Below are 57,671 nucleotides of genomic sequence, written 5' to 3'. Positions count from 1 at the left end.
TTACAAAAAAAATTTCCACATACGCCTACTGATAAGCAAAATAATTTATTTGAATTATTAAGTAACTTTATCTTTAACGCAAATAAAGATACTCTGTTTTTATTAAAAGGATATGCAGGTACTGGTAAAACAACTACAATAGGTACTTTTGTAAATTCTTTATGGACAGCTAATAAAAAATCTGTTTTATTAGCCCCAACAGGTAGGGCTGCAAAAGTTATTGCAATTTATTCGAAAAGACCGGCATTTACAATTCACAAGAAAATTTATTTTCCCAAAAAGCAAACAAATGGAAGTGTAGATTTTGTGTTGCAACAAAATAAACATACCAACACTATGTTTATTGTAGATGAAGCTTCTATGATACCAGATGGAAAACAAAATCAACAGTTATTTGACACAAAATCTTTGTTAGATGATTTGATTTCTTATGTATATTCTGGTAAAAATTGTAAACTTATTTTTATAGGAGATACTGCACAATTACCGCCAGTAAAACTAGAGGTTAGTCCTGCTTTAGAACCAGACACTTTGCAGTATGAATACCATAAAGAAATTATGGAAATTGAGTTAGATGAAGTAATGAGGCAACACGCAGATTCTGGCATTTTAGTAAATGCAACCGCCTTAAGATTACTTTTAAAACAAGCGCATAATAATTTTGAATTTGATGTAAATTTTACAGATATAGAACGGCTAGAAGATGGCTATGATATTGAAGATGCCTTAGTAAGTGCTTACCAAAATAACGGCGTTGAGGATACTGCCTTTATTGTACGTTCTAATAAGCGTGCAAATCAATACAATCAACAAATAAGATATAATATTAGAGGTCAAGAAAATGAAATTTCTGCAGGAGATTTTGTAATGATTGTTAAGAATAATTATTTCTGGCTAAAAGAATCGTCTAAAGCTGGTTTTATTGCAAATGGAGATATTTGTGAGGTTTTAAAACTGTTTTCTGTAAAAGAGCTTTATGGTTTTAAATTTGCTGAAGTAGAATTAAGAATGATAGATTACCCAGAAATGCATCCTTTTGAAACGGTTTTATTATTAGATACCTTAACAAGTGAAAGTGCTTCTTTAACTTATGAAGAATCTAACAAACTTTACCAAGCTGTAAAAGAAGATTATGCACATGAAAAATCTAAGTTTAAACAGTTTTTGGCTATTAAAAAAAATAAATATTTTAATGCTTTGCAGGTAAAGTTTTCTTACGCTATGACTTGTCATAAATCTCAAGGAGGGCAATGGAAAACCGTTTTTGTAGAACAACCTTATTTGCCAGATGGCGTTTCTAAAGCTTACTTTAGGTGGTTGTATACTGCAATAACTAGAGCACAAGAAAAACTTTATTTAATAGGTTTTAAAGATGAGTTTTTTGAAAATTAATAAGCTTAATTTAGTAAATAATGTAATTGAATAGCACCATAAGTGTGCCCGTTATTAAACTCTAAATTGTCTAATTTATTGGTGTTATAATTAAAAGTGTAGCCTAAATTAAAACGGTTAATGGTAAATAGTAACCCTATTTCAAAATTAAAAACAAAAGGAATCAATTCTTTTGTTACTAAACTGTTTTTGTTTAAAAAACTACCTTGTATTGTGGCATCATAAATTGCATAACGCACTGTTGGTTTTATAAAGATAAAAGATTCTACAGTGTTAAAAAAACGCGTTGTGTTATCGTTTACATTTGTACCAAAAGCAATAGAGTTTGCCAAAGATTGTAAAGGTTTAAAACCAATTCTGCTTAAAAACCCTGTTGTTATATCTGTTTTAATAGTACCAGCATTACCAGCATTTACCCAAGTAAAATCTAGAAAGTTGGCGCTTGTTCTAAATATTTTTTTCTGGTATGCTAATCCCAGATTTAGGCCAATAGCATTTTTAATTTGATACTTCCAACCAATAGCTTCTGGAAACCCATAAATTTTATGAATAAAATTTTGGAGTTCGTTACCAAAAGCAGTTGGTCCAATAACGCCAAGTTGAAAATTAGTTGTAAAAATACTTTCGTTTTTAAACACCTTTTTAATTTCAAAATCTCCATAAAAAAAAGCGGCAAAAGGCCTGTCATGACCATTTATATCTAATACAATAGATTTAGAGGGTGTGTACATTTGATGCCCAATTTCCCATTTAAAAATTTTTTTTTCTAAGTTGGGGTTGCTTTTTGCTAAATATGTATAAGATACAAAGAAACCATTTGTATAGTACCTATCATTGTAAGTAGAAGTGTACAGGTCATTTTCTGAAATTACACTAATTTGCTTAGCATATTTTTGCTGAGCAGAAATTATGGAAGAAACTAATAAAAAGAAAACAAGTAGTTTTTTTATCATAAAACACAAATATAAAATAACTTGTTTAAAATGCTTTTATTATAATGAAAATCATAAAAAAAATGATATTTTTAAGCTTTCAAAAATAATCTATGTCAATAAAGAAAACCCTTACTGAAGAAGATTTTAAAAGTGTTCATACTAATGAAGAGCTATTACAAGTTATTAAAGAAAAAAGTAAGCAGTACAATGCCGTAAAAAAAACTTTAGTTTATGAAGAAGAGTTGCGCTTACTACAAATAGAATTAGTTAAGCTTCAACAATGGGTTTCTAAACAAAATAAACGTGTTGCAATAATTTTTGAGGGCAGAGATGCTGCAGGAAAAGGAGGCAATATTAGAAGGTTTATGGAGCATTTAAATCCACGAACAAGCAGATTAGTGGCTTTAAATAAACCTACAGAAGTAGAAAAAGGGCAATGGTATTTTCAAAGATATATTAAAGAATTGCCAAATCCTGGAGAAATTGTTTTTTTTGATAGAAGTTGGTATAATAGAGCAGTGGTAGAACCTGTAATGGGCTTTTGTACAGAAGAACAATACAAAGAATTTTTGGTACAAGTTCCAGAGTTTGAGCATATGATGTATGAAGATGGTTTAATTATTATAAAGTTTTGGCTATCTATTACTAAAGATGAACAACTAAAACGTTTTGAAGAACGTAAAGAAAACCCACTAAAAAGGTGGAAATTTAGTCCTGTAGACAAACAAGGCCAAATTTTATGGGACCAGTACACGCATTACAAGGCAGAAATGTTTTCTAAAACACACACCTCATACAGTCCTTGGATTTTAATACAAACTAACGACAAAAAAGTAGCCAGATTAGAAGCAATTAGACACGTAATTTCCCAGTTTGATTATGATGGTAAAGAAGATGCAAAAACCATATTAACCCCAGACCCAAATGTGGTTACACGTTATTATAGGTCTAATATTAAAAATATAGATTAGTAATATTATGGTAGATAAATTAAACGCAAAACAACTCGCAAAATTAAATACTAAAAAAGGCCTGTTAGCATTATTAACAAAAGAGCCATTAAGCATAGATAGAGGACTACGCTTCGTAAATTATCAGAAAAAGTTAAAAAAATTACAAGTAGAACTCATAAAATTACAGACTTGGGCAATAGAAAATAATGAGCGTATTATTATTGTTTTTCAGGGAAGAGATGCTGCAGGCAAAGGGGGGGCAATTAGAAGGTTAACAGAACGAATAAACCCAAGGCATATGCGCATTGTGGCTTTACCAAAACCAACAAAAGATGAAGAGTCACAATGGTATTTTCAACGTTATGTAGAACAATTTCCTAAAGCTGGAGAAATTGTTTTTTTTGATAGAAGTTGGTATAATAGAGCAGTAGTAGAGCCAGTAAATAACTTTTGTACACCAAAAGAATATGAAATCTTTATGAATCAAGTAAATGATTTTGAAAAAATGATTTTGGAATCTGGTATCCATTTGGTTAAAATTTATATGTCTATTTCTAAAAAAGAACAAGCAAAGCGCTTTGCAGATATAAAAAGTAATCCACTAAAACAGTGGAAAATGACAAAGCTAGATGAGAAGGCACAAGATTTGTGGGATCAATATACAGAGTATAAAAATGCTATGTTTAAAAAGACACACACTAAAATTTCTCCATGGAAAATTATAAGGGCCAATAGAAAAACAGAGGCTAGAATGAATGTTATAAATTACGTTTTGCAGAGAATACCATATAATAAAGATATTGAAGTTTAGCCAATAAGTTCTTTTACAGTTTTAAAAATATAAAATATTTCTGCGGCTATTTGCTGATTGGTTTTTAAATAAACAGCTGATTGCTCTGTTGTATCGTCAGAGAATTTAGGATCTGTAAACGGTAAATGAAAGCGCTCTATTGCAGTAGCAATAAAAGGACAATTCTTATCAGCATTGTTACATGTTGTAATTGCTATAAAAGGGTTGGTATTAATAGCATCATCAAACCTTTTAGAGTAACATAAGATTTCCTTTTTACTTCCGTTAAAAGAAACAAGGTATTTAGGGTTTTGATGCGAAAAATCTTTCACTTGAAAATTGAAACCTACACTTTGCAATGTTTTTACAGTATTTCTGTAAAATGCAGTTACTTCTGTACCTCCAGAAAAAGAATTTACGTTTAAATTAAAATGATGCGCAGCGTAAAAAGCCCAAACTTGCCCTAATTGACTTCTTCTAGAGTTGTGCGTGCATATAAAATTTAGGTTTACAACTTGGTTAATAGTGTAAGTATGCGCAATTTTTTCTGCAATTTTATGCAAAATACTTGTACGCTCATCTTCTAATAAAACCTTTTCAAAAGCTTGTTCAAAGAAGTTTTCTGTAGAATTAGAAGAACTAGAAACCATATACTTATTTTTGCATAAAATTAGTTTCAATTAATTTATTTATAATTAAAATAATGTTAAGAAAGCGTTTAGAAATTGGTAATAAAGTAGCAGTTTTAGATGATGTTATAAAGGGAATTGTAGTTTCTGTGAATAAAAATATCATTTCTTTAAAAACTGCAGATGGTATGGTTTTTAATTTTGATGAAAAAGAATTGGTTAGAATAGATAAAGAGCAGCACGAATTAAGCAAATATTCTGATATAAATAATAAATTGCTAAAAGACAAGATAACCAGTTCAACACCAAAAACGTCTCTGTTTAAAAAACAAAAGCAAGAATTAATTATGGAGGTAGATTTGCATATTAATCAATTGGTGAAATCTGTGCGTGGTTTAGATAATTTTGATATGTTAAATTTGCAGTTAGATACCGCAAAACGAAAAATTGAATATGCTATTCATAAAAAAATATCTAAATTAGTATTTATACATGGTGTAGGAGAAGGTGTTTTAAAAACTGAGCTCCTAAGACTTTTAAAGAAATATCCCGTAAAGTATTATGATGCTTCTTATAAAAAATATGGCATGGGAGCTACAGAAGTTTATGTTTATCAAAATTTAAGCGAATAATAATAATGACAAGTATTTATTTAGATAATGCAGCTACCACAGCAATAGATCTAGAAGTAATTAAGGTAATGCAAACTTCTATGGTAGAAAATTATGGCAACCCATCTTCTATACATCAAATTGGTAGAACCGCTAAAACTGCAGTAGAAACAGCAAGAAAAAATATAGCCAAACACTTTAATGTATCTGCAGCCGAAATAATTTTTACCTCTAGCGGAACAGAGGCAGACAATTTAATTTTAAATAATGCAGTTTTTAATTTAGGTGTTACTAGAATTATTACTTCTAAAATAGAGCATCATGCAGTTTTACACACGTGTAAATTTTTACAAATAGCACAAAATGTTAATCTAAATTTTGTAAAAATTGATCCGTTAGGTAATGTAGATTTAAAAGATTTAGAAAAGCTTTTAAAAGAATCTAAACAGAAAACACTAGTAAGTTTAATGTTTATAAATAATGAAATTGGTAACCTTTTGCCTTTAGAAAAAGTAACTAACTTATGTAAAGAGAATAGTGCTTTATTTCATTCAGATACAGTGCAAGCTGTTGGGCATTATCCATTAGATTTAACTGCAATTGATGTTGATTTTTTAGTGGCGAGTGCGCATAAATTTCATGGACCTAAAGGTGTTGGTTTTGCTTTTTTTAGAAAAGGTTTTGGAGTTTTGCCAATGCTTTATGGTGGAGATCAAGAAAGAGGGGCAAGGTCTAGCACAGAAAATGTACATGGTATTTTAGGAATGAATAAGGCATTAGATATTGCCATGCTAAACTTAGAAAAAGATAGATTATATATAGAAGCTTTAAAAGAATACTTTATTACTGAACTTAAAAAATTATCTAATGAAATTCAGTTCAACGGTAGTTGTAACAGTAATAGTTTTAAGAGTAGTTATACTATTTTAAATGTTCGTTTTCCTGTAAAAGATGCTATGTTTTTATTCACTTTAGACATGGCAGGAATTGCGGTTTCTGGGGGAAGTGCTTGCCAATCTGGTAGCAATAAAGGTTCTCATGTTTTGCAAGAAATTTTGTTTAATGGAGAGGAAGACAAAACTTCTGTTCGTTTTTCTTTTTCTAAATTTACTACTAAGAGTGATATTGATTTTACTATAGGTAAACTTAAAGATATGTTAGTTTAAATTAAAAAAGAGAGCCTAAAATTGACTCCCTTTTTACCTCCACCAAAGTGATTTAAAATACTATTTATTGAATTAGTATTTTTTTGGAAACATCACCACTATTTGTTTTTAATTTAACAAGATATATTGCTTTAGATAAGTTTTCTACTTTTAACTTGTGCTGTTTGGTTTGGGGGTCTTTTAAAGTCCAACTTTTAACCTCTTGCCCGAGAATATTATACAAACTAACTGTTTTAATTTCTAAGTTGTTTATAGTATTAATATTTAAGTTTTTGCTGTTTTTATTGTAAAAGATACTTAAATCATTTAGTATATTATTTTCTTCTGTACTTAAAATTTTCCCTTTTTCAAAAACGATAAAAAAACGGTCTTTGTGTGTTCCTTCTAATAAATTTAATTTTACATTATTATCTAAAAGGTTGTAGTATTTACTTTCTAGTTTGTCTAAAATGTAAATCTCTTTAGCGTCAAAATTAATCTCATCAATTAAAATGGATACTTCACTATCTTTTGCAACAACTATTTCTAAAGGTATCTCTAAATCGTTGGTAATATTTTGCACACCTGCTATGGCAAATTTTTCATCTACTTCTGGAAATTTCCAATAAAAGTCTGTACTGGATAAATCAAATAAATAGCTGTCATAACCCTTATCATAAGTAAAAGAGTTATTATATCTGAAAGAGATACCAATTTGTCTATGTAGTAGATTATCTTCATAATCAGTATAATCCATTCCAAGTTTTAAAATTGGTAATGTTTTTCTTTCTTCTGCTCTTCTTTTCTGCTCTTTATTTGATTTAAAAAAGGTTGATTTTGTGCCTTCTATGATATGCTCTCTTTGGCTGTTGTTAAACGTTATGGTTCCTCCATTAAGGTCTCCACCTATAAAAAAACCTTGCCCCACTGCAATATATTCCAAAGGAGAAGTGTACGTAAAGCCAGCTACATTAGTAGCATTAGGAGCGCAGGATATTTGGCCATCATCATCTGCAATGTTAATTTTATTTAAATAAAAATCTTGGTTATCTAAAGACTCTACGGTAATAAAACTATTGCGTTCTATACATGTATTTATGCTAAATGTATTGTAAACTGCAGTTTGTGGTAAAGTGTAATTCCCTACAAGTATATTGTCTACTTTTAAAGCAATATTTTTCTGTCCTATTGGTGCCCTGTAGTGTATGGTTAAAGCGTCTGTACCTCTGGTTATTTTATCATAAACCGTTAAAGCTCCATTAGTATTCATACGTATTGCATTCAACCCTAAGTCTAATAATTTTGTTCCTGTAGATACAGCGTTTTCCACTTCTAAATTTATACTAAAACCTCCTGCATTTGATTTTGAATTCGCAGCAATTCCCATGGCTATGTTTCTTGTTGCATATCCTCCAATATAACCTGTATAAGTATGTCCTTTTATTGTGGAACTCGCATCTATTTCTCCAGCATGTTGCCAAAAATATAAGGTACCTGTTATGGCATCAAAATTATCTTCAATAAATTTTTTAGTGCTTATGGCTGATGGAAATGGATTACCTATTAAATAAGATTGACTAGGACCTACAGCAGTAGTTAACTCACCGTCATTTGGGGTGCCTACAAAGGTGTAGTTTTGTTTAGTACCTGGTCCCTTTATGGTAAAGCCATCCGTTACAGGTATTTCTCCTGTACTTCTTTTTTGACTCCAATTAGAGATATTCCCATTTCCGTTGGCATAAGTGTAAATCCAAAAGTCAGATATTCTTATAGGTGTAGCTACTTCACCATCATAACCTGAAACAAAATTTATATCTAAAGGATTTGATGAGGCAGAAGTTGGGGTAGTACCGTCTTTTAACACATCTGCAATGGTAAAATATGCTCCGTTACTAACGGGAGAACTCATATAGTTATACCTAAATTTACTAGGAGATTCTGAGTTTTGATCGATGTATAATTTACCATTACCAATAACTTTAGAGTTGGTAGTATGTGTTTGAATTAATTGAGCATCGTTTGCTAATCTAATTTCACTGTTATTACTACCAAATGTTATATTTTCAGATACAACCAATATATTATTATCTATAGTTAATTTATTACCCGTATTTACAGTTAAATTTCTGGCTTTTAAAGCGGATGTTGTACTATAATCTTCGTCAATAATTACAGATCTACTTTTGTCTGGTGTGCCATTTGTCCAAGTATTAGCAGTTCTTATAGTAGGGTTTGCTCTGTGCCTCCCAATACTTAAATTCGACTCTGAATTGGCACTAAGTACTTCTGAAATAACAGCAGCATGTGGGTGTCTTTCTGGACCTCCAAGGTCTTTATCTCTGTAAGGGTCTAGGTCATCATTTACAAAAACAATCCAATCAGATACAGAAAAATTTCTTAGAGTAGAGGTAACTAAATCGCTTTTTACATAAGCTTTGTCACTTGCTAAATTTATTATAGTTTCATATCTGTTTTTCCAATCGTCAACTCCGTTAACATTACTTTCTGGGTGTGATAAAATTAAAACGTCATCTGCACCAACTAAATTAGTAATATTATTTTCTACAGTTCCTGCAATAGAACTTGCATTATTTACAATTGTAAAAGATTCTCCTGGCGCTAATTCTTGCGGAATTACAAAATTATTATTTGGTGTTACACCTAACAAATTGGCTCGTGCTTCTCTAAATATTGAAATATCTATTGTATTCGCTAGAATACTATGGTTATTATCAATATTGGTTATTTCAATAACTCTATTGCTGCCTTCTAATAGTATTTGTGTAATTGCAGGTATACCAGAAACATGGGTATCTCTATAATCTACATCTCCTACTGTAAGGGCATCATTATCTAAATCAGGTAAAGTTGTGGGGTTTTCTATATTTGCATTTACATCTTCGTAATTATCTAAGGTGTATAAAGTATTATCTAATCCATTATCGCCTACGTTTCCATTGGTTTTTCCGTTATCACTTGTATCTATTGTAAAGCCGGCTTCTAGCGTGTCAAAAATTAAATCATCATCAGCATCTAAATCTACATAGTCGTCATTTCCAGAATTGTCTGTATTTACTGGAGTTATACCAGCTCCATAGGCTGTGTCTAAACCATTTGCTGTATAGATGTAATTAGGTGTTACATAATTTATAGTAGATTGTGCTTCAATATTATCGGGTATCCCATCATTATCTGAATCTAAATCTAAATCGTTTGGAATGCCATCTCCATCAAAATCAACATCGTCTGCTCTACACTTAATAGGAGGTATGCTCCACACAAAATTGTCTAAACCATGCAAATCTGCTCTACTATTGGTTACAGAGCCTGCTGTAATTTTGTGTACAATAGATACTTCCGATACTGGATTTTCTGTAATAAATCCAATAGAGGTCTCTATATTATTACCAACTACCATGTTGCCTTGGGCTACTCCATTTCCATCAAAAATACTTAAAACAGTTGTGGTGTCATTACCAATAAAGTTGCTTTCAAAGTACGCTATAAGAACATTATCTGCATAAATTTCGTAGGTTACAATTAAATTAGAACTATCTTGAAAGGTGTCAAAAATATCTAATAAATCAAAATTAAAAGCAGACACTGGATCTGTAAATCCAATATTAACTGTATAATCTTCTCCTTGCACTAAATTAATAGAAGGTTTTATATAGATGGCGTCACCTGTTGTACCAGATCTAAACTCATTACCTGTTGTGCTCCTAAATTGGTTTCTTCTGGTTGTTGGGTTGGCAGCTGTAGTTTCAAAATCTAATGTACCATTAGTCCATGTTCCGGTTGTAGTTGCAGCTGTACCATTGGTACCAGGCGCACCAGGTAAAGAACTAAAATCTGAGTTTCCATTAAGTCTATTTAATGTTAATCCTTTTGTAAAAGCCGCTTTTTCAAAACCAGATTCTTGAAAACCTAGTCCACTATTACTATTGTTTCCAATAGCATAAATTTTAAAGTTGTCTGTGCCAAAAACAATACTATCAGCAGCTGGTTCTGCAGCTCCAGGTATTACACAGTTTTCTACTAAATCTAAAATTCCATCATTATCATCGTCTATATCTACACTATCGCTAAATCCATCTCCATCAGTATCTCTAGAAATTATACTAAACAAGTTAGAATTAAAAGTGATGTTGTATTTAGAATTGAATAATGTACCTCTAAGAATATTATAAACACCTAAAATTTCTCCAGGTTCTCTAGTTAAACTGCCATCCAAGACATCACCACTTTCTAAACTTCCACTAGTTATGGTATATGTTAATGCTGGGTCTGTTTCGCCAATAGCTTTAGATATAGGGTCTGCTGTTACTGTAATAGGTATTTTGGTACTGTTACTTTCAAGTCCACTAACAATTATATTGTCTATAGCAACATCTGAGCTCCAAGATGTACCACCACCAACAATACCTTCAAATTTTATAACTACGCTTTGGCCGTCATAAATAGATAAATCTATATTTGCATTTAGCCAGTTATTACCTTGATTTAAGCTTCTACTAAATACATTATTAAAAGAATTTCCACCATCCGTACTAACTAATAAATTTAATGTTCCCATTGAATTGTTTCTATTACTATACATATGATAGTCGAAAGTTATTGATGAATTAGATTGGTTAGTAAAATTAAAACTTCTTTGCAAAAAAGCATTGTCACCGGTGATTCTTGGATTACTTGCCTCAATATACATAAACCAAGCACCATCTGAACCACCATTAGAAGGGCCAGTATTTCCAGAAGGTGTGTTTGTTTGTCTTCTTGTCCAATCAAAAATATCACCAAAACCTTGGTTCCAGCCATTTAATCCTGTTTCAAAGCTAGTAGTGTTTGTAACAGGAAATCCACATAATTGTAATGTGATATTGTTAATGGTTCCTCCATCTTGGTTGGTATCATCTGTTACAATTAATGTCCAAGTTCCAGCAGAATCTTCGTTGTTAAAATCAGCTAAACTACCTTCAGGTCTATAAGTACCATTTATTGTTGTATTATTTGTGGGCAAATTGTTGTTAGACGCATCATCTAAAGTAACGTTATAATTATTACCATTGCCTCCATTATCTGTAGATAGTTCTACTTCTGTACCCGATGGCGACCTTAGCATAATATCTAGATCTTCGTTCCATGTATGTGAAATATTAAAAGTAATATTTACATCTGATAATGTAAAACTATTGGGAACATTAATATCAACTGTGTAAGTAGCAGCGCCACCAGGAGTAGCATCTATTGTTGTACCAGGATTTTCATTGTAATTTAAGCAGGTTTGCGCATAGCTGCTTACAAATGCGAATAGCATTATAAATGGCAGAAACCATTTACTTTTAGATTTAGGGGTCATAAAGTAATTATTTAGGGGTCAAAAAAAGAGAGTTCTCACTCTATTAATCAAGGTAAAAGTATGCATTTTTATTGATATTTAATAAAAATGCATAAAAAAAGTGTTCATATTTTTAAAATATGAACACTTTTTTTATTAATAATGAGGTCTTAAGTTTACCTTTTTTGTTTTGCTTGTTGCTCTTGAGCTTGTTTCATAGCATCGTCTATTCTTTGTCTAAATTTAGACTTTTTCTTTTCTGGACGCTTCTTATTTTCCTCTATTTGTGCATGAATTTTGTCTTCATCAATTACAAAATTCTTAATTACTAACATAATTGCTATGGTTAATAAGTTAGAAATAAAGTAATATAAACTTAAAGAACTGGCATAATTGTTAAAGAAGAATAACATCATAATAGGAGAGAAGTAAATCATATACTTCATCATTTTACTCATATCTGGCATACCTTCTTGCGCTGGTGCTTGCATATTTGCTTGCTGACTTTGGTTCATTTTCATGTAAAAGAAAATGGCAACAGACGCTAATATTGGAAATAAACTCACATGATCTCCGTAAAACGGAATTGAAAAAGGAAGTTTAAAAATAGTATCGTAAGAAGATAAATCTGGAGCCCACAAAAAGCTTTCTTGTCTTAACGCTAAGTTTGTTGGAAAAAACTTAAATAATGCAAAGAAAACTGGCATTTGTAACAAGGCAGGTATACAGCCAGATAACATGCTAACACCTGCTTTACGCTGTATTGCCATGGTTTCTTGCTGACGCTTCATAGCGTTTTCTTTACCAGGATATTTTTCATTTAATGCAGTTAATTCTGGTCTAATAACCTTCATTTTAGCACTAGATAAATAAGATTTATATACTAAAGGAGACATTATTAAACGAACCACAATGGTCATTAAAATAATAATTAATCCATAGTTAGATAAAAAGCCTTTTAAGAAATTAAAAACAGGGTAAAAAATGGTTCTGTTTAAAAAACCAAAAATTCCCCAGCCTAAATCTGCCATTTGATCTAAGTCTGTTCCCGCAAATTGGTCTCCGCTTAATAAGTTATAATCACTTGGGCCGTAAAACCATTTCATGCTGTAATTTAACTCTCCGTTAGCCAATTCTAAAGGAGTTTTTAATTCGAATTTCTTTGTAAAAGTAGTATCTATTTCTTCGTTTACAACTAAATCTGTTGCTGTAACTGTTGCGTTATTAAGTGGTTTTTCAGATAATAAATTAGAGGTAAAAAAATGTTGCTTGTAAGCTACCCAATCTAAATCATTTACAATTTCACTATCAGCTTTAAAATACTCAACTTCACCTTCAGTTTTATAGTAAAGTTCTGTATACATAGTATTTTCTGTCTTTAAACTTTTCTCGTTTCTGTAACCATTTAAAGACCAATCTAAATTTATTGGGTTAGAGGCGTTAATTACATTGCTTAAACCTTGAGACCTTATGGCAAAATCTACCATATAATTATTAGGTTTCATTTCATAACGATATTCTAAAAATTGAGATTCAGAAACCATTAATTTTAAAGAAACTACAGTGTTTTCTCCGTTTTTGGTAACAGTTGGGGTAAAGTATAAATCTTTTGTATTTAAAATACGGTTGTCTGTGGTACCAAAATTAATATTAAAGGAAGCGTTATTGTTTTTAATTAGTTTTAGCGGTAAAGAATCGTAGGTTTTGTAATTTTTAATTAAAGCCTCTGTAATTTGTCCACCTTTATTACTTACCGTTAATTTTAAAACCTCGTTTTCTAAAACAGAAACACCTTCAGCTGCAGTAATTGCACTTTGAGCAAATGCGCCCAACTTATTTTGTAGTGCAACTTGTTTTATAGAATCGTTTGCAAAAGCAGTTTCATTTACTACTGTATTTGGTGTAGTGTTGTTGTTATTTGCAGGTGCAACAGTTTGTTCTGTTGTGGTAGTTTCTTCTAATGTTTCTTCTGGTTTGTTTGTACTCATCCACCAAAAAATGATTCCTCCTAAAAGAATCATTCCTATAAAGGAATTTAAATCGAATTTTTTTTGTTCCATGTGTTATTTTAAATTGTCATTTTGTCATTAAATACTTCTTTTTTGAAGTAAAAACCGACAAACTTAGTAAAAACCTATTGTTTTTTGTTGATTTAGCTGTTGTTGTTACTATTACATTATAGAGTTCAAATAGTGTACCTAAAAAGTTAGACTAAGAGCACCTTTAAATTATAAAGTTTTAGAATATTTTAAAGAAGCTTTAATAAAATCTACAAACAAAGGATGTGGTTTTAATACCGTGCTTTTATATTCTGGATGATACTGCACACCAACAAACCAAGGATGTTCTGGTATTTCTACCACTTCTACCAAGCCTGTTTTTGGGTTGGTACCAGCAGCTTTCATACCTGCACTTTCTATTTGGGCTAAATAGTCGTTATTAAATTCAAAACGGTGTCTGTGACGCTCGCTTATCAATTCAGAATTATAGGCTTTGTATACTTTAGATTTTGTGTTTAACTCACAATCCCAAGCACCTAAACGCATTGTACCCCCTTTTTCAGTAACCTTTTCTTGGCTTTCCATTAAGTTGATTACTGGGTGTTTGGTGCTCTTGTTCATTTCTGTAGAACTTGCATTCTCTAATTGAAGCACATTTCTAGCAAATTCAATTACTGCCATTTGCATACCTAAACATATACCAAAAAACGGAATGTTATTTTCTCTAGCATATTTTACGGCTCTAATTTTTCCTTCAATACCTCTATCTCCAAAACCTGGTGCTACTAAAATACCATGCACACCTTGTAATTTTTTTTCGAAGTTTTTAGGAGTTAAACCTTCAGAATGCACCCAACGTACGTTCACTTTGGTTTCATTAGAAGAACCTGCGTGTATAAATGCCTCTGTAATAGATTTGTAAGAATCGTGTAACTCTACGTATTTACCAATTAAGGCAATTTCTACTTCAGAAACTGGGTTTTTATGTTTTTGTATAAATTGATTCCAAAATTTTAATTCGGGTTCTTTGGTAGATTCTAGTTCTAATTTCTTTAAAACTACCCTGTCTAATCCTTCTGCTAACATTAAATTAGGCACGTCGTATATAGTTTCTGCATCTATAGATTGTATAACGTCTTCTTTTTTAACATTACAAAATAAAGCTAGTTTACGTTTAATATCGTCAGAAATATCATGTTCTGTTCTACAAACCAAAATATCTGGACTAACACCACTTTGCATTAGCATTTTTACAGAGTGTTGTGTAGGTTTTGTTTTTAACTCGCCAGCAGCCGCTAAATAAGGTACTAAAGTTAAGTGAATAACAATAGCGTTTTCTTCACCTTTCTCCCAAAGCAATTGTCTTACAGATTCTACATAAGGTAAAGACTCAATATCACCAACAGTTCCACCAATTTCTGTAATTACAATATCGTAATCTCCTGTTTCACCTAGAAGCTGAATTCTACGTTTAATTTCGTCTGTAATATGCGGAATTACTTGTACCGTTTTTCCTAAAAACTCTCCTTTACGCTCTTTGTTAATTACAGATTGATAAATTCTACCTGTGGTAACATTATTGGCTTGAGAAGTGGGTATGTTTAAATAACGCTCATAATGCCCTAAGTCTAGATCGGTTTCTGCACCATCATCTGTAACATAACATTCACCATGCTCATAAGGGTTTAAGGTTCCTGGATCTATATTAATGTAAGGATCTAGTTTTTGTATGGTAACAGAAAAACCTCTTTCTTGTAAAAGTTTTGCTAAAGATGCTGCAATAATTCCTTTTCCTAGTGAAGATGTTACGCCTCCTGTTACAAAAACGTATTTAGTATTACTCATGGTGTTTTTAGGTTTGCGCAAAAGTACTAACTCTAAAAATTCTGTCAAATAAAAAAGTTAGAAAAGATTTTATAATGTTTTGTTTGTTTACATTTGATAAAAATGAATTGGATAACAAGGTATCTACTAACTTTGATGATATTTATGAATTTAACTTTCAAAAACTGATGTTTTAGTAGCCATTTTTACTTTTTAAATATGATTTTTAGACTTTTGAGCATTTTTTTGATTGTATTACTAACTTCTTGCAACAGATTTTCTTATAATTTTCCAAATTACAGTTATGACAATCTTGCCATAAATAAAGGAATTAATGCAAATAGTACTTACATTTTAAATGCTACAAAAGAATATACAGATAAGGGATTAAGGTCTAAAAATATGCCAGAGGTAGTTGGTTATTTTAAAAAAAGACTAAATCAAAATTTAATTATTAAAAAGGATTTAAAAGATAATAGAGGTAAATATGTTTTACCGTTTGATATTCCTTATAAAGTTAGTAAACAAGATTTGACTTTTTTAAAAGAAGCAACAAATTTAGATTTTTTAATTTTATCTAAAATTGAATATCTAGAGCTTTTAAATAAAGAAAGCTTGAGTCAGAAAAATAAAGTTCGGCTTTTTTCTGCATTATCTGGAGCCATAGCAACAATTAAAATTATAGATTTACAAAATAATGAGGTGGTTTTAGAGATGAGCTGTACAGCAAGTGTAGGAGATTCACAAACTGCATTTCCAGAGGTAGACGAGTTTGGGATTGAAGAATTAGAAAGTATTCCCATCTATAAAAGCGCTGTAACATTGGGTAAAAAAGCAATGAAAAGACTACTTAAAAAAATAAACTAAAAATAATTTCATTTTTTTTTAAATAGTGTTTGTCTAAAATAAAAACAGTTGTATATTTGCACACGCTTTTAAAGAGCATAATGCACACGCATTAAAATAATTAAAGAAGACATTTAAAAATACATATAATGCCGAAAAGAACTTACCAGCCATCTAAAAGAAAGAGAAGAAACAAACATGGTTTCAGAGAAAGAATGGCTTCTGCAAATGGAAGAAAAGTTTTAGCTAGAAGAAGAGCTAAAGGAAGAAAGAAAATTTCTGTGTCTTCAGAATCTAGACATAAAAGATAATATAATGATTAACAATTTGTTAATAATTAAGGTGTTACTATTTTTAGTAACACCTTTTTTTATACTTAACAGATAATTATTTTTACAAACTCATATAACACAACTATTTATCATGCCAAAAAGAGAAGATTTAAAATCAATACTAATTATAGGATCTGGACCAATTGTTATTGGGCAAGCCTGTGAATTTGATTATTCAGGCTCTCAATCTTTACGATCTTTAAGAGAAGATGGTATAGAAACCATTTTAATCAATTCTAATCCAGCAACAATAATGACAGATCCGTCTATGGCAGATCATGTGTATTTGTTGCCTTTAACCACAAAATCTATCATTCAGATTTTAAAAGAACATCCGCAAATTGATGCTGTTTTACCAACAATGGGTGGGCAAACTGCGTTAAATCTTTGTATAGAAGCAGATGATAAAGGTATTTGGAAAGATTTTGATGTAAAGTTAATTGGTGTTGATATTGATGCAATTAATGTTACAGAAGATAGAGAACAATTTAGAGAGTTAATGCTAAAGATTGGCGTGCCAATGGCACCACAAGCCACAGCAACCTCTTTCTTAAAAGGTAAAGAAATTGCGCAAGAATATGGTTTTCCATTAGTAATTCGTTCTTCTTACACTTTAGGTGGGGCAGGAGCATCAATTGTATACAATCCAGAAGATTTTGACGAGTTGTTAAGAAGAGGTTTAGAAGCATCACCAATACACGAGGTGATGATTGATAAAGCCATGATGGGTTGGAAAGAATACGAATTAGAATTGTTAAGAGATAAAAATGATAATGTTGTAATTATCTGTTCTATAGAAAATATGGATCCTATGGGAATTCATACAGGAGACTCTATAACAGTAGCTCCAGCAATGACACTTTCTGACAAAACTTACCAAAAAATGCGTGATATGGCAATACATATGATGCGTTCTATTGGAGATTTTGAAGGTGGTTGTAACGTACAATTTGCAGTTTCACCAGACGAAAAAGAAGATATTATTGCCATAGAAATTAATCCAAGAGTATCTAGGTCTTCCGCTTTAGCGAGTAAAGCAACAGGTTACCCTATTGCAAAAGTAGCTACAAAATTGGCTATTGGGTATTCTTTAGATGAATTAGAAAACGGAATTACAAAATCTACATCTGCCTTATTTGAGCCAACTTTAGATTATGTAATTGTAAAAATACCACGTTGGAATTTTGATAAGTTTGAAGGTTCTGATAGAACTTTAGGTTTACAAATGAAAGCTGTTGGTGAAGTAATGGGAATTGGACGTTGTTTTCAAGAAGCATTGCATAAAGCTACGCAGTCTTTAGAAATTAAACGTAATGGTTTAGGGGCAGACGGAAAAGGATATACAGATTACAACCAAATTATAGAAAAATTAACCAACGCAAGTTGGGATAGAGTTTTTGCTATTTATGATGCCATTGCAATGGGAATTCCATTGAGCAAAATTTATGATATCACTAAAATAGACATGTGGTACTTAAAGCAATATGAAGAGTTGTTTCAATTGCAAAAAGAAATAGCGACTTATTCTATAGATACTATAGAAAGAGATTTGTTATTAGAAGCAAAACAAAAAGGTTATGGTGACAGACAAATAGCACATATGCTAGATTGTTTAGAATCTGAAGTGTATACCAAAAGAGAGAAGTTTAAAATACAACGTGTATTTAAATTGGTAGATACTTGTGCTGCAGAATTTACAGCAAAAACACCTTATTATTACTCTACTTTTGAGAATGAAATTGAATCTGCAAGCGGAGAAATTACCATTGCAAATGAAAGTATTGTTACCGATAAAAAGAAAATTATAGTACTAGGTTCTGGACCAAACAGAATTGGGCAAGGTATAGAATTTGATTATTGTTGTGTGCATGGCGTTTTAGCTGCTGCAGAATGTGGTTATGAAACGATTATGATTAACTGTAATCCAGAAACAGTTTCTACAGATTTTGATACGGCAGACAAATTATATTTTGAGCCTGTTTTTTGGGAACATATTTATGATATTATTCGTCATGAAAAACCAGAAGGTGTTATTGTACAATTAGGAGGACAAACTGCATTAAAATTAGCAGAAAAGTTAACTAAATACGGCATTAAAATTATTGGTACTTCTTTTGAAGCTTTAGATATTGCTGAAGATAGAGGGCGTTTTTCTTCAATGTTGAAGGAAAATAGCATTCCTTATCCAGAATTTGGTATTGCAGAAACGGCTGACGAAGCTTTAACTTTAGCAGATGAATTGAATTTCCCAATCTTAGTAAGACCTTCTTACGTTTTAGGAGGACAAGGAATGAAAATTGTAATCAACAAAGAAGAATTAGTAGAACATGTAGTAGATTTATTAGGCAGAATGCCAGGAAATAAATTACTATTAGACCATTATTTAGATGGTGCAATAGAAGCAGAAGCAGATGCAATTTGCGATGCAGATGGAAATGTATACATTATTGGAATTATGGAGCATATAGAGCCATGTGGAATTCACTCTGGAGATTCTAATGCAACTTTACCTGCTTTTAATTTGGGTGAATTTGTAATGCAACAAATTAAAGATCATACACATACCATTGCTAGAGAATTAAAAACGGTTGGTTTAATAAACATTCAATTTGCAATTAAAGATGATACCGTTTATATAATTGAAGCAAACCCAAGAGCATCTAGAACAGTACCTTTTATTGCAAAAGCATACAAAGAACCGTATGTAAATTACGCAACAAAAGTAATGTTAGGAGAGAAAAAAGTGACAGACTTTAAGTTTAATCCACAACTAGATGGTTTTGCAATTAAACAACCTGTATTCTCTTTCAATAAGTTTCCTAATGTAGATAAACGTTTAGGGCCAGAAATGAAATCTACAGGAGAAAGTATCTTGTTTATAGATAGCTTAAAAGATGATGAATTTTACGATTTATACGCTAGAAGAAAAATGTATTTGAGTAAGTAGAAGTTACTCTTATTTTAAGTGAAAAAAAGCATCCAAAATAATATTTGGATGCTTTTTTATTTAAAGTATAACAGTTTAACTATTTTATCTTTTTGTTTCTTGTATGCAGAATATAAGTCACGTTTAAACCAAAATGAAAGTTAGGATCTTTAAAGTTAAAATTATTTGTAGTTTTTCCTAGAAATACATCTTCGGCATAATTTCTAGCATTGGTTACATGAAACTGTGCCATTATATCTCCAATTTCCCAATTAATACCTGTCATAAAGGTATTAAATGTAGCTTTTGATTTTAAAGGATTTGTTACATAACCATATTCAGAAACAATGCTGGTATGCTTTCCAATTTTATGTCTACCCGCAAAAACAACTGCAAATTGTGTAGCGGGGTCATTAGGATCTGCAGATTTTGCTGTTCTGTAAATTAGAGTTGGTGCAATTTGCAATGAAAAAAGACGGTTTACTTTTTTTGAAATTAAAATCTGACTACAAAAACCTACTTTTTCAGTAGCATCTTCCTCGTAAAAATCATCTGGATCTTCTGTTAAAGATTTATAAGAAAAATTTTGCACGAGGGTTACACTTACAGGCATTTTTTTAGCATCTTTTTTTTGTTGAAAAAGTCGGTATTTTAAATGTCCGTCTGTAATTTTATCAAAATTTGTATAACCTAGACCAATTGTAAACTTATCTGTGAACGCGTAATCTAAACCATAACGCCTAGTAACTTCATCTGCCAAAAAGCTTTGTTCTGTTTCAGTAGGCTTGTTCCAATATCTATTGTAAAAAGATAGTTGTAAGGCACCCTTTTGTCGGGTTTCTACAGAATGCCCTAAACCAATTCTAGTGCTTTTAAAAGATGCGAGTTCATTTTGGTAAGTATTGGGCAACTCTTTTTGCAATTGTTCTAATAAATCTTGTGCATTAGCAGACATACTTAAGCATACAATTAAAATTCTGAATATGTGCCTAGTTTTCATGAGGTTGGTATTGAAATTTGAATTTTAAATTAATTGTTTTGGCAATATTACTAGTTAGAATTGCGGGTATTTTTATGTTGAAGTCGTTAACAAGTGCAACAAATTCTCCCGTTAATGTATAGCTATTGTTACTATAGGTTATGTTTGTTTTTATGCTTACTTTTTTAGAAACACCATGTATAGTAAGTGTGCCTTTTATAACAGTATCTTGTGTTGGTGTTTTAGGGCTAAAACCAATAATTTCACCCTTAAAGTTTGCTTGTGGGTATAGGTCAGATTCTATGTAACTTTCATTAAAATGTTCGTACATTAAATCCTTTTTAAAAACAAAAGCACGCATTAACATGCTAACTGCAATTTCTTTATTTTCAATATCAATAATACTTAATACTTGGTTGTTTTGGGCTTCTATATTTTCTACAGAAGTGTAAGAGAAAAATGTAACTTGGCCTTGCCTTGCAATATATTGTTTGTCATTTTTAGTGAAAGTACTAAAAATTGTAAAAAATAATAAAAGAGATACTATTTTATTCATTGGGATTTAAATCTATATAACAATTAAGTAAAATTACGTCCATTAAAAAACCTTTACAGGTGCCTTTAACAGTTATTTTTTGATTTTTTTTTAACGATTTTAATTTTTCCAACTGATCAATATTTGTATCGCAAATAATACCATGTTTATTATTTTTGGTGTACAAAATTACAGTTTTTCTTTCGTTAATAAAATTCACTTTTTTTACAAAACCAGTAATTTCTATAATCTTACCAACATAAAGACTATCTGAATTTGTTTTGTTTTTTGTAAAGTTAGAAACTATTTCGCTTGAGTTTAAATTATATGCAGCATTTACATCATCTAATTTTTTATCTGAAGATTTTAAAAATGGTACAACCATCCAATAACTTAAACTAATTAGAGTAATTAAAAAAAGAGACGAGAAAAATATTTTTAAGGTTTTCATTTTATTACGTCAAATTAAAAGAAAATAAATAAGTTATACTATAAAATTACGCTAAAAGGGAAAAACAAGACTTTAAGCAGCAATTTTAATAGAAAAAAGAATAGTGTTATATTTAACTTTTTAAGATTTTATGAAAAAAGACAAACTTTATTTTTTAACTTTTTTGGCAATTACTATTGTTTTTCTCTTTGTAGCAGCTGTAGCGTCGCAATATTTTATTAAAGCAAGTGCAAATCAATTATTAGAAGTACAGGTAGAATCTAGTAAAAGAGAAGCCAAAGAAGTTGCTAGTTTATTAGATTATCAACTTTCTAAAGGTGTTACTAAACAAGAGTTGGTAGAAAAAATGCAACAGATTGTTGCAAATAGTAATAAAAATAGTTGGTTTTTAAGTGTTTTTGATTGGAGTGGGAAAGAGGTTGTACATCCAGATTTATCTATAATAGGTCAGGAGTTAAACCCTAATCAAACCTTAATAGCGTCTTTAGAAGGAAAAAATAGTTCAGATGATTTATATGAGATTTTGGTAAACAGAAACTCAGAAGATAAAATGCTTTCTGAGGTAATACATATTGCACCATTAAAAGAGGTAGATTTATTAGTTGCAGCACATGTGAATATGAATAAGATTGCAACACAAATGAATAAATTAAAGAACAATTTTTATCTAATATTCTTAATTATGGGAATATTAGTAATTGGTCTGTCTTTTTTAGCGGTACGTTTTATTGGTAGTGCTTATGAAAAGGAATTAGAAATTAATAACTCTACTTTAAGGTCTGAGGTAGTTAATTTATCTAAACTAAATACAGATTTAGTTACTTATAAAGAAAAAATTATAGAAAGGGCAGAGAGGCAAGAGAAGTTACAAGAGCAAATTGAAGAGAAAGACGTTTTATCAAACAAAAGTTTCGAAGAACCTTCAGAAAGAGAAAAACAACGTATTTTAACTTATGTTAGAAATGAGTTAGTACCTATACCTATAAAAAATATCGCTTATATATGCACAGAAAATACCATTACCTACGTAGTTTGCTTTAGCGGAAAAAGATCTACAACAAATGCTAGTTTAGATGATATGTACGCCAATTTAAATAATACGATATTTTTTAGAGCAAACAGACAATTTATAATTAGCATAACTGCCATAGATAAAATTATTAAGTATGGTAATAGTCAACTTAAGATTGTATTACAAGCTAAAACTTCAGAAGAAATAATTATCAGCAAAAATAAAGCAGCAGAGTTTAAACAGTGGTTAAATATGTAGTTTTTTTGAGGGGTTGTAAAATCCCTTTAATGCTTTTTTTTCCTCTTTAACTTTTTTAATTCCCCTTAATAGAACTTAATAGTGGGGTAAACGTTAATATGTACTTAATTTACAATCAGAAATTATAAAAGTAATAAACATGAAAAACAATTGGAATTTTAAAATGGTATTAGCAATAACTGCTTTATGCATAATTATTGCGTCTTGCGCTTCTAATGTAGAAGAAGAGCAAATGGCTTCAGTAGAAATGGAAGAAGGAATGGAAGACCCAACAACGGTTGAAATGGTTTCTTTTGCAAATCAAGTAAAACCTATTATAGATGCAAGATGTGTTGTTTGTCATTCTCCAGAAACAAGAGGTATTTTTCCTAATTTAAGAACTTTTGCAGAGGTTAAGGCAAGAGCAGAAAGAGTAGGTATTAGAGTTGGTAATGGAACTATGCCACAAGGTGGACCTTTACCAAGTGCTCAAATGCAATTAATTGTAGACTGGGTTAATGAAGGTGCTTTAGATAATTAAAGAAGAATTTATGAAATTTAAAAAAATTATAATTTCAGCATTAATTCTATTAATTATTGGGTTGTTTGTTGCGTACAAAATGTACAACAAACCTCACGTTAATGTAGCAGATGAAAAGGCAACTGTTTCTTTATCTGCGGCTAAACTGTTGCAAGATTTTAGCACAGATGAAGCTACAGCTAATGCCGATTATTTAGAAAAAATAATACAGGTAAAAGGAATAGTAGCAGAAGCTAAAGTAGAAAACAACAAAGGAATTGTAACGCTAGAAACTGGAGATGATTTTGCTACTATTTTGTGTCACTTAACAGTGGAAGAAACTAAAAATATTAACACCATTAAAGTAGGGCAAAATATAAGTTTAAAAGGTATATGTACTGGCTTTTTAATGGATGTAGTATTAGTAAAGTGTGTAATTACCAATTAAAAAAATAAAATAATGAAAAATTTATATATAGTATGTTTTTGTTTTTTAGCGGTTTGTTTAACAAATGCTCAAGAAAGATATTTGACAAAAAGTGGAGAAATTACTTTTTTTTCTGAATCTCCTTTAGAAAACATAGCCGCAAAAAATAGCCAGGTTTTAAGTATTGTAGATGCAGGAAAAAAACAAATGGCAATTTCTATTCTAATGAAGTCATTTATGTTTGAAAAAGCATTAATGCAAGAACATTTTAATGAGAATTACGTAGAATCGGATAAATATCCAAAAGCTACCTTTAGAGGAGCTATTCTAAATTTTGATACCATTACAGATAAAGAAACTAAGGTTGAAGTAAAAGGGAAATTAACCATACATGGCATTACAAAAGAAATGGTAATTAAAGCTTTAGCGGTAAAAAAAGACAATGCCATAGTAATGCAAGGAGATTTTTTTATAACATTATCTGATTTTAATGTAGATATACCATCTGTTGTAGAAAAAAACATCGCGAAAGAAATAAAAGTAAGCTTTAACTTTAATCATCAACCATTTAAAAAATAATACATGAAAAATTTACTAACCTTAGCTTTACTAGTACTTATAAATTCACATTTTTATGCTCAAGACGATTTATTAGATGTTTTAGATGCAGAAACACCTGAGACAGAAAACATTGTTACAGCTACTTTTAAAGGAACAAGAATTGTAAACGGGCATTCTGTAGAAAACAGAAAAAATAAAGAGTTAGAATTTATTATAGCACACAGATTTGGTGCAATTAATACAGGTATTGAAGATTTATTTGGATTAGATATATCAAACATTCGTTTTTCTTTTGAATACGGTTTGTCAGATAATTTAACGGCTGGTTTAAGCAGAGCAAGTGTAGAAAAAACTTACGAAGGATTTTTAAAATACAGTTTATTAAAACAAAAAACGGGTGCAAATGCATTTCCTTTTGCAGTTTCTTTGTTTGGTAGTGTTGCCGCTAAAAGTGAAAAAGCAATTCCTGGTTTTGAGCGTACCTTTGTAGAAAGTTTATTTTACACAGCGCAAGTGTTAATTGCAAGAAAAATAAATTCTTCGGTATCTTTTCAATTAACACCAACTTTTGTAAATAGAAATTTAACGGCTACTTTTGAAGACCCACATAGTATTTTTGCCTTAGGTATTGGTACTAGAGTAAAAGTAAGTAAAAGAGTCTCTTTAAATGCAGAATATTTTCCACAGTTTAATAAATTAAAATCTATAGACGCTACAAATTCTTTAGCTTTTGGTATAGATATAGAAACTGGTGGTCATGTTTTTCAGATTATTTTAGCAAACTCTAGAAGAATGGTAGAAAAAGCTTTTATTACAGAAACTACAGGAGACTTTTTTGCTGGTGATATTCATTTAGGTTTTAATCTTTCTAGGACTTTTTAACTATTATAAAAATAATATTTAAAACTAATGTTATTTCGAATTTATGGAGAAATCTTAATTTAACTAATAGATTTCTCAACTATACTTCTTAATGTTTGAAATTATAAATAACTAATTTTTCAGCTACATAAAAAATATAGACTTTAATAGTTATATACAACCCATTCTTATTAAACTTTCTGTTTTTAAAACAGAGAGCCTAAAATTATATACAGATGTTTCAAAGAAATTATACAGTTAAAGGAGAAGATGTAAACGATTTTATGGTGATGCAAAATGCTGCATTTTTAAAATATGCTTCTAAATTATTTGATACTTTTTTATTTGTAAATGGTTTTGCAAAGTTAAAAATGAATACATTAAAAGTTGGTTTGCATAAAAGTAAAGATACCTTAGAGCAACAACACAAGTATTTAATGTTTACGCAACCTTTTTCTATACAGTTAGATTTTAAAGAAATAGAATCTTGTAACAAAAAAATGTTTGTAGACGTTCAGTTTTTTAATAATAAAAAGGAATTGTGTGCAGTAGTTAAAAGAGAACTTTTTTGGTTTGATTATAGCACTTGGCAAGTAATTACACCACCAAAAAAAATACTAAAACATTTTACCAAAACGGCTGTTTTACAATACGCTTCTTAACCTTACAGCATAGAATTTAAACTAAAAAAAAAGCCTAGCACATTACTGTATTAGGCTTTTTTAGTTTATAAAAACTATTTTATTTACTTGTCGCTTTTTTTGGTGTTGCTTTATCAGCAATAATTCTTTTTTCCATATTAGCAACTTCCCAAGCTGTATGAAAAACCAAACGTGCTCTATTTTCTAAAAGTTCGTAGTTAATTCTGTCTGGTGTGTCTGTTGGTTTGTGATAATCTGCATGCGTGCCATTAAAGTAAAAGATAATTGGCACATTATTTTTTGCAAAGTTGTAATGGTCAGATCTATAGTAAAATCTATTTGGATCATTCTCATCATTATACTTATAATCTAAATTAATTTTTGTGTATTTCTCATTCATTCTTTCAGATAAATTGTGCAATTCTGTACTTAATTTATCAGAACCAATTAAATATACAAAATTAGGATCTTCTTTATGTCTATCATCAATTCTACCAATCATGTCTATATTTAAATTACAAACTGTATTTGTTAAAGGAAAAATAGGATCTACATCTGTATAATACTTAGAACCTAGCAAACCTTTTTCTTCACCAGTAACATGTAAAAATAAGATAGAACGTTTTGGCCCTTTACCATTTTTTACTGCCATTTGAAAAGCTTCTGCAATTTCTAAAATAGCTACTGTTCCAGAACCATCATCATCTGCACCATTGTACACTTCTCCATTTTTTACACCTTCATGATCTAAATGCGCAGAAATTACTATAATTTCTTCTGGTTTTTCTGAACCTTTAATAAAGGCTACTACATTTTCAGAGTCCTTAAATTGCCCTCTTCTTGTGTTTTTATTTATCCAATCAGATGGTACTTCTTGGTAATAATCATTACCACCTAAAGGGCTAACAATACCTTTATTAACGTAAAAGTCTTTTAAATAGGCTACTGCTTTTTTCTGTCCAGGTTCTCCAGTTTCTCTACCCTCAAACTCATCTGAAGCGTAAGTAAACAAATGTGCTCCTAAATCTTTAGCAGTAATTGTTGCTGCATATTTTGCAGCTTGATCTCCATTTGCACCACCAGATGCATCTTTACTAGAACCACATGCCATAAAAGCCAATGCACTAGCAACATAAAGTATTTTTTTCATCGATTGTAAAGGTATTTTGTTTGTTTTTAAAAGTAATCAAATGTAATGGAAATTTACATTTTTCTCAAAATTAAATTTTGTTGATGACAAACTGTTGCAAATCTTTGTTAAATTTTATTAAATCATTAGGAAAAAGGCTTGTAAAAGCATTCTGATTAATTAAGTTTTCTGTGGTGTTAAAAAGTATTTTATCATCATTTAAAATCATTAATTTATCAGACAATTGTATGGCTAAATTTACTTCGTGAGAAGAAATGATAATGGTTTTACGAGTTTCTTTTACCAATTTTTTTAAAAGTGAAAATATTAAAACGGTTTGATGGATGTCTAAATGTGCAGTAGGTTCATCTAAGATAATAACTTCTGTATCTTGTGCTAATGCTCTTGCTATTAAAACACGTTGCAGTTGTCCATCACTCAACTCGTAAAACTTTCTGTTTTTTAAATAGCTAATTTCAGTTTGGTCAATTGCGGTATTTATTTTTTCTAAATCTAAAGCAGAAAGTTTATCAAGCCAATTGGTGTAAGGCTGTCTTCCCAATGCAATTAATTCAAAAACTGTTAATTGACTTTCTGGTAAACGCTCTGTTAAAACCAAACTTAGTTTTTTAGAAAGTTGGTTTTCTGTATAGTTTTCTAGATTTTTTTCATCAAAATAAATGGCACCCAATAATGGTTTTTGAACCCTAGATAACGTTCTTAATAAGGTAGATTTTCCAACTCCGTTTTTACCCAAAATACTAATAAATTGCCCTTTTTCTATGGCGATATTTATTTGAGATAATATAATTTTATCCTTTTTTTTCTGAGAATAACCAATGGCTAAATTTTCAGTTCTTAAAACAATATGTGCGTTGTTCTTTTTAATTTTACTTGTTTTTTTGATTGTGTTAAATATATAATTTCTTTTTTCTAAGCAGTAACCAAATTACTATGGGTGCTCCAAAAAGTGAAGTAATTGCATTTATGGGTAAGGTAAATTCGTTTGCTGGTAGCTGTGCAATAGTATCGCAAATTAGTAAAATTATGGCACCTAAAATTACTACAGCAGGTATTAATGTTTTATGATTTGAGGTTGTAAATATTAATCTCGCAATATGTGGTACAGCTAAACCTATAAAGGCAATTGGGCCAGCAAAAGCGGTAATTATACCTGTTAAAATACAAGTAATTAATAAAATAATATTTTTACTTTTTTTAATGTTGATGCCTAAACTTTTAGCATAATTTTCTCCTAATAAAAAACTATTTAAAGGTTTTATAATAAATAGGGTAGCTAGCAAAGCAAGTATATAAACTGAAGCAAATATTAATAATTCATTCCAAGATAAATTTCCTAAACTACCAAAACTCCAAAATACATATTGCTGAATTTGTTCTGCAGGACTAAAATAGGCTAATACAGATATGATTGCAGCAGTTAAACTGCCAAACATTAAACCAATAATTAAAATAGACATGGTATTTCTAACTCTGTAAGATGCTAAAATAACAGCAGATAAAACTAAAAAAGCCCCAAAACTAGAAGCTATTGGTATAGACCAGCTAGAAAATACTTCTGTTAAAAAGAAACCACCAAATAAAGATGAACCCAAAATAAATAAGGCTACACCTAAACTTGCGCCAGAAGAAATACCTAAAACAAAAGGGCCTGCAAGCGGATTTCTAAATAAGGTTTGCATTAATAAGCCAGCAACAGATAAACCAGAACCTACTAAAATGGCAGTAATGGCTTTTGGTAATCTAAAATTTAAAATTATAGTTTCCCAACTCTCTTTGGAAGCAATGCCACCAGTTAAAATAGTAAAGATGTCTTTAAAAGGTATGGTAACAGAACCCAAACTAATATTTATTAAAAACAAAATTAGAAGTAAAACTGATAAGAGTGCAAAATATTTTGTGTAGTTTCTTTGTTCCATTCTTTTGTTCCTGCGCAAGCAGGAATCTATTTTAATAATTCTTCAAAAAATTAACTAATTGCTGAACGGCAAGTCCTCTATGAGAAATTTTGTTTTTTTCTTCGGAATTCATTTGGGCAAAAGATGTAGTAAAACCTTCTGGTTTAAAAATGGGATCGTAACCAAAACCTTTTTCCCCTTGTTTTTGGGTTAAAATTTCACCTTTGCAAACACCTTCAAAAAGAAATTGTTTATTATCTAAATTTAAACAAATTGCCGTTCTAAATTGCGCTTTTCTATTGGTTTTGTTTTGCAACTCCTTTATAAGTTTTTGCATGTTATTTTCTGCATTTGCAGGTTCACCAGCAAAACGTGCAGAATAAACACCTGGTTTACCATCTAAACTTTCTACTTCTAAACCAGTATCATCTGCAAAGCAATTGTAGCCAAATTTATTGGTAATATAGTCTGCTTTTAATTTTGCATTGCCTTCTAAAGTAGTTTCCGTTTCTTCAACTTCATCAAAACAATTAATGTCTTTTAAACTGAGTATCTCTATAGAAGTTGGCAACATTTCTTGCACTTCTTTTAGTTTATTTGCGTTGTTGGTAGAAAAGACTAGTTTCATTAAAATTAGATTGATTTGCTACAAATGTAATCAATTTTAAAGTGAAAATTTATTTGAAAATTGGTAAATAAAACAAAATAAAACTTTTAAATTGCAAAACCCTAAAGTTACTGAATCTATTGCTATTATTGATTTGTCGTGGAAATGTCGGGTTAAATTCAAACAAAAAAATGAACTGTTATAAAAATCTATTTTAATATTGTATGACATATAAAAATATACATACAATGAAACAACCAGAACTAGGAAAACGAATCTCATCATTAAGAAAGGAAAAAGGTTTAACGCAAGAAGAGTTGGTAGAACAATGTAATATAAATGTGCGCACAATTCAACGAATAGAAGCAGGAGAAGTTAACCCAAGAAGTTATACCATAAAAGCAATCTTAGAAGTTTTAGGAGAAGAATTTAAACAAAATGAAACAATTTTAGTTGAAAAGAAAGCTAATAATAATTGGACTAAACCTGAATTAAAAACATTGCATAATAGTTGGTTTTACGGTATTTTTTATGCGGTAATTACTTTGGTAACTATTGTACTAGAAATTAGGTTTGAGCTAAACCATACCAGCCCAATGGTAAAGTTAATTTTTAGAGTTCCGTTTTTAATACTTTTTTTTATTTTGATAATTCCGTTTTTAAAAGGTTATAAACTTTTGTCTATAAAATTTAACAAACCTTTACTAAACTCTGCAGTATATATCTATTTTACTATTGCTGCAATTTTGGCAATTATTACACTATTTTCTGGTAATAACAGTTTACTATCTGCCATAGAGATTGTTTTAGGAGTTTTTGTTTTAATAATTTTTGGTATTGGAGAAATAATTTTAGGCATAGGAATTTTAAAACTAAAAGAAAATTTAGATACGCTAGCACAAGTTACTGGCATTGTAAAAATTGTAAATGGTGCTTTTCTAGTAACTGTAATTTTATCTCCAATAGGTTTGTTTTTGGTAATACCTGTGCTAATATTAGAAATAATATTTTTACATAACACTTACCAAGACATTAAAAACCTACAAGAAGTTAAGGTTTAGTTTTTGTTTTAAATTAAATATGTAAACGTAATTTCAGCAAAGATTTCCCTTCCCTTTGGGAAGGTTAGGATGGGATTTAGGAAATTTAGCTATTTTTATTATTCATGGTGATAAGGTTCATTCTTTAAAATGGTAAAACCTCGGTAAAGTTGTTCTACAATAAAAAGACGAATCATTTGATGAGAAAACGTCATCTTAGAAAGAGATATTTTCCCTATGGATTTGTTATAAACAGCATCAGAAAAACCATAAGGACCGCCAATAACCAAAACCAATTGTTTTATGCCCGAATTCATTTTCTTTTGTAAATACTTAGAAAATTCAATAGAAGTAAAGTGCTTGCCTTTATCATCTAACAAAACCAACTGATCTGTATTTTGTAGTTTGGCTAAGATCAATTCGCCTTCTTTTTCTTTTTGTTGAATTTCACTTAAATTCTTTACATTTTTTATATCGGGAATAATTTGTAGCTCAAATTTTATATAATGCTTTAATCGATTTTGATATTCTTCTATCAACGCAATTAAATGTTTATTGTCTGTTTTTCCAATAGCAAGTAATTTAATCTTCATTTTATAAAATAATTACAACAAGTTCGTGTTGCAAAGTTATTAGATTACTTTTAAAAAAAAAGGGAATTAAAATTACATTTCTACTAATTTAAAACTAGAAATTGGTGCTTCACACACAGAGCATTTATAATTTGTGCTTAAATCTTTAAAAAGAGTACCAGGTTTAACGTTGTTATTTTCGTCTCCGTAAACTTCACTGTAAATGGTAAAACATTCAGCGCATTGGTGTGCTTCTTCTTTTACGGTTTCTTTTGGTTTTTTAACATCAGCATCGTCATCTGTTATTTCATTACCAAACTGATTGAAATAATTTTTACTAAGCTCCATTAATAAACCAGAAACTTCAATTTTATCTACATCTTGGGCGTACACAATATATTTTTGTGTATTTGGGTTAAAGTTTTCACAGTAAAGTACATTGTAGGTTGGTCTTACCTGAAAATCTTGTACAATTGTAGGCGCACTATTTTTTTCTATAACAATAGAGGTAAAATACTTTCTTTTGTCTGAACCATTAGAGATTGCAAAAGTAAGCCCATAGGTGCTAATATCATTCTGATCGAAGTTTTGTACAATAAACTTTTTTAAAGTTAACGCTTCATCATCATTAACTGGCAAATGCCAATTCAATTCTAACAAAGAGTGCCTTACATTTATACCAGATTTACCTAATAATTTTTCTAGCATTAATTTACTCGTCTTTGGAATTCCTTTTACAATGATAGATTTCCAAGGTGTAATACAAATTTTACCTATTTTATTGTCTAAGCAAAAGTCACAAAATTCTTTTAAAAATGGTAAATAATATCTATTGTTTCTCCAGTATAAACCCAACCAATATTGGTTAATACCCATTTTATTCATACCCTCATAATAAGGAAATGGCTTAAAATCTACTTTAAGCGGATTTTCTATAGTTCTATTATTTGTTTCTAAAATATCATTAACTAATGTAAATAATTCTTCGATATCATCTGCATCTGTGTAAATGTCTTCTATTGTTTTTGCTGTTTTAGAGATGTCCCAACTATAAATTAATACAGGGTAATACACAGGTTTTTCCCAATTTGGTAATATTAAATGCAAATACCAGTAGTCTTCATTTTCTGAAGCAATAAAGTTAAGTTGCCCGTTAAATAAAGGCACTAACTGTTGTTTTGGGTCTGTAATATTAACTTTTAGTTTGGGTTGGTATTTAAAGCTTTCTAAAATATATAAATAAGTAACACCACTTAACCAACTTGTATTTGTAAAAATATCTGCAGCAACGTAAGAACACACAAGGTTATCATATTCAGTATCAGAAATCATACTGGTACTTAGTTCTGGAAACTGTTGGTCTATAGCCGTGTTTTTTTCGTGATATGGAAAGATAATATCTTGTCTAGATCCAAAATGTAAAGCGTCTAAGCCTAAGGAAGTTGCGTAATTAATTATCTGTTTTAGTTCACTAGGTGATAAGATACCACCTTTTATAAAAACTCTTTTTAAATCTTCCATAACTTATACGCTTGCTAAATTCATTTTTAAAATATCTTTTACCTCTGGTTTGCAACTACCACAACCTAAACCAGCGCCTGTAAGTTTGCATAAATTATTAAAATCTGTGCATCCTTTTTTAATTTCCTCTTCTAGGTTTCCTTCTCCTATTTGGCTACAAGTACAAACCAGTTTCCCTTTTACAGGTACAGAAGATTTGCTAGATCTTAAAATTGAATCTCTTTTATCTGCCAATTCAATTTCGTCTTCTATTAACGTTTTAAACTCTGCAAATTCTTTTTTGTCGCCCATTAAAATGGCACCAACTAACTTATCTTCTTTAATAATACACTTTTTGTAATATTTCTGTGTAACATCCATAAAAATAATTTCTTCGTATGAAAAATCATTCTTAGGAACAGTTACCATACCAATACTACACAGGTCTAAATCTTCAAACTTTAGAATATTCATTAATACAGAACCTCCGTAAATGCTGCTTAAATCTCCTAAAATATAGTTTACAGCAATATCTGCTTGTTGTTCTGCCGCAGAAGTAATTCCATAAAGAGCGTTGTTAAATTCTGCAATTTCACCTAAAGCAAAAACGTTAGTATCACTTGTTTGTAAATGTTGATTTACAATTACACCTCTTCTCGTATTTAGCTTGCATTGTTTTGCAAGTTCAACGTTTGGTATGGTACCAATAGCATAAACTATGGCGTTACTGTGTAAAACTCTACCAGTTTTTAGCGTAATTTCTAATTCGTTAGCATTGCTACCTTCAAAAACGGTATCTACTTCATTATCAAAATAAGTTTGTATGCCACGATTTTGAACATCTTCTGCTAGCAAACGACTGGCAATTAAATCTAATTGACGCTCCATTAATCTAGAAGCTCTTTGAATAATTGTAATCTGTACGTTCTTTTTGTTTAAAGTAGCCGCTAGTTCTAAACCTAATAAGCCACCACCAACAACAACAACATGTTGTTGTTCTTCTGGTAAGCCAGTATTGTCTAGATGTTTTTTAAGCCTATCTGCATCATTTTTACTACGTAAAGTAAATCTGCCAGGTAAATTTAGTTGTACGTTGTTAGGTACAAAAGCTCTACTACCTGTTGCCATAATTAACAAATCATAATTATGTTCTGTTTGGTTGCTATCTGTAATTTTTTGTTGTTCTCTATCTATTTTTTCAATAGAAATACCCGATAATAAACTGACTTTTAGTTTGTCTACTTCTCCTTTTTTTAATTTTTCTAATTCTTCCCAGGAAAGTTCTTCACTTACATATTCTGGAAGTAAAACACGATTGTAAAAAGAATTTTCTTCTTTAGAGAAAATCGTAATTTCATCTTCTGTATTTCTTTCTCTATAACTTTGTACAAAACGATAAGCAGCTGCACCAGCGCCAATAATACATACTTTTTGAACTTTCTTTTTGTATTTAACTACTTGAACTGCACTAAATTTAAAATCAGGTTCTTTAGATACAGGATCTACAAGATTGTTAGTTAAGTTGTTTGCCCTACCAAAATCGTTTCCTAAAATTTTACCCCAATGCATAGGCATAAAAACCACACCTTTTCTAATATCATAACTAAATTGTACTTTAACACGTGTTGTACCTCTGTTGTTTTTTATGATGGCAATATCTCCTTCTTTAATACCTCTTTCATAAGCATCAACACCATTCATTTCTAGGTAAGGCGATTTTATATGTGTGTTTAATCGGTTTACTTTTCCCGTTTTTGTTCTTGTATGCCATTGATCTCTCACACGCCCAGTATTTAAAATTAATGGGAACTCTGTTGTTACTTTTTCAGATTGATTTTCAGTATGTACAGGAACATTAAAATTGGCTTTTTTAGTATTGGTATAAAATTCATTATCTGTAAATAAACGCGTAGTTCCTTTATGTGTTTTATTTGGAACTGGCCATTGAAAACTACCTTCATTTTGTAGCCTTTTGTACGACAAACCAGAAATATCTATACTTGTGTTTTTTGTTAATTGGCAGTGTTCTGCAAAAATTTCGCTATTATTTTGATAGTCGAAACCTTCAAAATTCATTTTTTGTGCAAATCTTGTAAATATTTCTACATCAGGTAAAGCTTCACCAGGAGGTTCTATTCCTTTTTCTAAATAACTTATACGTCGTTCAGAATTTGTCATAGTACCTTCTTTTTCTAACCAGCCTGCAGCTGGAAGCAATAAATCTGCATACTTTGTTGTTTCTGAATTATGAGAAATATCTTGCACTACTACAAAATTTGCTTTTTTTAGTGCATTTTCTACTGCTAAAGAATCTGGTAAACTTACTACAGGGTTTGTACAAACAATCCAAATTGCTTTTAGTTTTCCCGAGTTTAAAGCATCAAACATTTCTGTGGCTGTAAGTCCTGGTTTTTCTGAAATTGATTGTCCTCCCCAAAAATTAGAAACTTCTTCTCTATGTGTTGGATTTGCCAAGTCCTTATGTGCAGCAAGTAAATTTGCCATACCACCAACTTCTCTTCCGCCCATGGCGTTTGGTTGCCCAGTTAAAGAGAAAGGGCCAGCACCAGGTTTACCAATTTGCCCTGTTAAAAGAGATAGGTTTAAAAGCGAAACATTTTTATCTACACCTATTATACTTTGGTTTAAACCCATTGTCCACATACTTATAAAGCCCATAGACTGTCCAATATATTGTGCAGCTTTTTTTATTTGATTAACAGTAACACCACAAATGGTAGCTGCTGTAGAAAGTGAGGTTTTTAAGACAAATTCTTTTAAGTTTTCAAAATCATTAGTATGATTTTTAATAAATTTTTTGTCTACTTTATTTTTTTCAATTAACCTTCTTGCAATGGCGTTGTAAAGTACCACGTCTGTGCCTGGTATAATTTGCAAATGCAAATCTGCAATAGCGCAGGTTTGTGTTTTTCTAGGGTCTACAACAACTATTTTTACATTTGGGTTGTCTTCTTTATGTTTTTCTAGCCTTCTAAACAAAATTGGGTGGCACCAAGCAGGATTTGCGCCTGCAATAAAAAAGCAATCTGCTTTTTCTATGTCTTCATAGGCAATTGGCACAGTATCATCTCCAATAGATTTTTTATAACCTACAACAGCAGAGCTCATACAAAGTCTAGAGTTTGTGTCTATATTATTAGTACCTATAAAACCCTTTGCTAGTTTGTTAATGATGTAATATTCTTCTGTTAAACATTGGCCAGAAACATAAAAACCAACACTATCTGAACCATGCTTTTTAATAATTGATTTAAAAACAGCAGCTGCTCTATCTAAAGCAGTATCCCAAGTTACCTCTTTTAGTGGATGGTTTTTACTCCATTTCATTTGAGGTTTTAGTATTCTATCTTTTGTATCTTGTGCTACGTAGTTTAAGTTCATGCCTTTAGAGCATAACATTCCTTTGTTTACGGGGTAATCTGGATCACCAATAACAGATAAACGGCCTTTGGTATCTTTATTTACTATAATACCACAACCAACACCACAGTAAGAACAAATGGTTTTGTAAGATTTTGCTTTAGACATAAATTCATGAAATTAATCCTTCAAAAATACAAAATTACGTATTAATACGTAGTTTTTTATTTGTAAAAAATTAGGTCTAATTTTATGAAAATGGTAGTTTTATCTTGTATTATAAAGAAAAAACAACATTTTTAAGATTGGTGCTAAATAAGGTAGGGTAGCGGTATATTTAATTAAGCTGGAGTTCAGCGGCTTTAGCAGAAAGCTCTATTAAATTTTTAACATTCATTTTTTTCATCATATTAAAACGGTGCGTTTCGATTGTACGTTTGCTATTTTGTAATATTTCTGAAATTTCAGCATTTGTTTTACCAGATAAAATTAAAGGTAAAATTTGCTTTTCTTTTTTTGTTAAACCAAAATTACTAGGAGTCGCTGTTTCTGTTGCAGGTGTTTTAGTTTCAGTGGATTTTTTAAGTAGGTTAGCCACAATTATGTTAGAAATATCTCCACTAAAATATTTATCTCCTTTGTAAACAGTATGTATGGCTTTTATAAATTCTTTTTTGTCGGTATCTTTTAGTAGATATCCACTTGCACCAGCCTCTATAGATTTTAAAATATATTCTTCAGAATCGTGCATAGAAAGCACAATTGATTTTACTGTATTTGGTTTTTCGTTTAAAACGCCAACAGCTTCAATACCATTCATTTTTGGCATTCTTACATCTATAATTAATACATCTAGTTCGTTATTGTTTATAAACTCTAGGGCTTCTTGGCCATTAGAGGCTTCGCCAATTATTTTTATATCTTTTTCTTCTTCTAAAAGGTATTTTATACCATCTCTAACAATACTGTGGTCATCTGCTAATAAAACTCTAATTGCCATGCTAAAAAATTATCAAATAAAATCAAAGTTACGTAATTCTAAATAAAGTAAAAAAAACAAAACCCGAAGAAAAAAGATTCTTCGGGCTTCATCATGAACAAACAAATATGTTATTATTTGCTACCTGTTAAGAATTTTGGTTTTAGAATTAACATTGCCCAAGCCCAGTTTTGGGTTTCTTTTGCAGCTGCCTCTGTTATTCCTTTTAACTCATACATTCCATCTGATGCAAACATTTGAGAATATCCTATTTTTAAAGCGTAACCTTTAAATTTCTTTGCATAAACTAAATCTATTTCTGTACCTAAAGATCTTTCCCCACTTGGTAATGCTTGATCTCCACTAAAATTTAATGCTTTAACCATTAAGCTAGAAGTTTTACTTAATTTAAAGTTAGCACTAGCGTGAATATCTACTAAACCAATAGTATTAACATGATTTCCAACATAAAAATAATCCATAAAACCATTAAACTTATGGTTGGTACCAAAAGTTGGTAAAAATGCTTCTGTTTGGTCTGTAGTACTTGCGTCGTCTCCACTAATTAATTCTACACCTGCTCCAAAACTTACTTTTGCGGTTGCTTTGTAAGTAGCTTCTAAGCCCAAAAGATATGCACCACCAACATCTGTACTTCCATTAAAGAAGGTACCTGTTTGTAAAAAAGCGTTTCCGGCTAAACCTAACTTCCCTTTTGTATAATTTAAATGAGTACCTGCCGTAAATAAACTATTTACACCATCTGCATCTCCATTTGCATCAAAGTTTTGATGTCCGTAGTTTACTAATAAAAGACTAGCGTTAAATCCTTTCCAAGTTTGTTTTGCATACAAATGTTGCATGCTTTTATATTGAAAAGGGTTGTTGGCAGGGTATGCTGTACCTACATTTTGAAAACCAAATAAAGGCCCACCTAAACCGTCTAAATCTTGATTAAAAGCTACACCTAAGTCTAAGATAAAGTCATTTTTACGATATTGATACAAAGCCAAATCATGATTTCTACCTTGTTGTGCCCAATCTAATCCACCAAAGAAACGTTGGTCATCATAAGATAAAACTTGGCGACCTAATTTAATACCAGAATTATCTGTTAATTTTAAGTTGGCCCAAGCTTGAAATACTGCAAAAGAGTTGTTTGCATCTACTGGTATAATCTGTGGATTTTCTCCCCAAACTAATAAATCTTGTATGCTTAAATAAACCTTAAAGTTATCTGTTTGATATCCTGCATTTAATCTTACTCTTGTGTTAACCGCAAAACCAGCATCTGCGCCATCTGGTATTAGCGTCTGAAAACCGTTTCTATATTCCGTTCTTGGTCTAAATTCTCCGTCTAATGTAAATTGTGCTGTTGTAAGTTGAAAACATGCTAACATTAGTGTTAAAATTAAGTACTGTTTTTTCATTTTTTTTGTTTTAAGTAATTTGATTGTTTAATTTTTGATTTTAGATGTCTTAAGCCTACGGAATTTTAATATCCATATACTCAATTATCTTTTTTAATTTTTTTGTTGTTTTTAAATGATTAGTGCTCTAAAAAGTCAATTAAATGTTTTCTGTAAGCGTAATAATCATCATGTTCTAAGACAGATTTTCTGGTTCTTGGTCTTTTAAAGTTGATGTCTAAAACATCTCCAATTTTTGCTTTTGGTCCACTAGTCATCATTACCACTCTGTCTGCTAAAAAGATAGCTTCATCAACATCATGAGTAATCATAACTGCAGTAATTTTTTCTTTATTCCAGATTTCGATTAAGATATCTTGTAATTCTCCTCTTGTTAAAGAATCTAACATTCCAAAAGGTTCGTCTAATAAAAGTACTTTTGGTTTAATAGCAAATGCTCTTGCAATACCAACTCTTTGTTGCATTCCTTGAGATAATTCACTCGCTTTTTTATGAAAAGCATCTTCTAAACCTACTTTTTGTAAATAATATTTTGCAATATCATTACGTTGTGCTTTGCTAGCATGAGGAAAAACCTGATTAACACCTAATAATACATTTTGTAAAGAAGTCATCCAAGGCATTAAACTAGGCGATTGAAAAATAACACCTCTATCTGGTCCTGGTCCTTTAATATGTTTTCCTAAAACAGAGATATTTCCACCAGAAATTGAATTTAAACCAGCAATCATAGAAAGCATAGTTGTTTTACCACAACCAGAATGACCAATAATGGTTACAAATTCCTCTTTTTTAATCTGAAGATTTAAATTTTCTAAAACAACATAATCTCCCTTTGGTGTTGGGTATACTTTTTTTAAATCTTTTAAATCTAACATTACATCTTTAGATGCAAAACTTGTTGTTTTTAAAACCTCTTTAATAATTGAATTTTCTGTTATAATGCTCATCTTGTTTTATCTAAATTGGTTTACAAAATCTTTTGGTGTTAATTCTGGTAGCACATATGCTTCCTTTGCTTCAGATTTACGCTCATTTCCAATATCCATTAAATACTCTATAATGGCATTTCTGGTTTCTTTAAAATTAGCGTTGTCATTCATTTCTGTTTTATCTCTTGGGCGCTCTAAATCAATTTTAAATTCTGGCCCTAAAGTAGCTTTTGGTCCTGGGCGTAAAGGGATAATTCTATCTGCCATGTAAATGCCTTCATCTACATCATTTGTAATTAATAAAGCTGTACGCTTGTCTTTACCCCAGATATTTAAAATTTCATCTTGCAAATTTCCACGAGTTAAAGCATCTAAGGCACCTAAAGGCTCATCCATAATAATCATTTCTGGTTTCATGGCTAAAGCTCTTGCAACAGCAACTCTTTGACGCATACCACCAGATAATTCTTTTGGTCTTTTGTTAATGGCAGGCGTTAAACTTACCATTTCTACGTAATTCTTAACAATTTCGTTTAATTCAGATTTACTTTTCTTTGGAAAAGCCTCTTTTACTGCCATAAAAACGTTTTGACCTACAGTTAACCAAGGCAAAAGAGAGTAGTTTTGAAAAATTACACCGCGTTCATGACTAGTGCCAATAACAGGTTCTCCTTTAAATAAAACTTCGCCACTTGTTGGCTGAATTAAACCATTAATTAAGTTTACCAAAGTTGTTTTTCCACTTCCTGTAAAGCCTACAATAGCCACAAATTCCCCTTCTTCAATCTTAAGGTTGATGTTCGATAAAACCTCAGTTTCATTGTCACCTTGTCCGTAGGTTTTATAAATATTATTTAATTCTAAATATGCCATTTTTTTGATGTGTAAGTGTGTAATTGTTAAATTGTGTAACTGTTTTAGTTTCTTAGGTACTGTATTATCGCTTTAACGATTAAACAGTTAAACAATTACACGTTTTAAATCGCGTCTGTTTTATCAAAAGATACCCAGTTTTGAATACTTAGCATAATTCTGTCTAGTAGAAAACCAATAATACCAATGGCAAACATGGCTACAATAATTTTAGCATTAGAATCGTTTGCGCCATTTTGGAATTCTTCCCAAACAAATAATCCTAAACCAGGACTTTGTGCTAAAAGTTCAATAGCAATTAAAACCATCCAAGCAACTGATAATGTAATTTTTAAACCTGTAAAAATTAAAGGTAAAGAAGAAGGTAATACTACTTTAAATATTTTTTGAAATGTACCTAGTTTTAAAACCTTGGCAACATTAATGTAATCTTTATCTACAGAAGAAACACCCATTGCAGTATTTACTAAAGTTGCCCACATAGAACACAAACCAACACTAATAAAAGAAATGGTAAAAGAACTATCATTGGTAGAGCCAATTAAAATTGTCTTTACAATCATAAAAACTAGTAAATACCAAACTACTGGAGATACTGGTTTAAAGATTTGAATAAACCAATTGAAAGAACTTTTTAAAGTAGGACTTAGTCCAATAAAAATACCTAATGGCACAGCAATTAATAAGGCTAATAAAAAACCTGCAAAAACTGTTTGTAAACTTCTAAAAATTTGATCTACAAAAGAAGGTCTTCCTGTATATACAATAGCATCTTTTCCTGCTGCAACTCTTTTTGCGTTTAACGTTGCTGTTTTTTCTGCAAAAGCAGCTTTGTCTGCGCTAATAATATTGTGATCTCTTAATAAAGATTGAAAAGATTCCCAAACTTGAGCAGGAGAAGGTAATGTATTAGGTTGACAACTAGATTCTCCAGAAGCAATACAAGCCGTTAAAGCATCTGCTGCTGCTTGACCTTGATCTTTTAATGCTTTCGCTATTTTAAAATCTGCCTCTGTATTATACAAAGATTTTGCACCTAAATGCCATAAACCCACAAATAAAAGTATGGAAGCAAGTGGAACTACGGACTTGCGCAAGAAATCTTTAAAATCTTCTTTTTCTAATTTCCCGGTAAATAAATCTTTTAAAGTTGTAAAAAATCCCAAGCCTAAAAAATCAGTTACTTTTCCTAGTGTTAAACTTGCTTTCATAATTTTAAATCTAATGTGTATATAAATTACTTTTTATCTTTGTTTCCTATTTTAAAACTGTTGATGTAACCAATTGGGTCTTTTGCATCATAAGTTGTTCCGTCTATAAAATCTGCTGTAGCTGGCTTATAACCATCTGTTGTTGGTACATCTGAAGCAGGAATATTACCTTCTTCAACTAATAAAGCAGCTGCTTTTTTCCAAATATCTGGTCTGTAAATATCTTTAATGGTTGATGCATACCAATCTGCAGGTTTTGCGTCAGGAATTTGTCCCCATCTTCTCATTTGAGTTAAAAACCAAATACCATCAGAATAAAAAGGATAAGTTGCATTGTACTTATAGAATACATTAAAGTCTTCCATTTCTCTTTTATCTCCTTTCTCAAATTCGAAAGTACCTGTCATAGAATTTGCTAAAACTTCTACTGGTGCACCAACGTATTGAGACATTGATAAAATTTCTACTGCTTCTTTTCTGTTTTCTGGTTTGTCTAACCATTTACCAGCTCTAATTAAGGCTTTAGTAACTGCAATTGCCGTGTTTGGATTTTCTTTTACAAACTTTTCTGTCATTACAAATACTTTCTCTGGGTTATTTTTCCAGATATCATAATTGGTAACTACTGGTACACCAATTCCTTTAAAGACTGCTTGCTGATTCCAAGGTTCACCTACACAATATCCAAAAATAGTTCCAGCTTCTAAAGTAGCTGGCATTTGTGGTGGAGGTGTTACAGATAGTAAAACCTCTGCATCAATTTGTCCTTGTACGTTTTCTTTGGTATACATTCCTGGGTGAATTCCAGCTGATGCTAACCAATATCTAATTTCGTAATTGTGAGTAGATACAGGAAAAACCATTCCCATTTTAAAGGCTTTACCAGCATTTTTATATTCTGTAATTACAGGTTTTAAAGCGTCTGCTTTAATGGGGTGTATTGTTTTACCACTGTCATCTTTTGGTACATTTGGTTTCATTTTAGACCAAACATCGTTAGAAACGGTTATTCCATTTCCGTTTAAATCCATAGAAAAAGCAGTTATCAATTTTGCTTGTCTACCAAAACCTGCGCCAGCAGCAATTGGCTGACCAGCTAACATATGTGAGCCGTCTAATTGACCATCTATAACTCTATCTAAAACATTTTTCCAGTTAGATTGAGCTTCTACAGAAACAAATAACCCTTCATCTTCGAAAAATCCTTTTTCTTTAGCAATAGCCAAAGGCGCCATATCTGTTAACTTGATAAACCCAAACGTTAATTGTGGTTTTTCAATATCTAATTGTTTTGTTTTTGAAGTTGCTACAGCTGCTGTAGTCGTTTCTTTTTTTGTTGTTTTACCACCACATGCAAATAGTAATGCTGCTGCTGATAAAACTAAAGTTGATTTTTTGAATAGAGATTTCATTTCTTGTTAAGTTTTTTAATCTACGTATTAGTACTTATTTTTTGACAAATATATATCAGTATTTAAGAATGAAACATGCAAAACAATCGATTTTCATCTATTTTTAATCAGTTAATAATATGGTTTATAGCAGGTTTTTATGGTAAGTACCTCATTTTTAAACTAAAAAAGGTACTTAGAAAACCTAAGTACCTCCATCATCGGGGGAAATAATAGCTAGGAATTAACTAGCTAGGTAATAATTATGTTCAGCAATTTCTTTTTTTAACGCTGTAATGTTTTGAATAGCGATTCTTTTACCACTTGTTGAGATGTAGCCCTCCTTTTTTAAGTTGGAAAAGGTTCTAGTTACTTGTTCATCTGTGGTACCAGCAAAATCTGCAATTTCTTTTCTACTAAGTATTAGGTTTAAGTGTCCTTTTTTATTTGTACCAAATTTTCTGTTAATGTAGAGTAAGCTATCTATTACTTTTTCACGAACGGTCATTTGCGCTAATGTTTTTACTTTGTCTTCAGATTTACTGAGTTCTTCCGCATAAAATAGCATAAAATCATAAGTTAATTCAGGTATTTGAATCAGCATTTCCTTTAAAGTTTTATCGGAAAAGTTGCAAAGTGTGGTATCTTCTAATGCTAGTGCACCTATAGAATATTTTTGTCTTATACCAAAGCCTCTATGACCTATAACTTCGCCATCGGTAACAAATCGTAAAATTTGTTCTTTACCATAAATACCAGTTTTTAATACTTTTGCTTTACCACTTTGTATAAAAAACAAACCATTAGTTGGGGCACCTTCCATAACGAATTGTTGTCCTTTTTTACAAGAAAATGTGTTTTTTTCAGTAATAAATTTTTCGAAGCCTTTCGTTTTAATGTGTTTGTAAACTAAACAATTTGTGTTTTCACAAGAAGTACATGGTATGGGATTAATTGGCATAGTTTTATTGTTTTACTTCTAATTAAATGTTTAATACATTTCTAAAACACGTTGAATTTCCTCTTCTAAAAATGCATGGTGTTCTGCAACAACATCACCAATAACAATAATACCGGGTGCTTTGTAATCTATTTGAGATAATGCGTTTTTGTGATTCTCTAATGTTTCAATACAAATGGTTTCGTTTTTTAGCGTTCCATTTTGAATAATGGCAAAAGGAGTGTTTTTAGATCTATGTTTTAGTACTTCGCTAATTATTGTCTCAAAATTACGCAATCCCATTAAGACAACTAAAGTAGCAGAAGATCTTGCACCATGAATAATATCTTTAGAAATTTGTCCGTTAGAAGTTGTACCTGTAATTACCCAAAAACTCTCATTTACACCTCTTTTGGTAAGTGGAATTCCTTGATTTGTAGGCACTGCTAATGCGCTGCTAATTCCTGGTATAATTTCAACTTCTACACCGCAATTTTCTAAGTAATCTACTTCTTCAGATCCTCTACCAAACACAAATGGGTCACCACCTTTTAAACGTACCACATTGTTATGTTTAAACGCGTATTCTGCTAATAAAGCATTAATTTCAGTTTGAGAAAAACGATGATTATTAAATCGTTTACCTACGTATATAAGAGTGGTGTTTGGTTTTGCATTTTTTAAAAGCGCTTTATTTACAAGCGCATCGTAAAAAATAATATCAGCACTTTTAATAGCGTTTAAACCTTTTACCGTTATTAAATCTATAGCTCCTGGTCCTGCACCAACTAATGTCACTTTATAAGTTTTTCTATTATTTTTCATGGCTATTGATATTTACACCCTAATATTATTAGGTTTTTGACAAAAATACGTAGTTTTAAATAAATAATCTAAGTTTTACTCTGTTTTTTTACGTATTAATACGTATTTTTGTTTCAAGTTTATAAATAAGTGTACTCAGATGAAAAAAATAATAGTTATTGGTAACGGAATGGTAGGGTATAAATTTTGTGAAAAATTTGTAGCCCAAGAAGCAAGTAAAAACTTTTCGATTACTGTTTTTGGTGAAGAACCAAGACCCGCTTATGATAGAGTTCATTTAAGTGAATATTTTGAAAATAAAGATGCGAAAGCCTTAGAAATGGCGCCACGTTCTTGGTACGAAGAAAATAAAGTTGAGTTAATTACCAATGCTAGAGTTACAGATATCAGCAGAAAATCTAAAACCATAACTACAGCAGACGATAAAAAGTACAATTACGATTATATTGTTTTAGCCACAGGTTCATCTGCTTTTGTGCCTCCTATTAAAGGAATAGAAAAAGAAGGTGTTTTTGTATACAGAACTATAGAAGATTTAGACGCTACTATAAACTACGTAGCAAAATTAAAAGAAGAAGGTACACAAAAGAAGGCTGCAATTTTAGGTGGTGGTCTTTTGGGTTTAGAAGCAGCAAAAGCTTTAGTAGATATGGGGTTGAAAACTTCGGTTGTAGAATTTGCACCAAGATTAATGCCAAGACAATTAAATACAGATGCTAGTAAATCATTACAAACAAAATTAGAAGCATTAGGGATAGAGATTCTATTAAATAAAGCTACACAACAGATTGCAGGAAATGGAAAAATGACAGGAATGCAGTTTTCTGAAGAAGATACTACTCCTTTTGATATGCTTTTGGTTTCTGCAGGTATTAGACCAAGAGACGAATTGGCTAAAACTTGTAATTTAGAAGTAGGTACAAGAGGCGGAATATTAGTAACTAATGATATGCGAACGTCTGACCCAAATATATTTGCCATTGGTGAATGTGCCTTATTAAATGGCATGATTTACGGTTTAGTAGCTCCTGGTTATGATATGGCAGAAGTTGCAGTGGCACAAATTTTAGAAGATAAAGAGGTTGTAATGCCTTCAGCAATAGATATGTCTACCAAATTAAAACTTAGTGGTATAGACGTTGCTAGTTTTGGAGATGCTTTAAATGAAAATAATGGCGTAGAAATTGTTTACGAAAACGGTTATGAAGGCATTTACAAAAGTATTATTGTAGATAAAGAAGGAAAATCGCTGTTAGGAGGAATTATGGTTGGTGATGCTTCTGATTATAGTATGTTGCATCAAATTTTCTTAAACGGAATGAAAATTCCAGAAAATCCGGCAGAATTAATTTTGCCTGCAACAGACGGTGCTGCATCTTTAGGAGACGTAACAGATTTACCAGATGAAGCACAAGTATGTTCTTGTGAAAGTGTAACAAAAGGGCAAATATGTAATGCTATAGAAACTGGCCAAGCAACAGATGTAGCTGGTGTTGTTAGTCTTACAAAAGCAGGTACAGGTTGTGGTGGTTGTAAACCAATGGTTGCAGATTTAACCAACGCCACTTTAAAATCTTTAGGTATAACAGTAAAAGAATCCGTTTGTGAGCATTTTGATTATAACAGACAAGATTTATATAAAATTATACAGGTAAAAGGGTATACTACTTTTAATGAAGTATTAGACAATCATGGAAATGGTGGTCATGGTTGCGAATTGTGTAAACCTTTAATTGCCTCTTTAATGGCAACTATTAATGCAGATACTGCTAATAAAGAATATGCAATTCAAGATTCTAACGATCGTTTTTTAGCAAATATTCAAAGAAACGGAACCTATTCTGTGGTGCCTAGAGTTCCTGGTGGAGAAATTACACCAGACAAATTAATTGTGCTAGGTGAAGTTGCCAAAAAATACGATTTATATACTAAAATTACAGGTGGTGTGCGTATCGATTTATTTGGTGCAACCTTAAATCAACTACCACATATTTGGCGAGAATTAGTAGATGCAGGTTTTGAGAGTGGTCATGCTTACGGAAAATCTTTACGTACTGTAAAAACTTGTGTAGGTTCTACTTGGTGTAGATATGGTATGGATGAAGCCATAAGTTTTGGTATCGAATTAGAAAACAGATACAGAGGTATTCGTGCACCGCACAAAATTAAAGGTGGCGTTTCTGGTTGTATTAGAGAATGTGCAGAGGCACGTGGTAAAGATTTTGGGTTAATTGCTGTAGAAGGTGGTTGGAATTTATATGTTGGAGGAAATGGAGGTGCAACACCACGTCATGCAGAACTATTAGCAGAACAAATAGACAATGAAACTGTAGTAAAATACTTAGATAGATATTTAATGTTTTACATGCGTACAGCAAAACCATTGCAAAGAACAGCTGCATGGCAAGATCGTTTAGAAGGTGGTTTAGCCTATTTAAAAGAAGTAATTGTGCAAGATTCATTAGGCATTGCTGCAGATTTAGAAGAAGAAATGCAAACTTTAGTAAACAAGTTTGAGTGTGAGTGGACGCAAGCCATAAATGATCCTGAAGTAATGAAACGTTTCAACCATTTTGTAAATAGCGAAGACGAAGACGATAATTTAGTTTTTGTACCATTAAGAGAACAAAAAATGCCAGAACCTTGGCAATAAAAATAGTTAACAGCAATCAGTAGCAGTTTTCAGTTTAAAAAATATCCCTTACTGTTTTAAAATTGTAGTAGGTATATTTAATAGAATATTTTTTTGTGCGCCTGCCTATCGCAGGCAGGTTTTAACGGGATTTCAGCACTCGCTTCCCGCAAAAAAAAGCGGGAGAGCTCAAACATGAGCCTGTCCTGAGCGTAGACGAAGGGCTTCAATCCCTAACGCAAGTTTCGTTAGATAAAAAAATAGAGGTAAAAAATAACGTGTCAATAAGATTTCAACCAAATAGTAGAAATAATAAAACTAAACGACACAATTATAAAATATAATCGCCAATAGCCAAAAGCTAAAAGCTAAAAGCAAATATAAAATGCAAGAAATATTACAACAATACAAAACCACAAAAATAGAAGATGTAACAGTTTGGTTTAAAGCAGCATCTGTAACAGATTTTCCAAAAGATGGTGGTGCTTGTGTAAAGTATAAAAATAAACAAATAGCGGTTTTTAATTTTGCAAGAGAAAATAAATGGTACGCTTGTCAAAACCTTTGTCCGCATAAACTAGAAATGGTTTTAAGTAGAGGTATGATTGGTGATGATAAAGGAATCCCAAAAGTAGCTTGTCCTTTACATAAAAAAACATTTTCTTTAGAAAATGGCGAAAATTTAAATGGAGAATTAGAGGCAATAGCAACTTATCCTGTAAAAATTGAAGATAATAGTGTGTATGTTGGATTTTCTGAATAAATTTGAAGTCAATTAAAAAACTTTACAATTTTGAAAGATAAATTTAATAAGGCTATAGAACTCATAGATTACGCAAATTCTAAAGACCCAAATAAAGAACTTTGGCAAGATAAAGAACATCCTAAAGAATTACTTTACGGCATTAGAATGAGTAAAACGCTAGAAGATTTTGAGCCTAATGCATCAGAATCTGTAAAGTTAGCTGCACGTTGCCAACACATTTGCAGGTGGGAAATTCCTAGAGATTCTTACGAAATGAATAAAGTTGGGTATTTAAAATGGCGAAGATATTTGTATAAATTTCATGCAGAAAAAGCTTCAGAAATTTTAACAGAAGTAGGTTACGATAAAGCTATTATTGATAATGTAAAATTTTTATTGCAAAAAAAACAACTAAAAAAGAATGTAGAAACGCAGTTGTTAGAAGATGTAATTTGTTTGGTTTTTCTAGAACATTACTTTTCTAAATTCTCAAAAAAATATACAGAAGAAAAACTCATAGATATTTTACAAAAAACTTGGGGTAAAATGTCTAAAAAAGGACACGAGGCTGCATTAAAACTTAATTTTTCGCAAGAAGAGGCCACCTTAATTTCTAAAGCATTGGCATAGTTTTTAATTACAACTATGAGTAAAGCAGAACAACATAATAATTTAGATGCCAAAATTTTTAATAAATTAAGGCGTTTATACCTTCTAGCCTTTTTGGCTGTTGCGCTTTCTATTGTAATTGCTCAGTTTTTAATTCAAGACCATATTAGCACTCAAATTAACGATTCTAGAGTAGTTAATATTGCTGGTCGTCAAAGAATGTTAAGTCAAAAACTAACTAAAGAAGCGCTGCAATTTAAAAACAGTGTAAACGCTACTCAAAAAGAAATACTTTTAAAAACACTCTCAAACACCCATAAACTTTGGGTAAACTCTCATAAAAATTTACAACAAGGAAATACAGATTTAGGTTTACCTAAAGAGACGAATATTGTAATTTTAAAAATGTTTAGAGATTTAGATGCTCATTTTTTGCCAATGCATAAGGCAATAGAGCGTTTACTTATTATTTCAAAAAATAGAGATACTATTAATAAAAATGACCTGGAAAGCAGCATCAATATTATTTTAAAAAACGAAAGTGATTTTTTATCAAAAATGAATGCCATTGTTTTTAAATATGATGAAATAAGTAAGGCTAAAGTTAATAAATTAAAATTTTTAGAGCGTGCTTTATTAATCATTTCGTTGTTAATATTAGCGTTAGAAATCTTATTTTTATTTAGGCCAATTTCTTTCAAAATTAGAGATATTATTAAACAATTATCTACTTCAAAAATTGAAGCACAAGACAAAGCATTGGCATTACAGGTAATGTATAATGAGAAAGAAGCCTCTTTACAAGAATTACAAGAGTTAAATTATGCTATAGACAATGCTGCTTTATTTGTAAGTACAAATACAGAAGGTAATGCTCTATACATGAGTAAAAAGTTTCAAAACTTAATGGGGCTCTCACAAAACACAGTACAAGGCGCTGTAGAAGAATTACTAACTACAGACCAAGGACAGCAAATTTACCTGAAAAATTTAATAAGACATCGTAAAAATAATTGGGAAGGTGAAGTTGAGGTAACTTCAAATACAGGAGACAATCTTTGGTTAGAAATGTCTATAATACCTATTAAAAGTGTTGGTGTAGAAAAGAAAATATTAATTCTTTGTTCTAATATTTCTAAAAGAAAATTAAATGAAGCTACTTTAAATGAGGTTTCTAGTCAAAAATACAACCAAGAAATTGAAGCACAGAAAGTACTTTCTAGTAAAATTATAGATGCACAAGAAGAAGAAAGAAAAAGAATAGCAAAAGATATTCATGATGGAATTGGGCAAATGTTAACTGCCTTAAAATTTACAGTAGAGTCTATTAATACAGAAAGTTTGGCAAATTCAGCAAACAAAATCAATAATTTAAAGCAGTTAACCAAACAAATTATTCAAGGTGTTAGAATGGCCACCTTTAATTTAACGCCACCAGAATTAACTGATTATGGATTTGCGCCTGCGTTACAAAAATTAACTATTCAATTGGCTAAATTAACAGGTAAAAATATTTTATTTACCAATAAAACTAATTTTGAAAAACGTTTAGATTCTTTGGTAGAAACTAATTTGTACAGAATAACCCAAGAAGCTATAAATAACGCTATTAAATATGCAGAATCTAATTATATTTTGGTGGTAATAAAGCATACAGAAAAAATGTTAAGTATTACCATAGAAGATGATGGATTAGGTTTTAATGAAGAAAATATGAAGTCTTCCAACTCAGATAAGGGAATGGGGCTTTTATTTATGAAAGAACGCATTAGTTATATAAATGGGCGTTTGTTTATGAATTCAGAAAAAGACAGTGGCACCCGAGTTGTAATTAACTTATCGCTATAAACAGTTTTTATTCTTGCATTTTTATTCGAAAGAAATACTTCTCTCGTTAATAAAAATAGATTTCTATTTATAATTTATGCAATTATCTCCTAATTTTCAAAATCATTGTTATTTTTACAACAGAATATATACTTTATGATAAAGGAAGCACAATTTCAAAACGAATTAGATTTAATTATTAAAAATGCCATTAGAGAAGATGTGGGTGATGGAGATCATACTTCATTATCTTGTATACCTGCAACAGCAATGGGTAAAGCTAAATTATTAGTAAAAGACGATGGTATTATTGCAGGAGTATCATTTGCAAAACAAGTTTTTAAGTATGTTGATGCAGATTTAGAGGTTGAAACTTTTATAAATGATGGAGAAAAAGTAAAATTTGGAGATATTGTGTTTCATGTTTCAGGTAAATCACAATCCATATTAATGGCAGAACGTTTGGTATTAAATGCAATGCAGAGAATGAGTGCTATTGCTACAAAAACTGCTTTTTTTGTAAGTTTATTAGAAGGTACATCAACCAAAATCTTAGATACTAGAAAAACCACACCAGGTATTAGAGCTTTAGAAAAATGGGCAGTAAAAATTGGTGGTGGTGTAAACCATAGGTTTGCTTTGTATGACATGGTTATGATTAAAGACAACCATATAGATTTTGCTGGAGGAATTACGCAAGCCATTACAAAAACCAAAAAATATTTAGCTGAAAAAGGATTAGATATTAAGATTATTGTTGAAGCTAGAAGTTTAGCAGAAATCAAAGAAATTTTATCAGTTCCTGGTGTGTATAGAATTTTAATAGATAATTTTAATTATAAGGATACCAAAACAGCAGTAGCTTTAATTGGCGATACTTGTTTAACAGAATCTTCTGGCGGAATTAACGAAAAAACCATTAGAAATTATGCAGAATGTGGTGTAGATTATATTTCTTCTGGCGCATTAACACATTCTGTTTATAATTTAGATTTAAGTTTAAAAGCTTTTTAAACTTGTTATTCCTGCCAAAACATAAAATAGAAATGTAAAAATAGATTCCTGCTTGCACATTAATTACAGTAGTATGAACGATTATTTTGATAGTGAAGAATATTCTAAAATTGATTTTACAAAAACAAAAATCAATAAAGGCGAATATGATAATTGTACCTTTACAAATTGTAATTTTGAAGGTATTCATGCATCTAATATTCAATTTGTAGAATGTGAATTTATAGAGTGTAATTTTAGCAATACAATTGTAAAAAATACCGCTTTTAGAGACGTAAACTTTATACATTGTAAAATGATAGGCGTAAAGTTTAATGAAGTAGATCCTTTTTTATTGCAAATTCATTTTAAAGAATGTCAATTGAATTTTTCCTCATTCTACCAATTAAAAATGCCAAATACCAACTTTAAGTATTGTAATTTACAGGAAGTAGATTTTACAGAAACCAATTTATCAAACAGTATTTTTGATAATTCAGATTTAAAATTGGCTATATTTGAAAGTACAAATTTGGAAAAAGTGGATTTTAGAACCAGTTTCAATTTTAATATCAATCCTTCAGAAAACAAATTAAAAAGCGCTAAATTTAATAAAGAAAATGTGAAAGGACTCTTATTAGAATATAAGATTATAATTGAATAAAAAATTTTAATTAAAATAGTTTTCCCTTTTTGGGAAATGTCCAAAAGGACAATAGGGAATGAGTAAAGAAATAAAAGACAAACTAGAGAAAATTCCAGTTATTGGGTTGCTCGTAAAATTTGGAAAGCAAATAAAAGTTCCGGGTTTGCTGGGTATGTCTTTATATGATATTTTAGAACTTTATTTTATTGGTATTGTAAAAGGCGCCTTAACTTCAAGAGCTGGTGGCATTGCATTTAGTTTTTTTATGGCGGTTTTTCCGTTTTTATTATTTATTTTAACGCTTATCCCTTACATTCCTATAGATGGTTTTCAAGAAGGTTTGTTCTCTTTTATAAAAGATATTTTACCACCACAAACTTTTGATGCCGTAAATCTGGTTATTAATGATATTGTAAACAATCAATATGGAGGCTTGCTTTCTTTTGGTTTTTTATTGTCTATTTTTTTAATGACAAACGGTATCAATGCTATTTTTGGCGGATTTGAATATTCCTATCATGTAACTGAGTTCAGAAGCGTTTTTAAGTCGTACTTTGTATCTTTAGGCGTATCCTTATTAACTTCACTTTTTTTAATAGTTACCGTAATTTTAGTAATAATTTATCAAGTTGCATTATCAAAAATTGATGAAATTGGTTGGTTAAACACTTCAGATTTAAACTTGTTTTATTACGGTAGAGGTTTACTTTTTTTATTGATGATTTTCACCATCGTATCTTTACTTTTTAGATATGGAACAAAGCAAGTAAAAGAAATTCGGTTTTTTTCTGCAGGTGCTGTTTTAACCACGTTTTTATCTTTATGTTCTTTTTATTTGTTTGGTATTTATGTGCTTAAATTTGCACAATACAATCAATTGTACGGTTCTATTGGTACACTTTTAATCTTAATGCTATTTGTTTGGTTAAATGCAATAATTTTGTTGTTGGGTTTTGAGTTAAATGCATCTATTTATAGTTTAAGACAACGAAATAAAACCGCTGAAACTCCTTAATATTTCTAACTTTTTTAACGATATTTGCATCCGCAATTGATAATTGTGAGTATTGAATTTTAAGTGTTTAGTTTTAAGTGATGATACTAAAAACTAAAAACTAAAAACTAAAAACTATTTTAATGAAACCAAGCATTCCAAAAGGAACCCGAGATTTTTCGCCAACAGAAGTTGCCAATCGCACGTATATAATGAATACGATTAAAACAGCTTTTGAAACTTACGGATTTCAACCTATAGAAACCCCAAGTTTCGAGAATTCGTCAACCTTAATGGGTAAATATGGCGAAGAAGGAGATCGTTTGATTTTTAAAATTTTAAATTCTGGTGATTTTCTAAAGAAAGCCGATGATAAATTGTTATCAGAAAAAAATAGTTTAAAAGTAACGTCTCAAATTTCTGAAAAAGCATTGCGTTATGATTTAACTGTGCCATTTGCACGTTATGTTGTACAACATCAAAATGACATTACATTTCCTTTTAAAAGATACCAAATACAACCTGTTTGGAGAGCAGACAGGCCGCAAAAAGGACGTTTTAGAGAGTTTTTTCAGTGTGATGCAGATGTTGTTGGTAGTAAATCTTTATGGCAAGAAGTAGAATTTATTCAGTTATATGACACTGTTTTTACCAATTTAGGTTTAGCAGGCACCACTATAAAAATGAATAATCGAAAAATACTTTCTGGTATAGCAGAGGTAATTGGTGCACAAGATAAATTAATAGATTTTACTGTAGCTTTAGACAAGTTAGATAAAATTGGTAAAGAAAAAGTTGAGGCAGAAATGCTGTCTAAAGGAGTTTCTGAAGAGGCTATACAAAAAGTACAACCTCTCTTTACGTTTAACGGAACAAACTTAGAGAACTTAGATGCTTTAGCAGCAATGTTAGCAATATCAGAAGAAGGTACAAAGGGAGTAGCCGAGTTGCGTTTTGTAATAAATGCTGTAAATGAACTGGGTTTAGCAACTGCAAATTTAGAAGTTGATGTAACTTTGGCAAGAGGATTAAATTATTACACAGGCGCAATTTTTGAAGTTGTTGCACCAAAAGGTGTGCAAATGGGTTCTATTGGAGGTGGAGGAAGATATGACGATTTAACTGGGATTTTCGGTTTAAAAGATGTTTCTGGCGTTGGTATTTCTTTTGGATTGGATAGAATTTATTTAGTGTTAGAAGAATTGGGCTTATTTAAGTCTGTAGATTTACCAAAACCCAAAGTAATTTTTCTAAATTTTGATGCCTCTACAGATTTAGTAAAAATGAAGGCAATTAAAGTTTTAAGAGAAAATAATATCAAATCAGAATTTTACCCTGATTTAGGTGAAAGTAATAAAGCGCAAAAAAGACAATGGAAATATGTTACAAACAGAGCCATTGAATTTGTAGTTTCTAAACTTGAAGGAGATTTATTTACTTTAAAAAACATGAATTCTAGTGAACAATTTGATTGTTCTTTAGCTGAATTAATAGAAAAATTAAGTTAGTCTTCTGCAAGCTCAGACTGACTTAGTTAATGTAAATTGAATTTATAGAAATGTATTTTGATTTTTAGCATAATCAAAATGTAAATAAAAAAAATGTAATTTACCATACAAAGCCACACTGAGCTTGTCGAAGTGGAGCATGTTAAAAAGAACTTTGTAGAAATTAGATTTTGCGAAAGTTTAAATTTTTAATGATAAGTTGCCAATAATAGACTTAAAAAAGCATAAAGAGTTATCAATAATAAATGCATAATTATAATTGATAAAAAACTAAACGAAATAGTTTGTAAACTCGTAAATTTGCATTTCAATAAACGTTTGAAATGTTTGAATCGAACAAAAAATGAATGACGATAGAATAGACGAAATAGGTGAAAACCATATTGCAACATCAGCAAAAAACCCAGTAAGGGAAGACGCTTTTACCATTTCTGATAAAGAAAAAATTGCAAAAATAGAAGAAAGCGTAAAAGACATTCTACATACTTTAGGAATGGATTTAACGGATGATAGTATACAAGGCACGCCAAAAAGAGTTGCAAAAGCTTTTGTAAATGAGTTGTTTATGGGCTTAAACCCAGCAAACAGACCAAAAGCATCTACTTTTGAGAACAATTATAATTATGGAGAAATGTTGGTAGAAAAAAACATTGTGGTTTATTCTACTTGCGAGCATCATTTATTACCAATTATTGGTAGAGCCCATGTGGCTTACATTTCTAATGGTAAAGTAATTGGACTTTCTAAAATGAATAGAATTGTAGAATATTTTGCAAAAAGACCACAAGTACAAGAGCGTTTAACCATGCAAATTGTACAAGAAATGCAAAAAGCTTTGGGTACAGAAGATGTAGCTTGTGTTATAGACGCAAAACACTTATGTGTAAATTCTAGAGGAATTAAAGACATTGAAAGTTCTACAGTAACTTCTGAATTTGGTGGAAAATTCAAAGAAAAAGAAACTAAAAAGGAGTTTTTACAGTATTTACAAATGGATACACAATTCTAGATTCCTGTCTTCACAGGAATGATGAAACAAAAATCCGTTAAGAAGAAATTCTTAACGGATTTTTTTGGTTAAAATTGTATAGGTTTAACTTAGTTTTATGTGAGATTTCTCCTTTCGTCAAAATGAGACTATTGTGTTTTTAATTTTTTAGTTCATAAAAAAAGCCTGTTTAGAAAACGCTAAACAGACTTTAATTTTATTTAAAAAGAAGGTCTAATTATTTTTGAACAATTACCCATTCTCCCTTTTCTATTAAAGGAATGGCTTGTTTAAATTTCACTTCTTTTTCATCGCCACTCATTACGTTTTTAATAGTAACACGTTCGTTTCTACCAATTTTTGGTTGTTCTCTAACAATGGTTTCTACAGTTTCTGCAGATTGTTGCCTAGAGTTAGAAATGGCTTGTTCTGTTGTGTTTTGCACATCTGCCTTAGATGTATTTAAACGTTGGTTATTTTTAGATGTTCCTGCTTCAGAAATTTCTGTAGCTTGCTGTGGTAGTTCTCCTTTAAATAAGAAAGACAACACTTCTTTATTAATATCATCTACAGTGGTTTTAAATAACTCAAAAGCTTCAAACTTATAAATTAAAAGCGGATCTTTTTGTTCATAAGATGCATTTTGCACAGACTGTTTCAACTCGTCCATTTTACGCAAATGTTCTTTCCAGTTTTCATCTATAATTGCTAAAGTGATGTTTTTTTCAAAATCTGTGACTAAAGATTTTCCTTCACTTTCATACGCATCTTTTAGATTGGTAACTACTTGTAAAGATTTAATTCCGTCTGTAAAAGGCACAACAATACGTTCATATCTATCGCCTTCGTTTTCAAAAACATCTTTAATTACCGGGAAAGCTAAAACTGAGTTTCTCTCAATTTTTTCTTTATAATGTGCAGTTACAATTTCGTATAACTTTTCTGTTAATTCTTTTTCTGATAATTTTTCAAATTCATCTTCAGAAAAAGGAGAAGTCATGGAAGAGAATTTAATCAACTCAAACTCAAAATTCTGAAAATCTTTTACGGCTTTATTTGCATTGATAATTGATTCACAAGTATCATAAATCATATTCGCAATATCTACTTGCAAACGTTTACCATCTAAAGCGTTTCTTCTTCTTTTGTAAACAAATTCACGTTGAGAGTTCATAATATCATCATACTCTAACAAGCGTTTTCTTATACCAAAGTTGTTTTCTTCCACTTTCTTTTGGGCTCTTTCTATAGATTTGGTAATCATGGAATGTTGAATAACTTCACCATCTTTTAAGCCCATTCTATCCATCATTTTTGCAATTCTATCAGAACCGAACAAACGCATCAAATTATCATCTAAAGCAACGTAAAATTGAGAAGAACCAACGTCTCCTTGTCTTCCTGCACGTCCTCTTAATTGTCTATCAACTCGTCTAGAATCATGACGTTCTGTACCAATAATTGCCAGACCACCAGCATCTTTAACTTCGTTAGATAATTTAATATCTGTACCACGTCCTGCCATGTTTGTTGCAATAGTAACTACTCCTGGTTTACCAGCCTCTGCAACTACATCTGCCTCGCGTTTGTGTAATTTTGCATTTAAAATATTATGTGGAATTTTACGCATTTGTAACATTCTACCCAATAATTCAGATATTTCTACAGAAGTGGTACCTACAAGAACTGGTCTTTTTTCTGCAACTAACTTTACAATATCTTCAATTACTGCATTGTATTTTTCACGAGCTGTTTTATAAACTAAATCTTGCTTATCGTCTCTTTGAATTGGTTTGTTGGTAGGAATTTCTACTACATCTAATTTATAGATCTCCCATAATTCGCCAGCTTCTGTAATTGCAGTACCTGTCATACCAGACAGTTTACGGTACATTCTAAAGTAATTCTGTAAAGTTACTGTTGCAAAAGTTTGTGTTGCATCTTCAATTTTACAATTTTCTTTGGCTTCTATGGCTTGGTGCAATCCGTCTGAATAACGACGACCATCCATAATACGACCTGTTTGCTCATCAACAATCATTACTTTATTGTCCA

The 57,671-nt window shown here is 30.7% G+C and carries 48 protein-coding genes (2 of these 48 only partly in view); 24 read left to right on the top strand and 24 right to left on the bottom strand.

What is annotated here, in order from left to right; translation table 11 throughout:
• Positions 1-1,392, top strand: partial view of an ATP-dependent RecD-like DNA helicase gene (locus tag Q0684_RS06545; protein WP_299014065.1) — the 3' portion only. It extends 33 nt beyond the left edge of the window; the window shows 1,392 of its 1,425 coding nt (coding positions 34-1,425); its start codon lies beyond the left edge, outside the window; its stop codon occupies positions 1,390-1,392.
• Between the two features lie 5 nt (positions 1,393-1,397).
• Here the strand turns inward: Q0684_RS06545 and Q0684_RS06540 are convergent, their stop codons facing one another.
• A complete protein-coding gene (locus tag Q0684_RS06540; protein ID WP_299014062.1) occupies positions 1,398-2,345 on the bottom strand; it encodes a lipid A deacylase LpxR family protein in 948 nt (315 codons plus the stop codon).
• A gap of 92 nt (positions 2,346-2,437) precedes the next feature.
• On the opposite strand from Q0684_RS06540, the gene ppk2 (Q0684_RS06535) reads away from it, so the two are divergent.
• Together ppk2 (Q0684_RS06535) and ppk2 (Q0684_RS06530) are read left to right on the top strand one after the other, a co-directional pair.
• Positions 2,438-3,298, top strand: coding sequence for a polyphosphate kinase 2 (gene ppk2, locus Q0684_RS06535; protein ID WP_299014059.1), 861 nt, complete (start codon positions 2,438-2,440; stop codon positions 3,296-3,298).
• Between the two features lie 7 nt (positions 3,299-3,305).
• Complete coding sequence (gene ppk2, locus Q0684_RS06530) at positions 3,306-4,091, top strand: polyphosphate kinase 2 (protein ID WP_299014056.1); 786 nt, start codon at positions 3,306-3,308, stop codon at positions 4,089-4,091.
• Here ppk2 (Q0684_RS06530) and Q0684_RS06525 read toward each other — a convergent pair.
• On the bottom strand, positions 4,088-4,720 hold the full coding sequence (locus tag Q0684_RS06525; protein ID WP_299014053.1) for a hypothetical protein: 633 nt from the start codon (positions 4,718-4,720) through the stop codon (positions 4,088-4,090). The genes ppk2 (Q0684_RS06530) and Q0684_RS06525 overlap by 4 nt on opposite strands.
• Before the next feature lie 53 nt (positions 4,721-4,773).
• Here Q0684_RS06525 and Q0684_RS06520 point away from each other — a divergent pair, with 53 nt between their 5' ends.
• Together Q0684_RS06520 and Q0684_RS06515 are read left to right on the top strand one after the other, a co-directional pair.
• Positions 4,774-5,331, top strand: coding sequence for a Smr/MutS family protein (locus Q0684_RS06520; RefSeq protein WP_299014050.1), 558 nt, complete (start codon positions 4,774-4,776; stop codon positions 5,329-5,331).
• 5 nt (positions 5,332-5,336) lie between these two features.
• The gene (locus Q0684_RS06515; protein WP_299014046.1) at positions 5,337-6,476 is read left to right on the top strand and encodes a cysteine desulfurase family protein; all 1,140 of its coding nucleotides are present in this window, start codon (positions 5,337-5,339) and stop codon (positions 6,474-6,476) included.
• Positions 6,477-6,540: 64 nt separating this feature from the next.
• On the opposite strand, the gene Q0684_RS06510 is transcribed toward Q0684_RS06515, so the two are convergent.
• From Q0684_RS06510 to Q0684_RS06500, 3 genes are all read right to left on the bottom strand, one after another.
• Positions 6,541-11,814, bottom strand: coding sequence for a proprotein convertase P-domain-containing protein (locus Q0684_RS06510; RefSeq protein WP_299014043.1), 5,274 nt, complete (start codon positions 11,812-11,814; stop codon positions 6,541-6,543).
• Between the two features lie 155 nt (positions 11,815-11,969).
• On the bottom strand, positions 11,970-13,853 hold the full coding sequence (gene yidC, locus Q0684_RS06505) for a membrane protein insertase YidC (RefSeq protein WP_299014040.1): 1,884 nt from the start codon (positions 13,851-13,853) through the stop codon (positions 11,970-11,972).
• 168 nt (positions 13,854-14,021) lie between these two features.
• Positions 14,022-15,638, bottom strand: coding sequence for a CTP synthase (locus Q0684_RS06500; protein ID WP_299014037.1), 1,617 nt, complete (start codon positions 15,636-15,638; stop codon positions 14,022-14,024).
• A gap of 225 nt (positions 15,639-15,863) precedes the next feature.
• Here Q0684_RS06500 and Q0684_RS06495 point away from each other — a divergent pair, with 225 nt between their 5' ends.
• The 3 genes from Q0684_RS06495 to carB all read left to right on the top strand — a co-directional run bounded on the left by Q0684_RS06495 (position 15,864) and on the right by carB (position 19,742).
• Positions 15,864-16,484, top strand: coding sequence for a hypothetical protein (locus tag Q0684_RS06495; RefSeq protein ID WP_299014034.1), 621 nt, complete (start codon positions 15,864-15,866; stop codon positions 16,482-16,484).
• A gap of 128 nt (positions 16,485-16,612) precedes the next feature.
• The gene (gene rpmH, locus Q0684_RS06490; RefSeq protein WP_088324822.1) at positions 16,613-16,774 is read left to right on the top strand and encodes a 50S ribosomal protein L34; all 162 of its coding nucleotides are present in this window, start codon (positions 16,613-16,615) and stop codon (positions 16,772-16,774) included.
• A 112-nt stretch (positions 16,775-16,886) separates the two neighbouring features.
• Positions 16,887-19,742, top strand: coding sequence for a carbamoyl-phosphate synthase large subunit (gene carB, locus Q0684_RS06485; RefSeq protein ID WP_299014030.1), 2,856 nt, complete (start codon positions 16,887-16,889; stop codon positions 19,740-19,742).
• A gap of 79 nt (positions 19,743-19,821) precedes the next feature.
• Here the strand turns inward: carB and Q0684_RS06480 are convergent, their stop codons facing one another.
• Genes Q0684_RS06480 through Q0684_RS06470 form a run of 3 tightly spaced genes read right to left on the bottom strand, consistent with a single transcriptional unit; the run spans position 19,822 to position 21,686 of the window.
• Positions 19,822-20,721: a DUF5777 family beta-barrel protein gene (locus tag Q0684_RS06480; RefSeq protein ID WP_299014027.1), complete on the bottom strand. Its 900-nt coding sequence runs from the start codon at positions 20,719-20,721 to the stop codon at positions 19,822-19,824.
• Entirely contained in the window at positions 20,711-21,256 is a 546-nt protein-coding gene (locus tag Q0684_RS06475) for a YceI family protein (protein ID WP_299014024.1), read from the bottom strand. The genes Q0684_RS06480 and Q0684_RS06475 overlap by 11 nt, the downstream gene beginning before the upstream one ends.
• Positions 21,249-21,686 (bottom strand): hypothetical protein, encoded by a 438-nt coding sequence (locus Q0684_RS06470; protein WP_299014022.1) that lies wholly within the window; start codon positions 21,684-21,686, stop codon positions 21,249-21,251. Before Q0684_RS06470 ends, Q0684_RS06475 begins: the two co-directional genes overlap by 8 nt.
• 130 nt (positions 21,687-21,816) lie before the next feature.
• On the opposite strand from Q0684_RS06470, the gene Q0684_RS06465 reads away from it, so the two are divergent.
• The 6 genes from Q0684_RS06465 (at position 21,817) to Q0684_RS06440 (ending at position 25,966) form a co-directional block, all read left to right on the top strand.
• Complete coding sequence (locus Q0684_RS06465) at positions 21,817-22,956, top strand: LytTR family DNA-binding domain-containing protein (RefSeq protein WP_299014019.1); 1,140 nt, start codon at positions 21,817-21,819, stop codon at positions 22,954-22,956.
• 139 nt (positions 22,957-23,095) lie between these two features.
• A complete protein-coding gene (locus Q0684_RS06460) occupies positions 23,096-23,476 on the top strand; it encodes a hypothetical protein (protein ID WP_299014017.1) in 381 nt (126 codons plus the stop codon).
• A gap of 10 nt (positions 23,477-23,486) precedes the next feature.
• Positions 23,487-23,903 (top strand): hypothetical protein, encoded by a 417-nt coding sequence (locus Q0684_RS06455; RefSeq protein ID WP_299014015.1) that lies wholly within the window; start codon positions 23,487-23,489, stop codon positions 23,901-23,903.
• A gap of 12 nt (positions 23,904-23,915) precedes the next feature.
• Positions 23,916-24,461, top strand: coding sequence for a YceI family protein (locus Q0684_RS06450; RefSeq protein ID WP_299014012.1), 546 nt, complete (start codon positions 23,916-23,918; stop codon positions 24,459-24,461).
• A 3-nt stretch (positions 24,462-24,464) separates the two neighbouring features.
• Complete coding sequence (locus Q0684_RS06445) at positions 24,465-25,325, top strand: DUF5777 family beta-barrel protein (RefSeq protein WP_299014010.1); 861 nt, start codon at positions 24,465-24,467, stop codon at positions 25,323-25,325.
• 215 nt (positions 25,326-25,540) lie between these two features.
• Positions 25,541-25,966: a thioesterase family protein gene (locus Q0684_RS06440; protein WP_299014007.1), complete on the top strand. Its 426-nt coding sequence runs from the start codon at positions 25,541-25,543 to the stop codon at positions 25,964-25,966.
• 79 nt (positions 25,967-26,045) lie between these two features.
• On the opposite strand, the gene Q0684_RS06435 is transcribed toward Q0684_RS06440, so the two are convergent.
• The 4 genes from Q0684_RS06435 to Q0684_RS06420 all read right to left on the bottom strand — a co-directional run bounded on the left by Q0684_RS06435 (position 26,046) and on the right by Q0684_RS06420 (position 29,621).
• A complete protein-coding gene (locus tag Q0684_RS06435) occupies positions 26,046-27,095 on the bottom strand; it encodes a M28 family metallopeptidase (protein ID WP_299014002.1) in 1,050 nt (349 codons plus the stop codon).
• A gap of 70 nt (positions 27,096-27,165) precedes the next feature.
• The gene (locus tag Q0684_RS06430; protein ID WP_299014371.1) at positions 27,166-27,963 is read right to left on the bottom strand and encodes an ABC transporter ATP-binding protein; all 798 of its coding nucleotides are present in this window, start codon (positions 27,961-27,963) and stop codon (positions 27,166-27,168) included.
• Between the two features lie 22 nt (positions 27,964-27,985).
• Complete coding sequence (locus Q0684_RS06425) at positions 27,986-29,014, bottom strand: iron ABC transporter permease (RefSeq protein WP_299013999.1); 1,029 nt, start codon at positions 29,012-29,014, stop codon at positions 27,986-27,988.
• 31 nt (positions 29,015-29,045) lie between these two features.
• On the bottom strand, positions 29,046-29,621 hold the full coding sequence (locus Q0684_RS06420) for a non-canonical purine NTP diphosphatase (protein ID WP_299013996.1): 576 nt from the start codon (positions 29,619-29,621) through the stop codon (positions 29,046-29,048).
• 227 nt (positions 29,622-29,848) lie between these two features.
• Here Q0684_RS06420 and Q0684_RS06415 point away from each other — a divergent pair, with 227 nt between their 5' ends.
• Positions 29,849-30,661 (top strand): helix-turn-helix transcriptional regulator, encoded by an 813-nt coding sequence (locus tag Q0684_RS06415; RefSeq protein ID WP_299013993.1) that lies wholly within the window; start codon positions 29,849-29,851, stop codon positions 30,659-30,661.
• A gap of 98 nt (positions 30,662-30,759) precedes the next feature.
• Here Q0684_RS06415 and rlmH read toward each other — a convergent pair whose 3' ends face one another.
• The 11 genes from rlmH to cobA all read right to left on the bottom strand — a co-directional run bounded on the left by rlmH (position 30,760) and on the right by cobA (position 44,674).
• Entirely contained in the window at positions 30,760-31,233 is a 474-nt protein-coding gene (gene rlmH / locus Q0684_RS06410; protein ID WP_299013989.1) for a 23S rRNA (pseudouridine(1915)-N(3))-methyltransferase RlmH, read from the bottom strand.
• Positions 31,234-31,305: 72 nt separating this feature from the next.
• Positions 31,306-32,733: a rubredoxin gene (locus Q0684_RS06405; protein WP_299013986.1), complete on the bottom strand. Its 1,428-nt coding sequence runs from the start codon at positions 32,731-32,733 to the stop codon at positions 31,306-31,308.
• Between the two features lie 3 nt (positions 32,734-32,736).
• On the bottom strand, positions 32,737-36,261 hold the full coding sequence (locus Q0684_RS06400; protein WP_299013983.1) for a nitrate reductase: 3,525 nt from the start codon (positions 36,259-36,261) through the stop codon (positions 32,737-32,739).
• A gap of 169 nt (positions 36,262-36,430) precedes the next feature.
• Complete coding sequence (locus Q0684_RS06395) at positions 36,431-37,093, bottom strand: response regulator transcription factor (protein WP_299013980.1); 663 nt, start codon at positions 37,091-37,093, stop codon at positions 36,431-36,433.
• Positions 37,094-37,206: 113 nt separating this feature from the next.
• On the bottom strand, positions 37,207-38,502 hold the full coding sequence (locus tag Q0684_RS06390) for an alginate export family protein (protein WP_299013977.1): 1,296 nt from the start codon (positions 38,500-38,502) through the stop codon (positions 37,207-37,209).
• Between the two features lie 119 nt (positions 38,503-38,621).
• Positions 38,622-39,380: an ABC transporter ATP-binding protein gene (locus Q0684_RS06385; protein ID WP_299014368.1), complete on the bottom strand. Its 759-nt coding sequence runs from the start codon at positions 39,378-39,380 to the stop codon at positions 38,622-38,624.
• A gap of 78 nt (positions 39,381-39,458) precedes the next feature.
• A complete protein-coding gene (locus tag Q0684_RS06380; RefSeq protein ID WP_299013975.1) occupies positions 39,459-40,307 on the bottom strand; it encodes an ABC transporter ATP-binding protein in 849 nt (282 codons plus the stop codon).
• A gap of 104 nt (positions 40,308-40,411) precedes the next feature.
• Positions 40,412-41,518, bottom strand: coding sequence for an ABC transporter permease (locus tag Q0684_RS06375; protein ID WP_299013972.1), 1,107 nt, complete (start codon positions 41,516-41,518; stop codon positions 40,412-40,414).
• Positions 41,519-41,544: 26 nt separating this feature from the next.
• On the bottom strand, positions 41,545-42,930 hold the full coding sequence (locus Q0684_RS06370) for a CmpA/NrtA family ABC transporter substrate-binding protein (protein ID WP_299013968.1): 1,386 nt from the start codon (positions 42,928-42,930) through the stop codon (positions 41,545-41,547).
• Positions 42,931-43,153: 223 nt separating this feature from the next.
• On the bottom strand, positions 43,154-43,870 hold the full coding sequence (locus Q0684_RS06365; RefSeq protein ID WP_299013963.1) for a Crp/Fnr family transcriptional regulator: 717 nt from the start codon (positions 43,868-43,870) through the stop codon (positions 43,154-43,156).
• A 30-nt stretch (positions 43,871-43,900) separates the two neighbouring features.
• The gene (gene cobA / locus Q0684_RS06360; RefSeq protein WP_299013960.1) at positions 43,901-44,674 is read right to left on the bottom strand and encodes a uroporphyrinogen-III C-methyltransferase; all 774 of its coding nucleotides are present in this window, start codon (positions 44,672-44,674) and stop codon (positions 43,901-43,903) included.
• Positions 44,675-44,813: 139 nt separating this feature from the next.
• Here cobA and nirB point away from each other — a divergent pair, with 139 nt between their 5' ends.
• From nirB to folE, 9 genes are all read left to right on the top strand, one after another.
• Entirely contained in the window at positions 44,814-47,327 is a 2,514-nt protein-coding gene (nirB, locus tag Q0684_RS06355) for a nitrite reductase large subunit NirB (RefSeq protein WP_299013957.1), read from the top strand.
• A 364-nt stretch (positions 47,328-47,691) separates the two neighbouring features.
• Positions 47,692-48,069, top strand: a complete 378-nt coding sequence (gene nirD / locus Q0684_RS06350) for a nitrite reductase small subunit NirD (protein ID WP_299013954.1) — start codon at positions 47,692-47,694, stop codon at positions 48,067-48,069.
• Positions 48,070-48,096: 27 nt separating this feature from the next.
• Entirely contained in the window at positions 48,097-48,681 is a 585-nt protein-coding gene (locus tag Q0684_RS06345) for a DUF4202 domain-containing protein (protein ID WP_299014365.1), read from the top strand.
• Positions 48,682-48,696: 15 nt separating this feature from the next.
• Positions 48,697-50,508, top strand: coding sequence for an ATP-binding protein (locus Q0684_RS06340; protein ID WP_299013951.1), 1,812 nt, complete (start codon positions 48,697-48,699; stop codon positions 50,506-50,508).
• A 135-nt stretch (positions 50,509-50,643) separates the two neighbouring features.
• Positions 50,644-51,501: a carboxylating nicotinate-nucleotide diphosphorylase gene (gene nadC, locus Q0684_RS06335; RefSeq protein WP_299013948.1), complete on the top strand. Its 858-nt coding sequence runs from the start codon at positions 50,644-50,646 to the stop codon at positions 51,499-51,501.
• Positions 51,502-51,574: 73 nt separating this feature from the next.
• On the top strand, positions 51,575-52,144 hold the full coding sequence (locus Q0684_RS06330; protein ID WP_299013945.1) for a pentapeptide repeat-containing protein: 570 nt from the start codon (positions 51,575-51,577) through the stop codon (positions 52,142-52,144).
• Between the two features lie 58 nt (positions 52,145-52,202).
• The gene (locus Q0684_RS06325) at positions 52,203-53,141 is read left to right on the top strand and encodes a YihY/virulence factor BrkB family protein (protein ID WP_299013942.1); all 939 of its coding nucleotides are present in this window, start codon (positions 52,203-52,205) and stop codon (positions 53,139-53,141) included.
• A gap of 122 nt (positions 53,142-53,263) precedes the next feature.
• Positions 53,264-54,628, top strand: coding sequence for a histidine--tRNA ligase (hisS, locus tag Q0684_RS06320; protein WP_299013940.1), 1,365 nt, complete (start codon positions 53,264-53,266; stop codon positions 54,626-54,628).
• 343 nt (positions 54,629-54,971) lie between these two features.
• Positions 54,972-55,637, top strand: coding sequence for a GTP cyclohydrolase I FolE (gene folE, locus Q0684_RS06315; protein WP_299013938.1), 666 nt, complete (start codon positions 54,972-54,974; stop codon positions 55,635-55,637).
• A 217-nt stretch (positions 55,638-55,854) separates the two neighbouring features.
• On the opposite strand, the gene secA is transcribed toward folE, so the two are convergent.
• A protein-coding gene (gene secA / locus Q0684_RS06310) for a preprotein translocase subunit SecA (protein ID WP_299013936.1) crosses the window boundary here: on the bottom strand, positions 55,855-57,671 show its 3' portion. 1,525 nt of this gene lie beyond the right edge of the window; only the last 1,817 of its 3,342 coding nucleotides appear in the window; its start codon lies off the right edge, out of view; the stop codon is at positions 55,855-55,857.

This window comes from uncultured Polaribacter sp. (assembly GCF_947503875.1).
Taxonomy (GTDB): domain Bacteria; phylum Bacteroidota; class Bacteroidia; order Flavobacteriales; family Flavobacteriaceae; genus Polaribacter.
Note: the sequence above shows the minus strand (reverse complement) of the source record. Positions and strands in the feature narration are given on the sequence as shown.

Bases quoted from the DNA above. Each gene is read 5' to 3' on its own strand.
- Q0684_RS06540 (WP_299014062.1), bottom strand. From the start codon at position 2,345: ATGATAAAAAAACTACTTGTTTTCTTTTTATTAGTTTCTTCCATAATT.
- ppk2 (WP_299014059.1), top strand. From the start codon at position 2,438: ATGTCAATAAAGAAAACCCTTACTGAAGAAGATTTTAAAAGTGTTCAT.
- ppk2 (WP_299014056.1), top strand. From the start codon at position 3,306: ATGGTAGATAAATTAAACGCAAAACAACTCGCAAAATTAAATACTAAA.
- Q0684_RS06525 (WP_299014053.1), bottom strand. From the start codon at position 4,720: ATGGTTTCTAGTTCTTCTAATTCTACAGAAAACTTCTTTGAACAAGCT.
- Q0684_RS06520 (WP_299014050.1), top strand. From the start codon at position 4,774: ATGTTAAGAAAGCGTTTAGAAATTGGTAATAAAGTAGCAGTTTTAGAT.
- Q0684_RS06515 (WP_299014046.1), top strand. From the start codon at position 5,337: ATGACAAGTATTTATTTAGATAATGCAGCTACCACAGCAATAGATCTA.
- Q0684_RS06510 (WP_299014043.1), bottom strand. From the start codon at position 11,814: ATGACCCCTAAATCTAAAAGTAAATGGTTTCTGCCATTTATAATGCTA.
- yidC (WP_299014040.1), bottom strand. From the start codon at position 13,853: ATGGAACAAAAAAAATTCGATTTAAATTCCTTTATAGGAATGATTCTT.
- Q0684_RS06500 (WP_299014037.1), bottom strand. From the start codon at position 15,638: ATGAGTAATACTAAATACGTTTTTGTAACAGGAGGCGTAACATCTTCA.
- rpmH (WP_088324822.1), top strand. From the start codon at position 16,613: ATGCCGAAAAGAACTTACCAGCCATCTAAAAGAAAGAGAAGAAACAAA.
- carB (WP_299014030.1), top strand. From the start codon at position 16,887: ATGCCAAAAAGAGAAGATTTAAAATCAATACTAATTATAGGATCTGGA.
- Q0684_RS06480 (WP_299014027.1), bottom strand. From the start codon at position 20,721: ATGAAAACTAGGCACATATTCAGAATTTTAATTGTATGCTTAAGTATG.
- Q0684_RS06475 (WP_299014024.1), bottom strand. From the start codon at position 21,256: ATGAATAAAATAGTATCTCTTTTATTATTTTTTACAATTTTTAGTACT.
- Q0684_RS06470 (WP_299014022.1), bottom strand. From the start codon at position 21,686: ATGAAAACCTTAAAAATATTTTTCTCGTCTCTTTTTTTAATTACTCTA.
- Q0684_RS06465 (WP_299014019.1), top strand. From the start codon at position 21,817: ATGAAAAAAGACAAACTTTATTTTTTAACTTTTTTGGCAATTACTATT.
- Q0684_RS06460 (WP_299014017.1), top strand. From the start codon at position 23,096: ATGAAAAACAATTGGAATTTTAAAATGGTATTAGCAATAACTGCTTTA.
- Q0684_RS06455 (WP_299014015.1), top strand. From the start codon at position 23,487: ATGAAATTTAAAAAAATTATAATTTCAGCATTAATTCTATTAATTATT.
- Q0684_RS06450 (WP_299014012.1), top strand. From the start codon at position 23,916: ATGAAAAATTTATATATAGTATGTTTTTGTTTTTTAGCGGTTTGTTTA.
- Q0684_RS06445 (WP_299014010.1), top strand. From the start codon at position 24,465: ATGAAAAATTTACTAACCTTAGCTTTACTAGTACTTATAAATTCACAT.
- Q0684_RS06440 (WP_299014007.1), top strand. From the start codon at position 25,541: ATGTTTCAAAGAAATTATACAGTTAAAGGAGAAGATGTAAACGATTTT.
- Q0684_RS06435 (WP_299014002.1), bottom strand. From the start codon at position 27,095: ATGAAAAAAATACTTTATGTTGCTAGTGCATTGGCTTTTATGGCATGT.
- Q0684_RS06425 (WP_299013999.1), bottom strand. From the start codon at position 29,014: ATGGAACAAAGAAACTACACAAAATATTTTGCACTCTTATCAGTTTTA.
- Q0684_RS06420 (WP_299013996.1), bottom strand. From the start codon at position 29,621: ATGAAACTAGTCTTTTCTACCAACAACGCAAATAAACTAAAAGAAGTG.
- Q0684_RS06415 (WP_299013993.1), top strand. From the start codon at position 29,849: ATGAAACAACCAGAACTAGGAAAACGAATCTCATCATTAAGAAAGGAA.
- rlmH (WP_299013989.1), bottom strand. From the start codon at position 31,233: ATGAAGATTAAATTACTTGCTATTGGAAAAACAGACAATAAACATTTA.
- Q0684_RS06405 (WP_299013986.1), bottom strand. From the start codon at position 32,733: ATGGAAGATTTAAAAAGAGTTTTTATAAAAGGTGGTATCTTATCACCT.
- Q0684_RS06400 (WP_299013983.1), bottom strand. From the start codon at position 36,261: ATGTCTAAAGCAAAATCTTACAAAACCATTTGTTCTTACTGTGGTGTT.
- Q0684_RS06395 (WP_299013980.1), bottom strand. From the start codon at position 37,093: ATGGCAATTAGAGTTTTATTAGCAGATGACCACAGTATTGTTAGAGAT.
- Q0684_RS06390 (WP_299013977.1), bottom strand. From the start codon at position 38,502: ATGAAAAAACAGTACTTAATTTTAACACTAATGTTAGCATGTTTTCAA.
- Q0684_RS06385 (WP_299014368.1), bottom strand. From the start codon at position 39,380: ATGTTAGATTTAAAAGATTTAAAAAAAGTATACCCAACACCAAAGGGA.
- Q0684_RS06380 (WP_299013975.1), bottom strand. From the start codon at position 40,307: ATGGCATATTTAGAATTAAATAATATTTATAAAACCTACGGACAAGGT.
- Q0684_RS06375 (WP_299013972.1), bottom strand. From the start codon at position 41,518: ATGAAAGCAAGTTTAACACTAGGAAAAGTAACTGATTTTTTAGGCTTG.
- Q0684_RS06370 (WP_299013968.1), bottom strand. From the start codon at position 42,930: ATGAAATCTCTATTCAAAAAATCAACTTTAGTTTTATCAGCAGCAGCA.
- Q0684_RS06365 (WP_299013963.1), bottom strand. From the start codon at position 43,870: ATGCCAATTAATCCCATACCATGTACTTCTTGTGAAAACACAAATTGT.
- cobA (WP_299013960.1), bottom strand. From the start codon at position 44,674: ATGAAAAATAATAGAAAAACTTATAAAGTGACATTAGTTGGTGCAGGA.
- nirB (WP_299013957.1), top strand. From the start codon at position 44,814: ATGAAAAAAATAATAGTTATTGGTAACGGAATGGTAGGGTATAAATTT.
- nirD (WP_299013954.1), top strand. From the start codon at position 47,692: ATGCAAGAAATATTACAACAATACAAAACCACAAAAATAGAAGATGTA.
- Q0684_RS06340 (WP_299013951.1), top strand. From the start codon at position 48,697: ATGAGTAAAGCAGAACAACATAATAATTTAGATGCCAAAATTTTTAAT.
- nadC (WP_299013948.1), top strand. From the start codon at position 50,644: ATGATAAAGGAAGCACAATTTCAAAACGAATTAGATTTAATTATTAAA.
- Q0684_RS06330 (WP_299013945.1), top strand. From the start codon at position 51,575: ATGAACGATTATTTTGATAGTGAAGAATATTCTAAAATTGATTTTACA.
- Q0684_RS06325 (WP_299013942.1), top strand. From the start codon at position 52,203: ATGAGTAAAGAAATAAAAGACAAACTAGAGAAAATTCCAGTTATTGGG.
- hisS (WP_299013940.1), top strand. From the start codon at position 53,264: ATGAAACCAAGCATTCCAAAAGGAACCCGAGATTTTTCGCCAACAGAA.
- folE (WP_299013938.1), top strand. From the start codon at position 54,972: ATGAATGACGATAGAATAGACGAAATAGGTGAAAACCATATTGCAACA.